The organism is Pseudomonas rubra (genome assembly GCF_028656935.1).
GTDB lineage: Bacteria > Pseudomonadota > Gammaproteobacteria > Pseudomonadales > Pseudomonadaceae > Aquipseudomonas > Aquipseudomonas rubra.
In genome coordinates, this window is the sequence record NZ_JAMDGZ010000068.1 from 1 (window position 1) to 57671 (window position 57671).

General features: G+C 58.0%; 52 protein-coding genes and 1 tRNA gene (1 of these 53 running past the window's edge). 37 read left to right on the forward strand and 16 right to left on the reverse strand.

All coding sequences use genetic code 11. The features are described from left to right. Positions 1 to 46: 46 nt before the first annotated feature. A complete protein-coding gene (locus tag M5G17_RS24995) occupies positions 47 to 676 on the reverse strand; it encodes a response regulator (RefSeq protein WP_273895539.1) in 630 nt (209 codons plus the stop codon). Positions 677 to 685: 9 nt separating this feature from the next. Continuing rightward, positions 686 to 3076, reverse strand: a complete 2391-nt coding sequence (locus M5G17_RS25000) for a PAS domain-containing sensor histidine kinase (protein WP_273895540.1) — start codon at positions 3074 to 3076, stop codon at positions 686 to 688. Positions 3077 to 3170: 94 nt separating this feature from the next. Between M5G17_RS25000 and M5G17_RS25005 the strand changes: the two genes are divergently transcribed. After that, positions 3171 to 4175 carry an alpha/beta hydrolase family protein gene (locus M5G17_RS25005; RefSeq protein ID WP_273895541.1) on the forward strand — a complete coding sequence of 335 codons (1005 nt, stop codon included), beginning with the start codon at positions 3171 to 3173 and terminating at the stop codon, positions 4173 to 4175. Here the strand turns inward: M5G17_RS25005 and M5G17_RS25010 are convergent. Genes M5G17_RS25010 through M5G17_RS25020 form a run of 3 tightly spaced genes read right to left on the reverse strand, consistent with a single transcriptional unit; the run spans position 4172 to position 6631 of the window. Beyond that, positions 4172 to 4936: a TerB family tellurite resistance protein gene (locus M5G17_RS25010; RefSeq protein ID WP_273895596.1), complete on the reverse strand. Its 765-nt coding sequence runs from the start codon at positions 4934 to 4936 to the stop codon at positions 4172 to 4174. The genes M5G17_RS25005 and M5G17_RS25010 overlap by 4 nt on opposite strands. 1 nt (position 4937) lies before the next feature. Continuing rightward, positions 4938 to 5609 carry an N-acetylmuramate alpha-1-phosphate uridylyltransferase MurU gene (gene murU / locus M5G17_RS25015; RefSeq protein ID WP_273895542.1) on the reverse strand — a complete coding sequence of 224 codons (672 nt, stop codon included), beginning with the start codon at positions 5607 to 5609 and terminating at the stop codon, positions 4938 to 4940. Continuing rightward, positions 5606 to 6631, reverse strand: a complete 1026-nt coding sequence (locus tag M5G17_RS25020) for an aminoglycoside phosphotransferase family protein (protein WP_273895544.1) — start codon at positions 6629 to 6631, stop codon at positions 5606 to 5608. The genes murU and M5G17_RS25020 overlap by 4 nt, the downstream gene beginning before the upstream one ends. Positions 6632 to 6761: 130 nt before the next feature. On the opposite strand from M5G17_RS25020, the gene M5G17_RS25025 reads away from it, so the two are divergent. The 11 genes from M5G17_RS25025 (at position 6762) to M5G17_RS25075 (ending at position 20812) form a co-directional block, all read left to right on the forward strand. Next, positions 6762 to 9560, forward strand: a complete 2799-nt coding sequence (locus M5G17_RS25025; protein WP_273895545.1) for an LPS-assembly protein LptD — start codon at positions 6762 to 6764, stop codon at positions 9558 to 9560. Further along, positions 9541 to 10860: a peptidylprolyl isomerase gene (locus M5G17_RS25030; protein WP_273895547.1), complete on the forward strand. Its 1320-nt coding sequence runs from the start codon at positions 9541 to 9543 to the stop codon at positions 10858 to 10860. Before M5G17_RS25025 ends, M5G17_RS25030 begins: the two co-directional genes overlap by 20 nt. Then, positions 10857 to 11846 carry a 4-hydroxythreonine-4-phosphate dehydrogenase PdxA gene (pdxA, locus tag M5G17_RS25035; RefSeq protein ID WP_273895550.1) on the forward strand — a complete coding sequence of 330 codons (990 nt, stop codon included), beginning with the start codon at positions 10857 to 10859 and terminating at the stop codon, positions 11844 to 11846. The genes M5G17_RS25030 and pdxA overlap by 4 nt, the downstream gene beginning before the upstream one ends. Then, positions 11843 to 12649, forward strand: coding sequence for a 16S rRNA (adenine(1518)-N(6)/adenine(1519)-N(6))-dimethyltransferase RsmA (gene rsmA / locus M5G17_RS25040; RefSeq protein ID WP_273895552.1), 807 nt, complete (start codon positions 11843 to 11845; stop codon positions 12647 to 12649). The genes pdxA and rsmA overlap by 4 nt, the downstream gene beginning before the upstream one ends. A gap of 103 nt (positions 12650 to 12752) precedes the next feature. Next, positions 12753 to 13133, forward strand: a complete 381-nt coding sequence (apaG, locus tag M5G17_RS25045; RefSeq protein ID WP_273895553.1) for a Co2+/Mg2+ efflux protein ApaG — start codon at positions 12753 to 12755, stop codon at positions 13131 to 13133. Then, positions 13133 to 14008 (forward strand): symmetrical bis(5'-nucleosyl)-tetraphosphatase, encoded by an 876-nt coding sequence (locus M5G17_RS25050; RefSeq protein WP_273895554.1) that lies wholly within the window; start codon positions 13133 to 13135, stop codon positions 14006 to 14008. The genes apaG and M5G17_RS25050 overlap by 1 nt, the downstream gene beginning before the upstream one ends. A 14-nt stretch (positions 14009 to 14022) precedes the next feature. After that, positions 14023 to 14352: a thiosulfate sulfurtransferase GlpE gene (glpE, locus tag M5G17_RS25055; protein ID WP_273895555.1), complete on the forward strand. Its 330-nt coding sequence runs from the start codon at positions 14023 to 14025 to the stop codon at positions 14350 to 14352. A gap of 281 nt (positions 14353 to 14633) precedes the next feature. Next, on the forward strand, positions 14634 to 16556 hold the full coding sequence (locus tag M5G17_RS25060) for a PrkA family serine protein kinase (RefSeq protein WP_130266568.1): 1923 nt from the start codon (positions 14634 to 14636) through the stop codon (positions 16554 to 16556). Positions 16557 to 16696: 140 nt separating this feature from the next. Further along, on the forward strand, positions 16697 to 17968 hold the full coding sequence (locus tag M5G17_RS25065) for a YeaH/YhbH family protein (RefSeq protein WP_273895556.1): 1272 nt from the start codon (positions 16697 to 16699) through the stop codon (positions 17966 to 17968). Beyond that, positions 17965 to 19527 (forward strand): SpoVR family protein, encoded by a 1563-nt coding sequence (locus M5G17_RS25070; protein ID WP_038998436.1) that lies wholly within the window; start codon positions 17965 to 17967, stop codon positions 19525 to 19527. Before M5G17_RS25065 ends, M5G17_RS25070 begins: the two co-directional genes overlap by 4 nt. 55 nt (positions 19528 to 19582) lie before the next feature. After that, a complete protein-coding gene (locus M5G17_RS25075) occupies positions 19583 to 20812 on the forward strand; it encodes a multifunctional CCA addition/repair protein (protein ID WP_273895557.1) in 1230 nt (409 codons plus the stop codon). Positions 20813 to 20859: 47 nt separating this feature from the next. Here M5G17_RS25075 and folK read toward each other — a convergent pair whose 3' ends face one another. Both folK and folB read right to left on the reverse strand, forming a co-directional pair. Further along, entirely contained in the window at positions 20860 to 21369 is a 510-nt protein-coding gene (gene folK / locus M5G17_RS25080; RefSeq protein ID WP_273895558.1) for a 2-amino-4-hydroxy-6-hydroxymethyldihydropteridine diphosphokinase, read from the reverse strand. Next, positions 21360 to 21713: a dihydroneopterin aldolase gene (gene folB / locus M5G17_RS25085; protein WP_130266573.1), complete on the reverse strand. Its 354-nt coding sequence runs from the start codon at positions 21711 to 21713 to the stop codon at positions 21360 to 21362. Before folB ends, folK begins: the two co-directional genes overlap by 10 nt. A 74-nt stretch (positions 21714 to 21787) precedes the next feature. Here folB and plsY point away from each other — a divergent pair, with 74 nt between their 5' ends. Continuing rightward, complete coding sequence (gene plsY, locus M5G17_RS25090) at positions 21788 to 22357, forward strand: glycerol-3-phosphate 1-O-acyltransferase PlsY (protein WP_130266574.1); 570 nt, start codon at positions 21788 to 21790, stop codon at positions 22355 to 22357. Between the two features lie 25 nt (positions 22358 to 22382). On the opposite strand, the gene tsaD is transcribed toward plsY, so the two are convergent. Continuing rightward, positions 22383 to 23408, reverse strand: coding sequence for a tRNA (adenosine(37)-N6)-threonylcarbamoyltransferase complex transferase subunit TsaD (gene tsaD / locus M5G17_RS25095; protein ID WP_273895559.1), 1026 nt, complete (start codon positions 23406 to 23408; stop codon positions 22383 to 22385). 201 nt (positions 23409 to 23609) lie between these two features. Here tsaD and rpsU point away from each other — a divergent pair, with 201 nt between their 5' ends. The 9 genes from rpsU to repC all read left to right on the forward strand — a co-directional run bounded on the left by rpsU (position 23610) and on the right by repC (position 35344). Next, a complete protein-coding gene (rpsU, locus tag M5G17_RS25100; protein WP_002551877.1) occupies positions 23610 to 23825 on the forward strand; it encodes a 30S ribosomal protein S21 in 216 nt (71 codons plus the stop codon). 304 nt (positions 23826 to 24129) lie between these two features. Then, positions 24130 to 26088 (forward strand): DNA primase, encoded by a 1959-nt coding sequence (dnaG, locus tag M5G17_RS25105; protein WP_273895560.1) that lies wholly within the window; start codon positions 24130 to 24132, stop codon positions 26086 to 26088. Positions 26089 to 26155: 67 nt separating this feature from the next. Next, entirely contained in the window at positions 26156 to 28003 is a 1848-nt protein-coding gene (gene rpoD / locus M5G17_RS25110) for an RNA polymerase sigma factor RpoD (protein ID WP_273895561.1), read from the forward strand. 127 nt (positions 28004 to 28130) lie between these two features. Beyond that, complete coding sequence (locus M5G17_RS25115; RefSeq protein ID WP_273895562.1) at positions 28131 to 31874, forward strand: EAL domain-containing protein; 3744 nt, start codon at positions 28131 to 28133, stop codon at positions 31872 to 31874. 13 nt (positions 31875 to 31887) lie between these two features. Next, positions 31888 to 31964: transfer RNA gene (locus M5G17_RS25120), tRNA-Ile, on the forward strand. 106 nt (positions 31965 to 32070) lie between these two features. Next, the gene (locus M5G17_RS25125) at positions 32071 to 33135 is read left to right on the forward strand and encodes a site-specific integrase (RefSeq protein ID WP_273895563.1); all 1065 of its coding nucleotides are present in this window, start codon (positions 32071 to 32073) and stop codon (positions 33133 to 33135) included. 223 nt (positions 33136 to 33358) lie between these two features. Further along, positions 33359 to 33595 (forward strand): hypothetical protein, encoded by a 237-nt coding sequence (locus tag M5G17_RS25130; protein ID WP_273895564.1) that lies wholly within the window; start codon positions 33359 to 33361, stop codon positions 33593 to 33595. Beyond that, the gene (locus tag M5G17_RS25135) at positions 33595 to 34503 is read left to right on the forward strand and encodes a helicase RepA family protein (protein WP_273895565.1); all 909 of its coding nucleotides are present in this window, start codon (positions 33595 to 33597) and stop codon (positions 34501 to 34503) included. Before M5G17_RS25130 ends, M5G17_RS25135 begins: the two co-directional genes overlap by 1 nt. Next, a complete protein-coding gene (repC, locus tag M5G17_RS27760; RefSeq protein WP_420793401.1) occupies positions 34493 to 35344 on the forward strand; it encodes a replication protein C, IncQ-type in 852 nt (283 codons plus the stop codon). The genes M5G17_RS25135 and repC overlap by 11 nt, the downstream gene beginning before the upstream one ends. Before the next feature lie 364 nt (positions 35345 to 35708). On the opposite strand, the gene M5G17_RS25140 is transcribed toward repC, so the two are convergent. Next, positions 35709 to 36620, reverse strand: a complete 912-nt coding sequence (locus tag M5G17_RS25140; RefSeq protein WP_273895566.1) for a site-specific integrase — start codon at positions 36618 to 36620, stop codon at positions 35709 to 35711. Then, a complete protein-coding gene (locus M5G17_RS25145) occupies positions 36589 to 37008 on the reverse strand; it encodes a hypothetical protein (RefSeq protein ID WP_273895567.1) in 420 nt (139 codons plus the stop codon). The genes M5G17_RS25140 and M5G17_RS25145 overlap by 32 nt, the downstream gene beginning before the upstream one ends. An 888-nt stretch (positions 37009 to 37896) precedes the next feature. On the opposite strand from M5G17_RS25145, the gene M5G17_RS25150 reads away from it, so the two are divergent. From M5G17_RS25150 to M5G17_RS25175, 6 genes are all read left to right on the forward strand, one after another. Continuing rightward, on the forward strand, positions 37897 to 38091 hold the full coding sequence (locus M5G17_RS25150; protein ID WP_273895568.1) for a hypothetical protein: 195 nt from the start codon (positions 37897 to 37899) through the stop codon (positions 38089 to 38091). Between the two features lie 3 nt (positions 38092 to 38094). Beyond that, positions 38095 to 39990, forward strand: coding sequence for a hypothetical protein (locus M5G17_RS25155; protein ID WP_273895569.1), 1896 nt, complete (start codon positions 38095 to 38097; stop codon positions 39988 to 39990). Between the two features lie 89 nt (positions 39991 to 40079). Beyond that, entirely contained in the window at positions 40080 to 40451 is a 372-nt protein-coding gene (locus M5G17_RS25160) for a hypothetical protein (protein WP_273895570.1), read from the forward strand. 260 nt (positions 40452 to 40711) lie between these two features. Next, on the forward strand, positions 40712 to 41146 hold the full coding sequence (locus M5G17_RS25165) for a hypothetical protein (RefSeq protein WP_273895571.1): 435 nt from the start codon (positions 40712 to 40714) through the stop codon (positions 41144 to 41146). A 476-nt stretch (positions 41147 to 41622) separates the two neighbouring features. After that, entirely contained in the window at positions 41623 to 41967 is a 345-nt protein-coding gene (locus M5G17_RS25170) for a hypothetical protein (RefSeq protein WP_273895572.1), read from the forward strand. 22 nt (positions 41968 to 41989) lie between these two features. Next, positions 41990 to 42742, forward strand: a complete 753-nt coding sequence (locus M5G17_RS25175) for a hypothetical protein (protein WP_273895573.1) — start codon at positions 41990 to 41992, stop codon at positions 42740 to 42742. Here M5G17_RS25175 and M5G17_RS25180 read toward each other — a convergent pair. The 4 genes from M5G17_RS25180 to M5G17_RS25195 form a co-directional block, all read right to left on the reverse strand. Continuing rightward, on the reverse strand, positions 42732 to 43694 hold the full coding sequence (locus tag M5G17_RS25180) for a tyrosine-type recombinase/integrase (RefSeq protein WP_273895574.1): 963 nt from the start codon (positions 43692 to 43694) through the stop codon (positions 42732 to 42734). The two genes, M5G17_RS25175 and M5G17_RS25180, sit on opposite strands and share 11 nt — an antisense overlap. Beyond that, a complete protein-coding gene (locus M5G17_RS25185; RefSeq protein ID WP_273895575.1) occupies positions 43691 to 44245 on the reverse strand; it encodes an N-acetyltransferase in 555 nt (184 codons plus the stop codon). Before M5G17_RS25185 ends, M5G17_RS25180 begins: the two co-directional genes overlap by 4 nt. A gap of 137 nt (positions 44246 to 44382) precedes the next feature. Further along, positions 44383 to 45669, reverse strand: coding sequence for a hypothetical protein (locus tag M5G17_RS25190; RefSeq protein WP_273895576.1), 1287 nt, complete (start codon positions 45667 to 45669; stop codon positions 44383 to 44385). Positions 45670 to 45675: 6 nt separating this feature from the next. Further along, positions 45676 to 46794, reverse strand: a complete 1119-nt coding sequence (locus M5G17_RS25195; protein WP_273895577.1) for a nucleoid-associated protein — start codon at positions 46792 to 46794, stop codon at positions 45676 to 45678. Positions 46795 to 47578: 784 nt separating this feature from the next. Here M5G17_RS25195 and M5G17_RS25200 point away from each other — a divergent pair. Together M5G17_RS25200 and M5G17_RS25205 are read left to right on the forward strand one after the other, a co-directional pair. Then, on the forward strand, positions 47579 to 48382 hold the full coding sequence (locus M5G17_RS25200) for a hypothetical protein (protein WP_273895578.1): 804 nt from the start codon (positions 47579 to 47581) through the stop codon (positions 48380 to 48382). A gap of 758 nt (positions 48383 to 49140) precedes the next feature. Beyond that, positions 49141 to 49473, forward strand: a complete 333-nt coding sequence (locus M5G17_RS25205; RefSeq protein WP_273895579.1) for a hypothetical protein — start codon at positions 49141 to 49143, stop codon at positions 49471 to 49473. A gap of 527 nt (positions 49474 to 50000) precedes the next feature. Here the strand turns inward: M5G17_RS25205 and M5G17_RS25210 are convergent. Continuing rightward, entirely contained in the window at positions 50001 to 50405 is a 405-nt protein-coding gene (locus M5G17_RS25210) for a type II toxin-antitoxin system HicB family antitoxin (RefSeq protein WP_273895580.1), read from the reverse strand. Between the two features lie 150 nt (positions 50406 to 50555). After that, positions 50556 to 51353, reverse strand: coding sequence for an AraC family transcriptional regulator (locus M5G17_RS25215; protein ID WP_273895581.1), 798 nt, complete (start codon positions 51351 to 51353; stop codon positions 50556 to 50558). Positions 51354 to 51437: 84 nt separating this feature from the next. Here M5G17_RS25215 and panB point away from each other — a divergent pair, with 84 nt between their 5' ends. The 7 genes from panB to pqqF form a co-directional block, all read left to right on the forward strand. Continuing rightward, positions 51438 to 52256, forward strand: a complete 819-nt coding sequence (panB, locus tag M5G17_RS25220; protein ID WP_273895582.1) for a 3-methyl-2-oxobutanoate hydroxymethyltransferase — start codon at positions 51438 to 51440, stop codon at positions 52254 to 52256. A 92-nt stretch (positions 52257 to 52348) separates the two neighbouring features. Then, a complete protein-coding gene (locus M5G17_RS25225) occupies positions 52349 to 52810 on the forward strand; it encodes an Lrp/AsnC family transcriptional regulator (protein WP_273895583.1) in 462 nt (153 codons plus the stop codon). Positions 52811 to 52928: 118 nt separating this feature from the next. Next, complete coding sequence (locus M5G17_RS25230) at positions 52929 to 53267, forward strand: toxin (protein WP_273895584.1); 339 nt, start codon at positions 52929 to 52931, stop codon at positions 53265 to 53267. Position 53268: 1 nt separating this feature from the next. Continuing rightward, positions 53269 to 53583, forward strand: a complete 315-nt coding sequence (locus M5G17_RS25235) for a helix-turn-helix domain-containing protein (RefSeq protein WP_273895585.1) — start codon at positions 53269 to 53271, stop codon at positions 53581 to 53583. Between the two features lie 158 nt (positions 53584 to 53741). Next, a complete protein-coding gene (locus M5G17_RS25240) occupies positions 53742 to 55424 on the forward strand; it encodes a flavin monoamine oxidase family protein (protein WP_130266586.1) in 1683 nt (560 codons plus the stop codon). 13 nt (positions 55425 to 55437) lie between these two features. Next, entirely contained in the window at positions 55438 to 56235 is a 798-nt protein-coding gene (locus M5G17_RS25245; RefSeq protein WP_273895588.1) for a carbon-nitrogen hydrolase family protein, read from the forward strand. Positions 56236 to 56273: 38 nt separating this feature from the next. Continuing rightward, positions 56274 to 57671: the 5' portion of a pyrroloquinoline quinone biosynthesis protein PqqF gene (gene pqqF, locus M5G17_RS25250; RefSeq protein ID WP_273895589.1), read on the forward strand. The gene runs 936 nt beyond the window's last position; 1398 of the gene's 2334 nt are visible here — the first part of the coding sequence; the start codon lies at positions 56274 to 56276; its stop codon lies beyond the right edge, outside the window.

Below are 57671 nucleotides of genomic sequence, written 5' to 3' on the forward strand. Positions count from 1 at the left end.
GGGCTTGCCCCGCGATGGGATCAGCGCAATGTCGCATCTGGAACACTCACAACAGCTTGTGCTCCATCGCGTACTTCACCAACTCCGCCAGCGAAGTCACATTGAGCTTCTGCATCAGCCGCGCCTTGTGGGTGCTGATGGTCTTGTTGCTCAGCGCCAGTTGCTGGGCAATGTCGTTGACGTTAGCGCCTTGGGCCAGGCGCTCGAACACCGAAAACTCGCGCTCCGACAGCAACGAATGCAAGGGCCGGGCATCGGTCAGACCGACCTCGAAAACCATGCGATCAGCCAGGTCCGGATCGATGTAGCGCCCGCCACCCGCCACTCGCCGAATGGCGGTCAGCAGCAGGGCGGGATCGCTGTCCTTGGTTGCATAACCGGCAGCGCCTATCTTCAGCGCTCGCGCCGCCATCTGCGCTTCGTCATGCATTGACAGCACCAGGATCGCCGGTGGGTTGTTCAGCGCACGAATCCGCGGGATTGCCTCCAGACCATTGACCCCGGGCATGGAGATATCCAGCAGCACTACCTCGCAGTCGGTATGACGCAAGGTTTCAAGCAATTGCTCGCCGTTGCCGGCCTCTCCCGCCACCTGCATGTCCTTGGCCAAGCCGATCAACTGCTTGATGCCTTCGCGGACAATGGTGTGGTCTTCGGCAACCAGTACTCGAATCACGCAACGCTCCTAATCCAGGGGGATGGCCACGCTCAGGCTAGTGCCCTCGCCCGGTTCGCTTTCCAAGGTCATGCGGCCGCCCAGCATCAGCACCCGCTCGCGCATGCCGACCAGGCCGAATGAGCTTGGCCGGCTTTGTTCCAGGACAAATCCTGCGCCGTCGTCGATCACCGTCAAGCACAGTGCCTGGGCGTCAAGGCTCAGGCTGATTTGCACAGTATGCGCCTGAGCATGACGCATGACATTGGTCAGCGCCTCCTGCAGGATGCGGAACAGGCCAATGGCCTTGGCATCACTCAAGGGTGGCAGGTTTTCCGGCACATGCACCAGGCAAGGTATCTGCGTACGTGCTTCGAAGCGTCGCGCTTGCCACTCGATGGCCGAAGCGATTCCAGCATCGAGGATCGGCGGGCGCAAGGCGGTGGCCACATCACGCACCAGTTGAAAAAGCTGGGCGATCAGACGCTTCATGCTGCCCAGGCGCTCGTTGAGGCCTGGGTCCAGTTCAGCGTAGGCCAGTTCGCACATGGACGTTTCCAGCTTCAGTACCGTCAGCATCTGTCCCAGTTCATCGTGCACTTCCCGGGCGATACGGGCTTTTTCCTCTTCGCGAACGCTTTCCAGGTGCGCCGACAGTTCACGCAACTGCTCCTGAGAGCGGGCCAACTCCAGCTCGACACGTTTGCTCTGGCTGATATCCCAGACCACCCCGTCCCAGACCACCCGGCCATCCGCCAGGGTACGGGTACTGGCCTTGATATCCGCCCAGCGCTGCTCACCCTTGCGGGTCAGGATGCGCCCTTGCCAGGACCAGTCGCTATCGCTGGCCAGGGCCAGGTCCTGAACCCGGTGGTAATCGGCGCGGTCCTCCGGGTGCACCAGGTTGCGCAGGCCCATGTCCGGATGCTGCAGCGCCACTGGTGTGTAACCCACCAGTGCTTCACTGCCCTCACTGATATAGGGGAACTCCAGTTCGCCTTCCGCCGGGTTGCGCTCAAGACGAAACACCAGGCCCGGTACGTTGCCGGCAATGCCCTTGAGCCGCGCCTCGCTCTCGCGCAGCGCTGCCAGCGCACGCCGACGTTCGGTGACATCGGTGAGAAACACCACCAGGTATTCGGCGTCGCGAAAACGCAGAAAACTCAGCGACACATCCACCGGCAACAGGCTGCCATCAGTACGCAGGCATTGGGTTTCAAAATGCTGGGGGGCTTCATCGCTGGCCCGGGCGCGCTTCCACAGATCAAGCCAACGGTCCATGTGCAGGTTCGGCTCGAAGTCGATCAACGGCCGGTCAATCAGCGCCCCGCTGGCATAGCCCAGCATGCTTTCGGCCGCGCGGTTGGCATAGCGCACATGGCTGTCCCAATTGACCCAGAGAATACCCACAGTGCTCTGGTCGATGGAAAACTGGCTCAGGCGCAACGCTTCTTCACGGGCCTGGCGCTGGGCCAGGGTATCGCGGGTGGCCAACAGGCTGTGTTCGAGCTGATGCAATTGTCGACGCTGCCAGATGACGATGGCCACGCAACTGAGCAGCAGCGCCGCCAGCAGCAGGCCAAGATTCTGCCAAAAGCCCGGTGACTCGCTCAGGCGCGGGTACTTGGGTTCAAGCCAGCGTTGGTGCAGTTGTTCAAGGTCCTTGGCTGCAATCGCCTGCAGGCCCCGCTCAAGCACTGCGGCCAGTTGCGGCCAATCGCGACGCGAGCCGACTCTGAGCAACTGCGGCAGACCGATATCCCCGACCACCACCAGCTCGCTGAACTCACTTTCCCGTGACAGGCGGCTCAATTGCGCCTCATCCACCACGGCAAACCTGGCTTGCTCACTGAGCACCAACTGCAAGGCCTCACGCTCCTGCGGCACACCTTGCAGGTTGAGGTTCGTGTAAGTGGCTCGCAGATAGTCGGCGACGGTGCTGGGCATGCGCACGGCCACCCGGTCGGTGCTGGCCAGCTTTTCCAGGTCCACCGCCACGGCGCCAGAACGCGGCCCGACAATCAGTTGCGGCACCCGCATGTACGGATCACTGAACAACCACAAGCGCAAACTGGCCGGGGTCTGAGTCAGGCCTGGTGCAAGATCGATTTCTCCGGCCTGAAGCGCGTGCTCCAGTGCTGCCTGGTCGGGGAAGTTGCGCCAGGTGAGGTCCAGGCCCAACGAACGGCCGAGCCAGTTCATCAACTCGACATTGACCCCGTAAAGCTGTTGCAGGCGCCGATCGAACTGGGCAAAGGGCGCCTGCAGTACCAGGCCGACCCGCAGGCTGCGATGTTGCTCGAGCCACTGCTGCTGGGCCGGCTCCAGCACAACCTGCGCAGGCGCGACAGTGGAAGCCGCCCACGCGATCAAGGGCGGGCAAAAACAGCCGATAAGTAATAGGCAGCGCAAAAGCTTCATCTGCACTCTCATCAAGGGTAGGACGGCCACCGAGCATGGCCGTCCCGAGCAAATACTATTAGGCTGCCGGTATTAATCTGGCCTGGATCGATCCATGTTCGCACTTTATCGCACGACGCTGCCGGCGTTATGCCTGTCATTGATACTACCTTGTACCGTACAAGCGGCCGCTGGCGAAACGCCAGAGCCTGCTGCAGACATTAAACCTGCCGCCGTCGAGCGTCAGCCTTTGGCCGAACGCAGCCAGGAAGATGCCTTGGCCCTCGAACGCCAAGTCCCTCAAGCCGAACAGCAAACCCTGCAGGCTGGCAGCGACAGTTTCCTGGCCCTGTGGAAACCGGCCAACACCCCCGACCCTGAAGGCGCCCTGATCATTCTTGCCGGCGCGGGAGAGACTGCCGATTGGCCGAAAACCGTCGGCCCACTAAGGCACAAGTTTCCCGATGCAGGATGGCACAGCCTGAGCCTGGCTCAGCCGGACTTGCTCGGCGACAGCCCGCAAGCGCGTGTTGAAGCCGCGCCGGCACCTGCCAAGAAAGCCGAGCAAGGCGAAAGTGCGCCGGTCAAGGACACCCCGGCCAATGCCAATGCCAGCATCGAGCAGGCCACGACGGCCGAGAACGAAACAAGCGAGAGCACCGAGCAGGCCAAGGCCCCGGTAGAGGATGACAAGGCCGATGCCGAACGTATCTTCGCCCGCCTCGATACTGCCGTCGCCTATGCCCAACAACACAATGCCCGCAGCATTGTATTGCTCGGCAACGGCACTGGCGCCTATTGGGCAGCCCGCTACCTGAACGAGCGGCAACCGGCGCAGGTGCAGAAACTGGTGATGGTCGCAGCCCAGACCCCGGCACGCGCCGAACAAGGCCTGGATAGCCTGGCGCCGAGCCTGAAAGTACCCACTGCGGACTTTTTCTACGCGGCCCTGCCTCCGGCAAAACGCGCGGCCGAGCAACGCCTGCAGGCCAGCAAGCGTTTGAAGGACGCCAACTACCGCCAGATCAGCCTGACCGCCATGCCAGGCAACAGCGCAGCGGAACAGGAACAACTGTTCCGCCGCATCCGTGGCTGGCTCAGCCCGCAGCAGCTCGACTAGAAGCCGCGGCGCTTGCGTATGACAGCGTAGGCCTGATGCAGCTCGCGGGTACGTTCTGTTGCCTCGCGAACCTGCGCCGGGCTTGCGCCATTGCCCACCAGCTTGTCCGGGTGGTGGCGGCTGAGCAACCGTCGATAGGCTTGCTTGACCTGCCCGGCTTCGGTATCTGCATCAACCCCGAGCATGCGCAAGGCCTGTGGATAACCCAGAGAGCCGTCGGTGAGTGCCGCCTTTTGCGGTTCATAGTCCAGAGCCAGTGCCTTAACCTTGGCCGACGACCACCCCAGAGCCTGGCCCCACGCCAGTAGCAACTCACGCTCGTGTCGACCGGCCTGGCCATCGGCCCAGACCATGCGCCAACAGGCACGCAAAATGCCTTCGGCGGCATGGGGCTGTTGCTTCAGGCGGCGCAGGTGCGCCCCCAAACGTTCCTTGCCACGCTTGCCTCGATTGAAGGCGGCAATGGCCCGGCGCCTGGCCGGTTCGCTCATTTCCAGACGTTGCATTTCCACTCGCGCTTGCTGGATATGGCCTTCGCCCACCCGCCCGTCGCTCTTGGCCAGGCGCCCGAGCAATACAAACAGTACCTCGTCGTCGCGCATAACCGGCCGCCCGCCCAAGCGCTCGCGCAAGTGCGCCCAACTGTGCAACTGCAAACGGCGGTCCATCGCCTGACCCAGCAACGCCCCCAGCAAAGCCCCTGGAATACTGGCGATGGCAAAGCCTGCCCCGGCACCTATCACTGTGCTCGGCCACAACATGTCAGCGGCGCTCGGCGAGCAGTTGCTCGACTTCGGCCAGGCGTTCCAGAGTGCCAACATCCACCCAGCGCCCGCGGTAATGCTCACCACTGACCTGCCCGGCAGCCATCGCCTGGCGCAGCAGCGGTGCCAGCTTGAACGCCCCGGCCTGGCAATTGGCGAACAATTGCGGGGCCAGCACGGCGATACCGCTGTAGGTCAGGGTATCGGCATCGGCAGCCCCATCACTGACCTGACCTTGCTCCAGAGCAAAATCGCCTTTGCCATGATGGCCAGGGTTATCTACCAGCACCAAGTGGGCTAAGCCATCGATACTCTTCGGCAGGCTAGCGAAGTCGTACTCAGTCCAGATATCGCCGTTGACCAGCAAAAATGGCTCACTCCCCAGCAATGGCAAAGCCTTGAAGATGCCGCCACCGGTCTCCAGTGGCTCGCCTTCGGGCGAGTAGCTGATGCTCAGGCCCCAGCGCGAACCATCGCCCAGATGATCTTCGATCCGCTGCCCAAGCCAGGCATGGTTGATCACTACGTCCTTGAAACCTGCCGCCGCCAGCGCACGCAGGTGATACTCGATAAGCGGCATGCCAGCGACCGGCACCAGCGGTTTTGGGGTGTGCAGAGTCAGTGGACGCATCCGCTCGCCTTTGCCTGCAGCGAGAATCATCGCCTTCATGGACGCGCTCCAGCTGCGGCCTGCAGGCTCTCGATCAGCTCATCGAGTTCGGCCAGCTCCGGACGGCGGCTGATCACTTCATCTATATAGGCAAAGAACCGCGGCACATCGGCCAGATAACGCGGCTTGCCGTCGCGGTGGCAGATGCGTGCGAAGATGCCGATGACCTTGAGGTGGCGCTGCACGCCCATCAAGTCGCTGGCGCGGTGGAAATCTTCGAAATCGGCCTGCACCGGGATGCCCTTGGCCTGGGAGCGCTGCCAGTAATCCTTCAGCCAGCCTTGTACCCGTGCCTGCGGCCAGCTCAGGAAAGCGTCCTTGAACAGGCAGGTGATGTCATAGGTGACTGGCCCGTATACGGCATCCTGGAAATCCAGCACGCCGGGGTTCGGCTCACTGTCCATCAGGTTGCGTGGCATATAGTCGCGGTGCACCAGCACCTTCGGCTGAGCCAGGGCGCTGTCGATCAGCAGGCTGCTGATGCGCTGCCAGGCGGCCAGTTGCGCGTCGGTAAAGCCCAGGCCCAGTTCGCGGCCCACGTACCATTCGGGAAACAGCTCGAGTTCGCGGCGCAGCAACGCGACGTCGTAGCTGGGCAACAGCGCGTTCATCGGCAACTGCTGGAAGGCCAGCAGCGCTTCAATGGCGTCGTTGAACAGGACATCGGCGTTGTCTGCGTTGATCACATCGAGGTAGGTCTGGGTGCCCAGGTCACTGAGCAGCAGGAAACCACGCGCAAGGTCCTGGGCATGAATGACCGGAACATTGACCTTTGCACTGGCCAGCAAGTGAGCAATGTCCACGAACGGCCGGCAGTTTTCCTGTGGCGGTGGCGCATCCATGACAATAAAACTGTGGCCTTCGGCCTGCCAGCGAAAGTAGCGGCGAAAGCTCGCATCGCTGCTGGCGGCGGTCAGGCTACCCGCAGGAACCGTGCCCCAGCCCTGTTCATTGAACAGATTTGCCAGCTGCTCGGCGAGCCAGACTTCCAGGTGTTGCAAGCGTACATCGTGATCGGGCATTACAAGGGTCTCCGACGGCCCTAGCCGTCAAGCGGGTCATGCTTTATTATCCAGCATCTTTTTCAGACCATCGAGAGGCGTGCGGCCCCACACGCGGGCAGATGGCACGCAGGAAGCCCGGACTAATAAGATGGCATTGAAATCCCCCGCGTTTCGTAAAAAATTCCCGTTGCTGGTCACCGGCGGTTTGCTGGCGATGCAACCTCTGGCCACCCCATACGTGGTTGCCGCTGAGCAGTTCGACTGCCAAGTGTCTGCTGCCGGAGGCTGGGACTGCAAGCCCAAAACCCCTGCCGCCGCATTGCCGCCGCGCCCGGTGCACGTCGGTGCTGCCGCCAGTTCGTCCGGCGAAACGCCAACCGGCTCCGCCGAAGTCGCCCAGGAACAGGCTCAAGGTCCTGTGCTGGTCACCGAAGCCGAAGGTCGTGTGTTGAAATCGCGCAGCCCCGATGCCAGCCACCTGGACTGGGTGCCGCGTGATCAGCTCACCCCGGCCCAGCTCGCCGAAACCGGGCCATATTGCGCCGGTGCCTACATCGAGCCGACCCGTCCGGGCATGACCGATACCACGCCCAAAGACGAATCGCCGACCTTCATCGGTGCCAAGGTCTCGCGCTACCAGCAGGAGCAGCAGATTGCCACCCTCGCCGGTGACGTGGTCATGCGCCAGGGCAGCATGCAGGTCGAAGCCGACGAGGCCAATCTGTATCAGGCCGAGAACCGTGGCGAGTTGAGCGGCAACGTGAAGATTCGCGACAACGGCTCGCTGGTCGTGGGCGACCATGCCGACATCCAGCTCGACACCGGTGAAGCCAAGGTCGACAACGCCGAATACGTGATGCACAAATCGCGCATCCGCGGCAGCGCCCTTTACGCCAAGCGTGCTGAGAACGCCATCATCCGCCTCAAGGATGGTACCTACACCACCTGTGAGCCGAACAGCAACGCCTGGCAGCTCAAAGGCAACAACATTACCCTGAACCCGGCCACCGGGTTCGGTACCGCGACCAACGTCACCCTGCGGGTCAAGGATGTGCCGGTGTTCTACACACCGTATATCTACTTCCCGATCGATGACCGTCGCCAGTCCGGCTTCCTGCCGCCGTCGTTCAGCACCAGCAGCGATACCGGCTTCATGCTGGTCACGCCGTACTACTTCAACCTGGCGCCGAACTACGACGCCACCTTGTACCCACGCTACATGGCCAAGCGCGGCATGTTGATGGAAGGCGAGTTCCGCTACCTGACCAAGTCCAGCGAAGGGCAGTTTGGTGGTGCTTACCTGAACGACAAGGACGATGACCGTAAGCTGCAGACGGACTACAAAGATCAGCGCTGGATGGTCAACTGGCAGCACAAGGGTGGCCTGGATGAGCGCCTGATGACTGAAGTCGATTACACCGACATCAGCGATCCGTTCTACTTCCAGGATCTGGAGTCGGATCAGATTGGTGTTGAAAGCCGTGATTTCATCAACCAGCAGGGTAAGCTCACTTGGCGCGGCGACGACTACACGGCTGGACTGAATGTTCAATCATTTGAGCTGGCGACCATTTCCCAGATTACACCGTATGATCGCTTGCCGCAGATCACCTTTAGCGGCCTATTGCCATACCATCCGGGTGGCCTGAATTTTTCTTACGCAACCGAAGCAGTCAGGTTTGATCGAGACCTAGACAGTGGGTTTGTAAAGAATAAAGACGGCGAACTGGACACAAGCGTCAATGCGTCTGGGCGGAGCATCGACTACAACGTCGCCGGCCTCGCACGCGCGAATGGCACCCGGCTGCATGTCGAGCCCTCCGTGAGCCTACCTATGACTTGGAGCTATGCGTTCCTCGTCCCGTCCGTCAAGTACGCTTACACGAACTACGACCTCGACCTCGATCAACGTGGCAAGAATACTTTGCTTGCTGATGAGACGTTCCGAAGTTCACAAAACCGCGACGTGCCGATTTTCAGCGTCGATAGCGGCCTGTACTTTGATCGTAGTACCCAATGGTTTGGCAAGAACTACAAGCAGACGCTGGAACCACGCTTGTATTACTTGAACGTGCCTTATAAAGATCAGACTGATATTCCGATCTTTGATACCAGCGAGTCTCTGTTCAATTACGCCTCGTTGTTCCGCGACAACCGCTTCAGCGGCAATGATCGCATCGGTGATGAGAATAAGTTGTCTCTCGGCGTAACCAACCGCTGGATCGAAGAGAATGGCTTCGAACGCCAACGCTTCAGTATTGGTCAAGCCTATTACTTTAAGGACCGTAAGGTTCAACTGCCTGGTATCGCTTACAAGGACCGCCAGGACGCACAGTCGGATGTGTCCCCGTACGCTCTCGAGTACGAGTACCGCTTCAACCGCGACTGGCGCTTCAACTCCGACTTCAACTGGGATCCGGACAGCCGCAGCACCCGTTCGGGCAGCGCCATGTTCCACTACCAGCCTGAAGACAACGTCAACAAGGTGGTCAACCTCGGTTACCGCTACCGCAATGACATGGTCACCTACAACACCACCACCGGCCGCTGGCAAGTGGGTGGCGGGGACTATGGCAAGCCGGGCGACGATAACTATGTGAAGGACTACTACAAAATCCAACAACATGACTTCTCGGTCATGTGGCCGATCGTTCCACAGTGGACCGCGATTGCACGCTGGCAGCACGACTACAACCGCAACCGTACCCTGGAAGCCTTCGGTGGTTTCGAATATGACAACTGCTGCTGGAAGCTACGTCTGATCAACCGTTACTGGATTGATTACGACGACTTTAGCCAGGCAACTCCACAAAACGAAAAAGGCGACCACGGCGTCTTCCTGCAGATTGTGCTGAAAGGCCTCGGCGGCGTAGTGGGCAATAAGGTCGAGTCTTTCCTCGACAAGGGCATTCAAGGTTATCGTACTCGTGAAGACCAAGCTTACTGATTGTCTGCGCCCGCTGTTGCTGGGCGCAGTATTGCTGGGCGGCGCGGCGCATGCCGCCCCGCAACCTCTGGACAGCGTTGTGGCCATCGTCGATAACGACGTGGTGATGAAAAGCCAGCTGGACAGCCGCGTGCGTGAAGTCCAGCAGACCATCGCCAAGCGTGGTGGCGGCGCGCCGCCCGCCGGCGCGCTGGAGCAACAGGTGCTCGAGCGCCTGATCGTCGAAAACCTGCAACTGCAGATCGGCGACCGCTCAGGCATCCGCATCACTGACGAAGAGCTGAACCAGGCCATCGGCACCATTGCCCAGCGCAATGGCATGAGCCTGGAGCAGTTCCGCGCGGCCCTGGCACGTGACGGCCTGTCGTATGACGATGCCCGCGAGCAGGTGCGTCGCGAGATGATCATCAGCCGCGTGCGTCAGCGCCGAGTCGCCGAACGCATCCAGGTTTCGGAGCAGGAAGTGAAGAACTTCCTTGCCTCGGAGCAGGGCCAGATGCAATTGTCGGAAGAATGGCGACTGGCCAATATTCTGATCCCGACCCCGGAGAGCGCCAACTCGACGCAGATCCAGGCGGCGGCCCAGAAAGCCGGCGAGGTGTACTCGAAACTGAGGAGCGGCGCTGACTTCGCTCGGATGGCAATCGAAAACTCCGCCAGCGAAAACGCCCTGGAAGGCGGCGAAATGGGCTGGCGCAAAGCCGGTCAGCTGCCACCTGACTTCGCCAGGATGCTCAGCAGCCTGAGCGTCGGCGAGATTACTCAACCGCTGCGTATTCCTACCGGTTTCATCATCATCAAGATGCAGGAAAAGCGCGGTGGTAGCGAAGCGATGATGCGCGACGAAGTACATGTGCGCCACATCCTGATCAAGCCGAGCGAAATCCGTAGCGAAGCGGCGACCAAGGAACTGGCCCAACGGCTCTACGACCGCATCCAGAATGGCGAAGACTTCGCTGAACTGGCGAAGAGTTTCTCCGAGGATCCAGGTTCAGCCCTCAATGGTGGCGATTTGAACTGGGTCGATCCAAGCGCCCTGGTACCCGAATTCCGCGAGCAGATGGCCAACGCCCAACAAGGTGTGGTGACCAAGCCATTCCAAACTCAGTACGGCTGGCACGTCCTAGAAGTGATGGGCCGTCGCGCCACCGACAGCACCGAACAAGCCCGCGAGCAACAAGCGATGAACGTGCTGCGTAACCGCAAGTACGACGAAGAGCTGCAGACCTGGCTGCGTCAGATCCGTGACGAAGCTTATGTCGAAATCAAACTTCCTGGCGTCGATCAGGCCGCGCAGTGAAACCTCAGCGCTTCGCCCTCACACCCGGCGAGCCAGCCGGCATAGGTCCCGACCTGTGCCTGCTGCTCGCCGCGCAAGCCCAGCCGCACCCCCTGATTGCCATTACCAGCCGTGACCTGCTCGCCGAGCGGGCCACGCAGCTGGGCGTGGCAGTCACGCTGCTACCCGTCAGTCTCGACGCGCTCCCCGACCAGCCTGCACCAGCAGGCAGCTTGTACGTCTGGGATACGCCGCTGCACAAACCGGTGGTAGCGGGTCAGCTGGACAAGGCCAACGCCGCGTTCGTGCTGGACACCCTGACCCGTGCCGGGCAAGGCTGCCTGGACGGGCATTTCGCCGGAATGATTACCGCCCCAGTGCACAAGGGCGTGATCAACGAAAGCGGCATCGCCTTCTCTGGCCATACCGAGTTCCTCGCCGACCTGACCAGCACCGCGCAAGTGGTGATGATGCTCGCGACCCGCGGCCTGCGCGTGGCCCTGGTGACCACTCACCTGCCCCTGCGCGAGGTTGCCGACGCCATCACCAGCGAGCGCCTGGAGCGTGTCACGCGGATCCTGCATGCCGACCTGCAACACAAGTTCGGTATTGCCAACCCGCGCATCCTGGTCTGCGGCCTCAACCCGCATGCCGGCGAAGGTGGCCATCTGGGCTTTGAAGAAATAGACACTATCGAACCAACATTGGCGCGCTTGCGCCGCGAAGGCATGGACCTTCGCGGCCCGTTGCCCGCCGACACCCTGTTTACCCCCAAATATCTGGAGCACTGCGATGCAGTGCTGGCGATGTACCACGACCAGGGCTTGCCCGTGCTCAAGTACAAAGGCTTCGGCGCTGCGGTCAACGTGACCCTGGGCCTGCCGATCATCCGCACTTCGGTCGACCACGGCACCGCCCTGGACCTGGCCGGCAGCGGCAAGATCGACACCGGCAGCCTGCAAGTCGCCCTGGAAACCGCCTACCAGATGGCCGAGACCCGAAAATGACCGAGCAATACCAACACAAGGCGCGCAAGCGCTTTGGCCAAAACTTCCTGCACGACGCCGGGGTCATCGACCGCATCCTGCGCTCGATCCACGCCAAGGCCGGCGAACGCATGCTGGAGATCGGCCCAGGCCAAGGCGCCCTGACGTCCGGCCTGCTGGCCAGCGGCGCACAGCTGGACGTGGTCGAGCTGGACAAGGACCTGGTACCGATCCTCAACCAGCAGTTCGCTGGCCGCGACAACTTCCGCCTGCACCAAGGCGATGCACTGAAGTTCGACTTCAACACCCTCGGCGCAGCACCCAACAGCCTGCGCGTGGTCGGCAACCTGCCGTACAACATCTCCACCCCGCTGATCTTCCACCTGCTGGCCAATGCCGAGCTGATCCGCGACATGCACTTCATGCTGCAGAAGGAAGTGGTCGAGCGCTTGGCCGCAGGCCCGGGCGGTGGTGACTGGGGCCGTCTGTCGATCATGGTGCAGTACCATTGCCGGGTGGAACACCTGTTCAACGTTGGCCCAGGCGCGTTCAACCCGCCGCCCAAGGTCGATTCGGCAATCGTACGTCTGGTCCCGCACCAGACCCTGCCGTTCCCGGCCAAGGACCATCGCCTGCTGGAACGCGTCGTTCGCGAAGCCTTCAACCAGCGTCGCAAGACCCTGCGCAACACCCTCAAGGCCCTGCTCAGCAGCGAAGCCATCGAAGCCGCCGGCGTCGATGGCAGCCTGCGCCCGGAGCAACTGGACCTCGCCGCGTTCGTGCGCCTGGCCGACAAGCTGGCCGAGCAACAGGGCGCAGCGTAAGCCTGCCCAAGGCCAGTCATGCCCGCATGACTGGCCTGCCACCCCGCTGATAGCCTAGACTGACGCCATCGCCGTATCCGCGTCTGTTGCCAAGGCCCCTTGCATGTCTGATCCCCGCTACCAGATCGACGTCAGCGTCGTGACCCGCTATCTCAAAGAACAATCCGACCCCGAAAACGATCGTTTCGCCTTCGCCTATACCATCACGGTGAAGAACAACGGTTCTGTGCCCGCCAAACTGCTGTCACGCCACTGGCTGATCACCAACGGTGATGGCCATGTAGAAGAGGTCAAGGGCGCCGGCGTTATCGGCCAGCAACCGCTGATCGAGCCCGGGCAAAGCCATACCTACAGCAGTGGCGCGGTGATCAGCACCAAAGTCGGCACCATGCAGGGTAGCTATCAGATGTTTGCTGAAGACGGTAAGCGCTTCGACGCAGTCATCGCGCCTTTCCGCCTCGCCGTCCCCGGAGCCCTGCACTGATGGCGGTATACGCAGTCGGAGACTTGCAAGGCTGCCTGCAGCCACTCAAATGCCTACTTGAGAGGGTTGCCTTCAACCCGGCAATCGATCGCCTGTGGCTGGTTGGCGACCTGGTCAACCGCGGCCCAGAATCACTGGAAACCCTGCGTTTCCTCTACTCGATCCGCGAATCGCTGGTGTGCGTGCTGGGCAACCATGACCTGCACCTGCTGGCCGCCTGGCACAACATCGAGCGCCTGAAGAAAAGCGACACCCTGCGCGAGATCCTCGCCGCCCCCGATGCCGACGAATTGCTCGACTGGTTGCGCCGGCAAAAGCTGCTGCACTACGACGAACAACGCGGCGTGGTCCTGGTGCATGCTGGAATCCCACCGCAGTGGACCCTGGGCAAGGCCCTGGAACTGGCAGGTGAAGTCGAGGAAGTGCTGCGCGACGACAACCGCTTCAAGCCCTACCTCGACGGCATGTACGGCAACGAGCCGAACAAGTGGAGCAAGGACCTGAGCGGCGTTACCCGCCTGCGGGTGATCACCAACTATTTCACCCGCATGCGTTTTTGCACCAGCGAAGGCAAGCTCGACCTCAAGGGCAAGGAAGGCGCCGACACCGCCCCACCCGGCTATAAGCCGTGGTTCGCGCACAAGGGCCGCCGTTCACGGCATGTGAAGATCATCTTCGGTCACTGGGCAGCCCTTGAAGGCCGCTGCAAGGAGCCCGGGGTGATAGCCCTGGATACCGGCTGCGTGTGGGGCGGCGCCATGACCCTGTACAACGTGGATACCGGCGCATTTCATCATTGCGAATGCACCGACCAAGGCACTCCCCGAATACCATCTGCGCCTGCGCAAGCGGCTAGAATGAACGACCAGTCCTGAAGGAAACCGTCCCCATGAGCGAATTCAAACGCATCCCTCCCGAGCAGGCCCAAGCGCTGCGCGAGCAAGGTGCGGTCGTGGTCGATATTCGCGACCAGCCAACCTTTGCCGCCGGCCACATCACAGGTTCAAAGCATCTGGACAACCACTCGGTAGCGGACTTCATTCGTGCTGCCGATCTCGATGCACCCACCGTGGTGGTCTGCTATCACGGCAATTCCAGCCAGAGTGCTGCCGCCTACCTGATCAGTCAGGGCTTTTCCGACGTCTACAGCCTCGACGGCGGCTTCGAGCTGTGGCGCAGTACGTATCCTGCAGAAACCGCCCAAGGCACTGCCGAATAATTTTTTTCATCTGCCGCAGCCCGCGTCCTGAGCGGGCTCGCGCCTGACCAGACGAACGGTCACGGCGAACTTCATGTACAACCGCCCTTGACCTCCCGGATTACCAACTATCCTTAAGCCCAGGCCATCCAAAAAGGGGAGAGCCGGTACACCGGCGTGCGGGTCATCGGTAGCGAGTTCTAGGTGTTCTGGGGGGTATACAGCAGTCGGCAGTGCCGATTGCATGCCAGCATCAACTGACTGATCCGGCGTCGGCTCCACGTATCGAGCGAGGTGACGTCATGAGTATCTTTAGCCACTTCCAACAACGTTTCGAGTCCACCCGTCAGGAAGAACTTTCGCTGCAAGAGTACCTTGAGCTCTGCAAAAGCGATCGCAGCGCTTATGCCTCGGCGGCCGAACGCCTGTTGATGGCTATCGGCGAGCCTGAGCTGGTCGACACCTCGAACAATTCCAGGCTGTCGCGCATCTTCTCCAACAAGGTGATCCGCCGCTATCCAGCCTTTGAAGACTTCCATGGCATGGAAGAATGCATTGACCAGATCGTTTCCTACTTCCGCCATGCGGCCCAAGGCCTGGAAGAGAAGAAGCAGATCCTTTACCTGCTTGGCCCGGTAGGGGGTGGTAAATCCTCCCTGGCTGAAAAGCTCAAGCAATTGATGGAGAAGGTACCCTTCTACGCCATCAAGGATTCACCCGTATTCGAGTCTCCGCTAGGGCTGTTCAACGCCACCGAAGACGGCGCCATTCTCGAAGAGGATTTCGGCATACCACGGCGTTACCTGAACACCATCATGTCGCCTTGGGCAACCAAGCGGCTTGCCGAATTCGGGGGCGACATCAGCCAGTTCAAGGTGGTCAAACTCTACCCGTCGATTCTCAACCAGATCGCCGTAGCCAAAACCGAACCGGGCGATGAGAACAACCAGGATATTTCCGCCCTGGTGGGCAAGGTCGATATTCGCAAGCTCGAGGAATACCCGCAGAACGACGCCGATGCCTACAGCTATTCGGGCGCACTGTGCCGGGCCAACCAAGGCCTGATGGAATTCGTCGAAATGTTCAAGGCGCCTATCAAGGTGCTGCACCCGTTGCTGACAGCAACGCAGGAAGGCAACTACAACAGTACCGAAGGGCTCGGGGCGATCCCCTATTCCGGGATTCTGCTCGCCCACTCCAACGAATCGGAATGGCACACCTTCCGCAATAACAAGAACAACGAAGCCTTCATCGACAGGATCTACATCGTCAAAGTACCGTACTGCCTGCGGGTAAGTGACGAGATCAAAATCTACGACAAACTGTTGTTCAACAGCTCACTGGCCAAGGCTCACTGCGCGCCCGACACCTTGAAAATGCTGGCCCAGTTCACCGTGCTGTCGCGCCTGAAAGAACCGGAAAACTCGAATATCTACTCGAAAATGCGCGTCTATGACGGGGAGAACCTCAAAGACACCGATCCAAAAGCCAAGTCGATACAGGAATACCGCGACTCCGCAGGGGTCGATGAGGGGATGAATGGCCTGTCGACCCGTTTCGCCTTCAAGATCCTGTCGAAAGTATTCAACTTCGACCCACATGAAATTGCCGCCAACCCGGTGCACCTGCTTTATGTGCTGGAACAGCAGATCGAACAGGAACAGTTCCCGGCCGAAGTACGCGAACGCTATCTACGCTTCCTGAAAGAGTACCTGGCACCGCGCTACATCGAGTTCATCGGTAAGGAAATCCAGACCGCTTACCTGGAGTCCTACAGCGAGTACGGGCAGAACATCTTCGACCGCTACGTGCTGTACGCCGACTTCTGGATCCAGGACCAGGAGTACCGCGACCCGGAAACCGGCGAGATCCTCAATCGCATCGCCCTCAACGAAGAGCTGGAGAAGATCGAGAAGCCGGCCGGCATCAGCAACCCGAAGGATTTCCGCAACGAGATCGTCAACTTCGTGTTGCGCGCCCGGGCCAACAACAACGGCAAGAACCCGACCTGGCTCAGCTACGAAAAACTTCGGGTGGTTATCGAGAAAAAAATGTTCTCCAACACCGAAGACCTGCTGCCGGTCATCAGCTTCAACGCCAAAGCCAGCAAAGAGGATCAACAGAAACACAACGACTTCGTCACCCGAATGGTGGAACGCGGCTACACAGACAAGCAAGTTCGGCTGCTCTCGGAATGGTACCTGCGGGTCAGGAAATCGCAGTAAGCGGCAAGTGACGAGCCGCAAGCTGCAAGTTGCTCAGCACCGTCCCTGAGGCCGGTGCACCAGCTTGCAGCGGCGGTGGCTGCTCTTTCTTGCAGCTTGAAGCTTGAGGCCTGTAGCTGCATCCAGTCACCGGAGGGACCATGAGCTACGTAATCGACCGACGCCTGAACGGTAAGAACAAGAGCACGGTCAACCGCCAGCGCTTTTTGCGGCGTTACCGTGACCACATCAAGAAAGCCGTCGAGGAGGCCGTGAGCCGCCGCTCCATCACCGACATGGAGCATGGCGAACAGATCAGCATCCCCGGCCGCGACATCGACGAACCGGTGCTGCACCATGGCCGCGGCGGCAAACAGACCGTGGTACACCCGGGCAACAAGGAATTCACCGCAGGCGAACATATCGCCCGTCCACAAGGCGGCGGCGGCGGAGGCGGCCGTGGTAAAGCCGGTAATTCCGGTGAGGGCATGGATGAGTTCGTCTTCCAGATCACTCAGGAAGAATTCCTCGAGTTCATGTTCGAAGACCTCGAACTGCCCAACCTGGTCAAGCGTCACCTGACCGGCACCGACACCTTCAAGACCGTACGCGCCGGCATCAGCAATGAAGGCAATCCGTCGCGGATCAACATCATCCGCACCCTGCGCTCGGCCCATGCCCGACGCATCGCCCTGTCCGGCAGCAGCCGGGCGAAACTGCGCGTGGCCCAGGAGGAACTGGCGCGACTCAAGCGAGAAGAACCAGACAACTTCGGTGATATTCAGGAAATTGAAGGGGAAATCCAACGACTGAGTGCGCGCATCCATCGCGTACCGTTCCTCGACACGTTCGACCTCAAGTACAACCTGCTGGTCAAGCAACCCAACCCCAGCTCCAAGGCGGTGATGTTCTGCCTGATGGACGTTTCCGGCTCCATGACCCAGGCCACCAAAGACATCGCCAAGCGCTTCTTCATCCTCCTGTACCTGTTCCTCAAGCGGAATTACGACAAGATCGAAGTGGTGTTCATCCGCCACCACACCAGCGCCCGTGAGGTGGATGAAGAGGAGTTTTTCTATTCCCGGGAAACCGGCGGCACCATCGTCTCCAGCGCCCTGAAGCTGATGCAGGAAATCATGGCCGAGCGCTACCCGGCCAATGATTGGAACATCTATGCAGCCCAGGCATCGGACGGTGACAACTGGAACGATGACTCACCGATCTGCCGCGAAATCCTCACCAATCAGATCATGCCGTTCGTCCAGTACTACACTTACGTCGAGATTACCCCTCGTGAACATCAGGCATTGTGGTACGAGTATGAGCGTATCGGCGAAGCCTTTGCCGATACGTTTGCCCAGCAGCAGCTGGTGTCGGCCGGCGATATCTATCCGGTCTTCCGTGAACTCTTCCAGCGCAGGTTAGTGACATGACCGCTAGAGAGCAGAAGCGCCACCCAATCTCCACCGGGTCCGAATGGACATTCGAACTGATCCAGGCCTATGACCGGGAAATCAGCCGCCTGGCCGAGCGCTATGCCCTGGACACCTACCCCAACCAGATCGAAGTGATCACCGCCGAGCAGATGATGGATGCCTATGCATCGGTCGGCATGCCCCTGGGCTATCACCACTGGTCCTACGGCAAACACTTCCTCAGCACTGAAAAGTCCTATAGCCGCGGCCAGATGGGCCTGGCCTATGAGATCGTGATCAATTCCGATCCCTGCATTGCCTACCTGATGGAAGAAAACACCATCTGCATGCAGGCGCTGGTGGTCGCTCATGCCTGCTACGGGCACAACAGCTTCTTCAAGGGCAATTACCTGTTTCGCACCTGGACCGATGCCAGTTCGATCATCGACTATCTGGTGTTCGCCAAGCAATACATCACCCAATGCGAGGAGCGCCATGGCATCGATGCCGTGGAAGACCTGCTCGACTCCTGCCACGCCTTGATGAACTACGGCGTCGACCGCTACAAGCGGCCGTACCCGATCTCCGCCGAAGAGGAGCGGCGCCGGCAGAAGGAACGCGAAGAACACCTGCAAAAGCAGATCAACGACCTGTGGCGCACCATTCCCAAGGGCGCCGACAAGAACAGCGATCGCGACAACGCACGTTTCCCGGCCGAACCCCAGGAAAACATCCTCTACTTCATTGAAAAGCACGCGCCATTGCTCGAACCCTGGCAGCGCGAAATCGTGCGCATCGTGCGCAAGATCGCCCAGTACTTCTACCCGCAACGCCAGACCCAGGTCATGAACGAAGGCTGGGCAACCTTCTGGCACTACACCTTGATGAACGACCTGTACGACGAAGGCCTGGTCACCGAAGGCTTCATGATGGAGTTCCTGCAGTCGCACACCAGCGTGGTATTCCAGCCCGGTTTCGACAGCCCCTACTACAGCGGCATCAACCCGTACGCCCTGGGTTTTGCCATGTACCGCGACATCCGCCGCATGTGCGAACACCCCACCGAAGAGGACCGCCGCTGGTTCCCCGACATCGCCGGCAGCGACTGGCTGTCGACCATCAAGTTCGCCATGAGCAGCTTCAAGGACGAAAGCTTCATTCTCCAGTACCTGTCACCCACGGTAATCCGCGACCTCAAGCTGTTCAGCATCCTCGATGACGATCAGCGCGAAGACCTGCTGGTGCCGGCGATCCACGACGAAAGTGGCTACCGGATCATCCGTGAAACCCTGGCCGCCCAATACAACCTGGGCAATCGCGAACCCAACGTGCAGATCTGGAGTATCGACCGCCGTGGCGACCGTTCCCTGACCCTGCGCCACCAGCAACACGACCGCAAACCCCTGGGCGACTCCACCGAGGAAGTCCTCAAGCACCTGCATCGCCTGTGGGGCTTCGATATTCACCTGGAGACCCTGCAGGGCGATCAGGTGATGAAAACCCACCACGTGCCGCCCAGAGGCGAGCATGGCGAAGCGGACTACGGTCGCCTGGACTTGGCTGTAGTGCACCTCTAGCGCGTCCTCCGTTGCTGCCAGACAGGTTATCCTGTGGCATCAACGGAGGTTTCACATGCAGATCTACAAAGTCGGCGGCGCCGTACGCGACCGTCTGCTCGGCAGGCCGGTCAGCGATATCGACTGGGTCGTCGTCGGCGCTACAGCCGAACAAATGCAAGCCTTGGGTTATCGACCGGTCGGTGCGGATTTCCCGGTGTTCCTGCACCCCCAAAGTGGCGAGGAATACGCCCTGGCCCGTACTGAGCGCAAAAGCGGACGGGGCTATGGCGGCTTCACCTTTCACGCCAGCCCCGAAGTCACCCTGGAAGAAGACCTGATCCGCCGCGACCTGACCATCAATGCCATGGCCGAAGATGAACAGGGGCAGGTTTACGATCCGTATAACGGCAAGAAGGATCTAAATGACCGTATCTTGCGCCATATATCCCCGGCGTTCGCCGAAGATCCTCTGCGCGTACTCCGTGTTGCCCGCTTTGCCGCACGGTACGCCAGCCTGGGCTTTAGCGTGGCCCCGGAAACCCTCGAATTGATGCACCAACTCAGCGAATCGGGCGAGCTGCAGGCCCTGACCGCCGAGCGCAACTGGAAAGAAATTGCCCGAGCCCTGATGGAAGATCAACCGCAGGTGTTCATCCAGGTTCTGCGTGATTGCGACGCCCTCAAGCAGTTGATGCCGGAGCTCGATGCGCTATTCGGCGTGCCGCAGCCGCCAGCCCATCATCCAGAAATCGACAGCGGCGTCCACACCCTCTCGGTGCTCGAACAAGCAGCCCTGCACCAACAGCCCCTGAGCGTGCGCTGGGCGTGCTTACTGCATGACCTGGGCAAGGGGCTGACCCCTGTAGAGGAATGGCCAAGGCACATCGCTCACGAGCAACGCGGGCTGAAGCTGATCAAGACAGTCAACCAGCGCTTCAAGGTACCACGCGAATGCCAGGAGCTGGCTTTGCTGGTGGGCGAGTACCACACCCACTGCCATCGGGCACTGGAACTGAGGGCCTCGACACTGCTCGAACTGCTGCAAAGCTTCGACGTGTACCGGCGGCCGCAGCGTTTCGAGGAGTTTATCGCTGCCTGCGAGATGGACGCCCGGGGCCGCAAAGGGCTGGAGCAGCGTGAGTACCCACAGGCGGAGTATCTGCGCGGCGCAGCAGCAGCGGCACGGGCAGTTCAGGTCCAACCACTGGTTCAGAGGGGATTGACCGGGCAGGCGCTGGGCGAGGCGCTCAAGGGCGAACGGCTGAAGGCGTTGAAGGCTTACAAGGACAGCGCCAAGCGTTGAGGCCATCGCGGGGCAAGTCGGATCGCCGCATCGCCCCGCGATTGAAACTAAAGACCGGTCAGTTGCTGCCCGCACCACTCGAACGGTACCGGCGCCAGCACCTGCTCGATCTGCGCCTCGGCCCACAGCTGGCCCATGGTTTTACAGGCCCCCGGATGCATCAGCTGCGGCGCAATCAACGCCAGCGGCCACAACACAAATGCATTTTTGAGAATCTCCGCCCGCGGCAACACCAGCCCGTCAAAGCTGCCATGCAGATCGTTGTACATCAGCACATCGATATCCAGCGGCAGGCCCTTGCGCTCTGGTGCGTAGCGGCCATTATCGGCCTCGATGAACTTGAGCCGACGGTCCAGCTCCATCAATGGCATATCGGTCAGCCCGGTCACCACCAGATTGAAGAACGGGCCGCTTTTGATTCCCACAGCCTGGCTTTCGAACACTGCCGAACACTGCAGGTCCTGGAGAAAACCAGCCAGCGCATCCAGCCCCGCCGTCAAATGCCGTTCACGCTCGACATTGCTGCCAAGGCCAAGGTAAACCCTGTTCAGAGACATCCGCGCTCGATCTCCACACCCACCCCGCTGGCAGCAGGCACTGCGCCCGGCTTGGTCAGTTTCAGACGCAACCAGGGAATCTGGAACTCGCTCATCAGCACCGCCGCCAGACGTTCGGCGAAGGTTTCCACCAACTGGAACTCGGATTGCTCGGCAAACGCCTGGATACGCGCCGAAACACTGGCATAGTCCAGCGCCAGGGTCAGGTCGTCACCGGCCGCTGCCGGACGGTTGTCCCAGGCGAAACTTAGGTCCAGACGCAGGCACTGGCGAATTCCGCGCTCCCAGTCATAGGCGCCGATCACGGTATCGACTTCCAGCCCCTCGATGAACACTCTGTCCAAGCACTTCTCTCCACAGCACGACAAGGGCGACTTGCGCCGCTAGAATCAGGGCGTCCTCGCCCGGAATGGTTAGCATGTTTTGGTTACTGGCGCTGTGCGCCTACCTGCTCGGCTCTCTGTCCTTTGCCATTGTCCTCAGCCGCCTCAATGGCAGCCCGGACCCGCGCATGAGCGGTTCTGGCAATGCCGGTGCAACCAACATGCTGCGCCTGGCCGGCCGCAAACTGGCGGTCCTGACCTTGCTTGGCGACCTGTGCAAGGGCCTGTTGCCCGTGCTGATCGCCAATCTTGCTGGCCTCGACCTGCAGCAACAGGCCTGGATCGGCTTGTGCGCAGTGATTGGCCATCTGTTCCCGGTGTACTTCCGCTTTCGCGGCGGCAAAGGTGTCGCCACCGCCGCCGGCATGCTGCTGGGGCTTTACCCGCCAGCCGCCCTGCTGGCCATCGGCGCCTGGCTGCTGACCTTCTACCTGACCCGTACCAGCTCGCTGGCGGCACTGATCGCAACACCCCTGACCCTGCCGTTGCTGGCCTGGCGCGAGCCGGAAGCGCTGTTGCCGATCAGCGTGCTGACCGTGCTGATCGTCTGGCGTCACCGCGGCAATCTACGCGACCTTTTCGCCGGACGCGAACGGCATTTCTGAATCCCGCGCATGAGCGGCACTCACCTTAAAGCGGTGCCAACTGCTCCATCGGCCAACGCGCCTGCACGCTGATCGCCAGGCTCTCCTTTTGCCCGGCAGCCAGTCGTTGGCAGCCAGCGTAGGCAATCATGGCGCCGTTGTCGGTGCAAAACTGTGGCCGGGCGTAATACACATTGCCCTTGAGGCCCGTCAGCATGTCTTCCAGCGAGGCACGCAAGGCCTTGTTGGCGCTGACGCCTCCCGCAATCACCAGACGCTTGAGGCCAGTCTGCTTGAGGGCACGCTTGCACTTGATGGTCAAAGTCTCCACCACCGCGTGCTGGAAGGCTAGCGACACGTCGCAACGCGTTTGCTCACCGTCATCTCCAGCGCTCTGGCACTGCTGCCAGGTGTTGAGGGCGAAAGTTTTCAGGCCGCTGAAGCTGAAATCCAGCCCCGGACGGTCGGTCATCGGCCGCGGGAAGACAAAACGCCCCGGCACGCCCTGGATCGCCAGTCGGGCGATCTCCGGGCCGCCCGGGTAGGGCAGACCGATCAGCTTGGCAGTCTTGTCGAACGCTTCGCCAGCGGCGTCGTCGAGGGTCTCGCCGAGCAGCTCGTACTGGCCAATGCCGTCGACACGCACCAGTTGGGTATGCCCGCCCGACACCAACAAGGCGACGAACGGAAATTCCGGCGGCTGCTCTTCGAGCATCGGCGCCAGCAGGTGGCCTTCCATGTGATGCACGCCAAGGGCCGGGATGCCCCAGGCAAATGCCAAGGCCTGGGCGCAGGATGCGCCCACCAGCAAGGCGCCTACCAGGCCGGGACCTGCAGTGTAGGCGATAGCATCGATCTCGGTGGCGACGCAGTCGGCTTCAGCCAGCACCTGGCGGATCAACGGCAACATACGCTTGACGTGATCACGCGAGGCCAGCTCCGGCACCACCCCGCCATAGACACGGTGCAGGTCGATCTGACTGAACAACGCATCGGCCAAAAGGCCGCGCTCGCTGTCGTATAATGCGACGCCGGTTTCGTCGCAGGATGTTTCCAATCCCAGTACTAGCATGGGTCCGTGCCTTGTTGAGGCTGAATTCGAAGGCGCGCATGATAGTCCCCACTCCCGACGCCGACCAGCGGTTTTCGATCAGAGGCTTTGCATTCCGGTCAGCTAAGGGTTAACATCCGCAACCCTTAAAAACCGACGTTCTCCAGCGCACATTTTTGCCACGAGTTCGTTGACCCCGGTAATGAATGAAGGTAGCTCTGGATGCCAGCCGTCAAAGTTAAAGAGAATGAACCCTTCGACGTAGCTCTGCGTCGTTTCAAGCGCTCCTGCGAAAAAGCCGGTGTTCTGGCTGAAGTTCGTAGCCGCGAATTTTACGAGAAGCCGACTTCTGAGCGTAAGCGCAAAGCAGCAGCCGCTGTTAAACGTCACGCCAAGAAAGTTCAGCGCGAACAGCGCCGCGCCGTTCGTCTGTACTAATACAGACGTTCGTCGCAAGCTTCTGCCTCGCCCGGCCTAAAGCCGGGCTGCCGGCAGTCGCTGCTTGAACCTTTGGCCTTCGGGCCCGAGGCGTCCTGCTGCCTAGCAGCATGGACAACCTGCCTGAATCGTCAGAACTGGCCGCAACGCCAGCTGTGCACGTCCTTCCTGACGAGCCCTCACCGGCTGCAGACGAGCACGTCTTTCCGTATTTTTTGTTACGCCATTCGACACCGCTCGAATGCGCAGCCGTTCCCGCCGCATTAGCGATTACACTTGTTTATCGCCTGATGATGAGAATGCCATGGCCGGGCTGATTCCCCAGAGCTTTATCGACGACCTGCTAAACCGCACCGACATCGTCGATGTGGTGAGTTCGCGCGTGCAGCTGAAAAAAGCTGGCAAGAACCACACCGCCTGCTGCCCGTTCCACAAGGAAAAAACCCCGTCTTTCAGCGTCAGCCCCGACAAGCAGTTCTACTACTGCTTTGGCTGTGGCGCTGGCGGCAATGCCCTTGGCTTCATCATGGACCACGACAACCTGGACTTTCCCCAGGCCGTCGAGGAACTGGCCAAGGCTGCCGGCATGGAGGTACCCCGCGAAGAAAGCGGGCGCGCCCACAAACCCCGACAACCCGTCGACTCGCCGCTGTACCCGCTGCTTGAAGCGGCCGCCGAGTTCTATCGCCAGGCACTGCGCAGCCACCCGACACGCAAATCGGCCGTCGACTACCTCAAGGGCCGCGGCCTGTCCGGTGAGATTGCCCGCGACTTTGGCCTGGGTTTCGCCCCGCCCGGCTGGGACAACCTGTTCAAGCACCTGAGCAGCGATACCCTGCAGCAAAAGGCCATGATCGACGCCGGGCTGCTGATCGAGAACGCCGATTCCGGAAAACGCTACGATCGCTTTCGCGACCGGGTGATGTTTCCGATCCGCGACAGCCGCGGCCGGGTCATCGCCTTCGGTGGCCGGGTACTGGGTGATGACAAGCCCAAGTACCTGAACTCCCCGGAAACCCCGGTATTCCACAAGGGCCAAGAGCTGTACGGGCTGTACGAGGCGCGCAAGTTCAACCGCAATCTCGACGAGATCATCGTGGTCGAAGGCTACATGGACGTCATCGCCCTCGCGCAGCAAGGCCTGCGCAACGCGGTAGCGACCCTGGGCACGGCGACCAGCGAAGAACACCTCAAGCGCCTGTTTCGCGTAGTGCCCAGCGTGCTGTTCTGCTTCGATGGCGACCAGGCCGGCCGCAACGCCGCCTGGCGCGCCCTGGAAGCAACGCTTTCGAGCCTGCAGGACGGGCGCAAGGCACGTTTTCTGTTTTTGCCCGAAGGCGAAGACCCCGACACTCTGGTACGCGCCGAGGGCACCGACGCCTTCCGTGCCCGCATCAACCAGCATGCGCAACCGCTGGCCGATTATTTTTTCCAGCAGTTGACCGAGGAAGCCGACCCGCGCTCGCTAGAGGGCAAGGCGCACATGGCCACCCTCGCCGCACCGCTGATCGAAAAAGTGCCCGGGGCCAACCTGCGCGCATTGATGCGCAATCGCCTCAAAGAAATCACCGGGCTGGACAACCAGCAGGTCGAGCAACTGGCGCACAGTGCGCCGGCCGAAGCGCCGCCCAGCTATGACCCCGGCATCGATTACGACGCCATTCCCGACTACACGCCGGATTACAGCGATTTTCACCAGCCCGAGTACACGCCGCCGCAACAGCAGTGGACGCCGAACAAGGGTGGCAAGAAAAAATGGGACGGCAAACCCTGGGACAAGAAGGGCAAACCTTGGGAGCGCAAAGACGCACCAGCACGGACTCCTATCTCGGTCGAACCGCCCATAATTACGGCCCTACGCTCCATTCTCCACCGCCCCCAGCTGGCCACGAAGGTAGAAGATGCCAGCCATTTTGCGGCGGAAGAGCATCGCTACTCACAATTGCTTGTGGCACTACTCGAGGCGTTGCAGAAAAATCCTGGGCTACGCTCTTTACAGCTGATCGCTCGCTGGCATGGCACAGAACAGGGGCGATTACTACGTGCTCTCGCGGAAAAAGAGTGGTTGATTGACGCCGAAAACCTTGAACAACAGTTTTTAGACACCATAACTAGATTATCAGCCCGCCAACGCGAGCAGAGGCTGGATAATCTACTTATGAAAGCGAATGTGAGCGGGCTGACGGCAGACGAGCAAAAACAGCTGCTTGACCTGTTAAGCCGTAATGTTCCCGCACAAACCCCGACCTCAACTGGCGCGTGAGGTCCTAGCTCGGGTATAATCCTCGGCTTGTTTTTTGCCCGCCAAGACCTTCAGTGGATAGGGTGTTATGTCCGGAAAAGCGCAACAGCAGTCTCGCATCAAAGAGTTGATCACCCGCGGTCGTGAGCAGGGCTACCTGACTTACGCGGAGGTCAACGACCATCTGCCAGAGGATATTTCAGATCCGGAGCAGGTGGAAGACATCATCCGCATGATCAACGACATGGGGATCAACGTATTCGAGAGTGCTCCGGATGCGGATGCCCTTTTGTTGGCCGAAGCCGACACCGACGAAGCCGCAGCTGAAGAAGCTGCCGCTGCGTTGGCGGCTGTGGAAACCGATATTGGTCGCACGACTGACCCGGTGCGCATGTACATGCGTGAAATGGGTACCGTCGAGCTTCTGACCCGCGAAGGCGAAATCGAAATCGCCAAGCGGATCGAAGAAGGTATTCGTGAAGTCATGGGTGCTATCGCCCACTTCCCGGGTACTGTCGAGCACATCCTCTCCGAATACGACCGTGTCACTACCGAAGGTGGCCGTCTGTCCGACGTCCTCAGCGGCTATATCGACCCGGACGACGGCATTGCGCCGCCTGCCGAAGTGCCACCGCCAGTCGATCCGAAAGCACCGGCCAAGGCTGATGCTGACGACGACGAGGAAGAGAAGGAAGGCGACGACGAAGAGGAAGAGACCGAAAGCGGTCCCGATCCTGAAGTCGCTCGTCAGCGCTTCGGCGCCGTTCAGGATCAACTGAACGCGACCCTCAAGGTTCTGAAAAAGAACGGCCGCAGCCACAAGGACAGCCTCAAGGCGATGCTCGATCTGGCTGAGCTGTTCATGCCGATCAAGCTGGTACCCAAGCAGTTCGAAGCGCTGGTTGAGCGCGTTCGTGGCGCTCTGGATCGCCTGCGTCAGCAAGAACGCGCCATCATGCAACTGTGCGTCCGTGACGCCCGCATGCCGCGTGCCGACTTCCTGCGCCTGTTCCCGAGCAACGAAATCGACCAGACCTGGGCCAGCGACCTGGCCAAGCGCAGCACCAAATGGGCTGCCGCCCTGGGTGAGAAAAGCGACGCTATCGTGGCCTGCCAGCAGAAGCTGATCGACCTCGAAAGCGAAACCGGCCTGACCATCGCCGAGATCAAGGACATCAACCGTCGCATGTCGATCGGTGAAGCCAAGGCTCGTCGTGCCAAGAAGGAAATGGTCGAGGCCAACCTGCGTCTGGTTATCTCGATCGCCAAGAAGTACACCAACCGCGGCCTGCAGTTCCTCGACCTGATCCAGGAAGGCAACATCGGCCTGATGAAGGCGGTGGACAAGTTCGAATACCGTCGTGGTTACAAGTTCTCGACCTATGCCACCTGGTGGATTCGCCAGGCGATCACCCGTTCGATCGCCGACCAGGCCCGCACCATCCGTATTCCGGTGCACATGATCGAGACGATCAACAAGCTCAACCGTATTTCCCGGCAGATGCTGCAGGAAATGGGTCGCGAACCGACCCCGGAAGAGCTGGGTGAGCGCATGGAAATGCCTGAGGACAAGATCCGCAAGGTATTGAAGATCGCCAAAGAGCCGATCTCCATGGAAACCCCGATCGGTGACGACGAAGACTCGCACCTGGGTGACTTCATCGAAGACTCGACCATGCAGTCGCCAATCGATGTGGCCACGGTTGAAAGCCTCAAGGAAGCGACCCGTGACGTGCTCTCCGGCCTGACCGCACGCGAAGCCAAAGTGCTGCGCATGCGTTTCGGTATCGACATGAACACCGATCACACCCTCGAAGAGGTCGGCAAACAGTTCGACGTGACCCGTGAGCGGATCCGTCAGATTGAAGCCAAGGCGCTGCGCAAGCTGCGCCATCCGACGCGAAGCGAGCATCTGCGCTCCTTCCTCGACGAGTAATGACGAACCCCGGCCCAGGCCGGGGTTTTTCTTTCCGGCGAACGGCGCTTTTAAGCCTTTGCCCACTACCCCGACGCTTGAATGCCCGTCTACACTCGAATCACTCCACCTGTGTGACGAGGCCGTTATGCCCCGAATGCCGGCCCTTCTGTTGGCTCTCCTACTCGTCTGGAGTGCAACGGCCGGCGCCCTGACCCTGACTGACGAAGAACAAGCCTGGCTCAGCGCGCATCCGCAGCTGCGTCTAGGCATCGATGCATCCTGGCCACCTTTTGAATACCGGGACCAGGACGGTCGCTACCAGGGATTGGCCGCCGACTACATTGCCCTTATCCAGGAACGCCTGGGTGTGCAGTTCAAGCCGATCGAACCGATCAGCTGGACCGCCGTGCTCGAGCAGGCACGTCAGAACAAGCTCGACCTGCTGCCCGGCATCATGTCGACCCCCGAGCGCCAGAGTTTCCTGGCCTTTACCCGCCCCTACCTGGATTTCCCGATCGTTATCCTGGCCCATGAAGGTGGCCCGCAACCGCGCACGATCAAAGACCTGTACGGTTTGAAAATCGCCGTGGTGGAAAACTACGCGCCCCATGAACTGCTGCGCACCCATCACCCTGACCTCAACCTGGTGGCCCTGCCCAACGTCAGTTCGGCGTTGCAGGCACTGGCGACCGATGAAGTGGACGCTGTGGTGGGCGATCTGGCCTCAAGCATCTGGAGCCTGCGCCAGCTCAAACTCGACGGCCTGTACGTCAGCGGCGAAACACCCTACCGCTATCAACTGGCAATGGCTGTGCCACGCCCGCAGAAAATCCTTGTCGGTATCCTCGACAAGGTCATGGCCGACATGACCCCTGAAGAAATCAGCAATATTCAGGAGCGCTGGGTCGGCAAGGTTCTCGATCACCGCACGCTCTGGTACGACCTATTGATCTATGGCCTGCCGGCCTTGCTGCTGATGGTTGCGATACTGGCCGCAGTAATCCGCGTCAATCGCCGCCTGAGTTCGGAAATCTCCCGGCGCATTGCCCTGGAGCAGGAACTGCGCAGCAGCGAATATCACTACCGCGGGCTGATCGAAAGCCTTTCGGCCATTGCCTGGGAAGCCGACGCCAACGATTTCACCTACAACTACGTCTCGCCCCATGCCGAAGACCTGCTGGGCTACCCCTTGAACCAATGGCTGCGCCCGGGCTTCTGGCGCAGCATCATTCACCCGGACGACGCGCTCTGGGCCCAGGCCTATTGCGACAGCGAGACTGCCGCCGGTCGCGACCACAGCCTGGACTACCGGGTGATTCGCGCCGATGGTCGCAGCCTGTGGGTACGTGACATCGTCAGCCTGATCGAGCACGGACACAAACCGGTGATGCGCGGGCTGATGATCGATATCAGTGAAACCAAGAATGCCGAGGAAGCCCTGCGCCTGTCAGAACAGAAGTTCGCCTCGGTTTTCCAGCAATGCCCGGACATCCTGCTCATCGCCCGCCTCAGCGACGGTTGCTTGCTGGAGGTCAACGAAGCCTTCGAAGAGCAGATTGGCCTGAGCCCGGCGCAAGTGCTGGGCCGCACTGCGACCGAGCTGAATATCTGGGGGATCGACGGTGTTGGCCCCGACCTGCTCAAGCGCTTGCAGGCAGGCAGCATCCGCAACCTGGAAATGCTCTTCCGGCGTAGCAACGGCCAAGTGTTCACTGGCCTGACCTCTGCCGAGACCTTCCAGCTCGACAGCACCCCCGCACTGGTTGTAGCAGTACGCGATATCAGCCAGCTCAAAGAGACCCAGGAGCAGTTGCAAACCTCCGAAGAGAAGTTTGCCAAAGCCTTTCACGCCTCCCCCGACGGTCTGCTGCTGTCGCGCCAGAGCGATGGGCTGCTGATCGAAGTGAACGAAGGCTTCTGCCGCCTGACCGGCTTCGACACCCACATGTCGCTGGACCACACTGCGCTGGACCTGGGCATCTGGGTCGACCTCAACGAACGTCGCCGACTGCTGGAGATGCTCCAGCGCGATGGTTTCGTACGTGACTTCAGCTGCCATATCCGCCGCAGTGACGGTCAGATCCGCCTGTGCGAACTGTCTGCCAGACCGCTACCGATCGCCGGCGTCGACTGCATGCTGACCATTGCCAGGGATATTACCGAACGCCATCTGATGCAAGAAAAGCTGCAACTGGCTGCCACGGTATTCGAGAACACCGCCGAGGGCGTGTTGATCACCGACACCGACCAGCGCATCAGTGCAGTCAACCGTGCCTTTAGCGAAATCACTGGCTACAGCGAGTTCGAAACCCTGGGCCAGACCCCGCGCCTGCTGGCGTCTGGTCAGCATGACAGCGCCTTTTATGTGGCCATGTGGCACCAACTGACCGCTGAAGGTCATTGGCAAGGCGAAATCCACAATCGCCGCAAGAACGGCGAGATCTACCCCAGCTGGCTCACCATCAGCGCAGTGCGTAACACAGAGCGGGTCATTACCCACTTTGTCGCGGTGTTCGCCGATATTTCCAGCCTCAAGCATGCCCAGGCCAAGCTCGACTACCAGGCCCATCATGACCCGCTCACCGGCCTGCCCAACCGCACGCTGTTCGAAAGTCGCCTTCAGGCCGCGCTCAATTGTGCCCAGGCGTCGCAGCGCCAGGGTGCAGTGCTGTTTCTCGACCTTGACCGCTTCAAGCACATCAACGACAGCCTCGGCCATCCGGTCGGCGACCTGCTGCTCAAGGGGATCGCCCAGCGTCTCAAGGAGCAGGTGCGCGACATCGACACCGTGGCACGCCTGGGTGGCGACGAGTTCATCATTCTGCTGCCCGGCCTGCACCAGCCCAGCGACGCCGAGCACATCGCGCACAAGCTGCTGGCCTGCTTCGGTGCGCCTTTCCAGGCCGGCGAGCACGAGTTTTTCACCAGCGCCAGCATCGGCACCAGCCTTTATCCACAGGACGGCACCGACGTCGCCTCGCTGATTCGCAACGCCGATGCGGCCATGTACCGCTCCAAAGCCAAGGGGCGTAACCGGGTCGAGTCCTACACCCGTGACCTGACCGCCCAGGCCAGCGAACGCATCGCCCTGGAGCACGAACTGCGCCGGGCTATCGAGCGCAATGAGCTGAGCCTGTGCTACCAACCCAAGTTCAGCCTCAAGACCCAGAGCCTGGTAGGTGCCGAAGCGCTGATCCGCTGGAGCCACCCGACGTTTGGCGACGTGCCACCGGAGCACTTCATCCCACTGGCCGAAGAGAACGGCATGATCCTGCTACTGGGCGACTGGGTGCTGGAACAGGCCTGCCGGCAAATGCAGGACTGGAAACACCACTACCTGGCGTTTGGCCCGCTATCGGTCAACCTGGCTGGCGCCCAACTGCGCCAGCCAAGCCTGGTCAAGCGCATCGAACAGCTGCTCAGGACCCACCAGCTCAAGGCTGGCGACCTGCAACTGGAGATCACCGAGAACTTCATCATGAGCCAGGCCGAAGAAGCCCTGGCCATCCTCCATCAACTCAAACACCTGGGGGTGCAACTGGCGATCGACGACTTTGGCACCGGCTACTCCTCACTGAGCTACCTCAAGCGTCTGCCACTGGACATCCTCAAGATCGACCAGTCGTTCATCCGCGGCCTGCCCGACGACCCTCACGACGCCGCCATCGCCCGCGCCATCATTGCCCTGGGGCGCAGCATGCAGCTGACCATCATTGCCGAAGGGGTCGAAAGCCAGGCCCAGCAGAAATTCCTCGCCGCCGAGGGCTGCGAGCAGATCCAGGGGTACATCGTCAGCCTGCCGCTGCCGGCCAGTGAATTTGCCGCGACGTTCCTTCGCATAGCACTTTCAGATCTTTCGGATAGCACAGCCTGGAAACCCTCGTTATAATCCGCGTCCACTGGGGCCTATAGCTCAGTTGGTTAGAGCAGGGGACTCATAATCCTTTGGTCCACGGTTCGAGTCCGTGTGGGCCCACCAGTTAATTCAAGGGCTGCAGCGCTGCTGCAGTTTCGAGAGGGTGTTTTGGAATGCTCCCGAGGTACAGTTTCGGTACAGTCCGTGCCGATGTCCTTCGGAGAACAGCATGGCAACTCTCGTAAAAACCCCATCAGGTACGTGGAAAGCAGTCATTCGAAAAACCGGATGGCCAACAGCTTCCAAAACCTTCCGCACCAAACGCGACGCAGAGGACTGGTCACGTCGAGCCGAAGACGAGATGGTCAGAGGCGTCTATATCCAGCGGAGCGGATCAGAGCGCATGACCCTCGAGGCGGCGCTGAAGCGTTATCTGTCCGAAGTGACTCCCACCAAAAAGCCTTCAACTCAGCGTGGCGAAGCGAACAAGGCGAAGAAACTTATCACCGAGCTGGGTAAATACTCGCTGGCGGCCCTCTCTAGCGAGATCATCGCAGCTTACCGTGACAAACGGCTGTCTCAGCCCGCAGCCCGAAAGTGCACACTGACCAGCAATAATACAGTTCGGCTTGAGCTGGCTCTCCTCGGTCATCTTTACTCAACAGCAATCAAAGAATGGGGCCTCGGCCTCACCTTCAACCCTGTTGCGAGCGTTCGAAAGCCTAAACCTGGAAAAGGTCGTGAGCGACGTTTCGTGGATGACGAAGAGGACCGGTTATTGAACGCGGTTGACGCACACAGCAACCCAATGCTCGGTTGGATCGTGCGGATCGCCTTAGAGACGTCCATGCGCTCGTCCGAGATAGCAACGTTACCGCTCTCTCAAGTTGATCTCAAAAAGCGTGTAGCCCGCCTTCCTGACACCAAAAATGACACCTTTCGGACCGTTCCCCTGAACAAGTCCGCGACAGATGCGATGCAAGCGGCGGTGGATAACCCCCTCAGACCGAAAGGCTGCCAGCTCATCTTCTTCGGTGAACCAGGCAAAGATGGCAAGCGTCGGCCCTATGCCTTCAGTAAAGTTTGGGCGACGCTGAGAGAGCAGCTCGGGATGAAAGACTTTCGCTTTCACGATCTAAGACATGAGGCCGTCAGCCGATTTGTCGAATTAGGCCTTTCCGATCAGGAGGTTTCTGCGATCAGCGGACATAAATCGATGCAGATGCTCAAACGGTACACTCATCTACGCGCCGAGGATCTGGTCGAAAAGCTCGATAGAATCGAAAAAGACTAGGCTTATGTAGGCTAGAAAAGATTCAGCATGCGAAAACTTTTCTAGCCCTCTTTACTCTGCGCCTACCGTGCACTCCGACTAAGCAGCGCGAAGGATTGTTGAGCGCCCCCCCTCCCAATTCGAATTTTTTTCCGATTCTTCTCCGGGGCAGCCCCGAAAAAGCTAAAAATGGAGCAGTCCCTTTCCACTATTACAGTCATCAACCTGAATCATGGATATCCAGATGACTGCAAGCAACGCCCGTTTTGAGCAACAGCTCATTGACCGATACGGCCCACTGTTAACAAAGAAGCAGCTGGCAGAGCTGCTACACAGAAGTGAAAAAGGACTGGACTACACCATTGCGCACCCGGCCGAAAGCGAGTTCGCTGCCTCGCTAAATGCCATGAAGCTTCGGCTTGGCCGCCTGATCTATTTCCGTGCGGCTGATATCGCAACGTTGCTGGCTGGAGATGAGTGATGCCAATAGACCTTAGGTCAGTGTTCGTCACCCCACCTCCTGCATTGGACTATGTGTTCGGAAGCTTTGTAGCAGGGACAGTTGGCGCATTCGTCGCACCCGGGGGAACAGGGAAAAGCTTCTGGGCTCTGCAGACAGCAATCGCAGTGGCTTGTCATGTACCCGAAGGAAACCTTGCTGGAATCGCCCCTCCCTCGAATGGTCCGGTGTTATACCTCGCTTTGGAAGATAGCGAGCAGGTTCTCGCTCACCGGATACATGCCATCGGTCGATGCATACGGAAACGATCAAAGTACCCGGACGATGCCGCTGAAGCATTAGATGCCATAGCAGCGAATCTGATGATCGAACCGATGATGGGCAAGCGGCTGGACGTTATGACCGATAAAGGTATGGAAGCGGTCTTAAAGCTCCAAGAAGCCCCCCGACTAATCGTCCTCGACACCGTAAGCCGCATTCATGGCCTAGATGAGAACAGCAACAGGGACATGTCTCTTCTGATCTCGCGACTGGAAGAGCTGGCCACCAAAAGCGGCGCGGCAGTACTTCTCATTCACCACGTAAGCAAAGCCAGCAGACGGGATGGTCAACTCGATCAGTACTCCTCTCGCGGAGCTTCAGCATTGATTGATAACGCTCGATGGTGTGGCTACCTCACGCAAATGACCGAGGATGAAGCCAAGCGCTTGATCGAAGGCTCCCGGTTCTCAACTCCGCTGACTGGGCTACATAGCCAGTATGTTCGCCTAGGCGAGAGTAAGCTCAATTATGGATCTGCCGTACTTGAGCAGCAGTGGTTCAAACGCTCGGAAGGCGGGGTGCTGTTACCGGCTCTGATCAGCGAAGCGAAGTCGCGCGCGACAAGTATGAGGCCTCGAAAAGGACGGGAGGCAGCAAATGCGGTCTGAGATTCGTGGTAAGGACGTCATATACACACTTCTAGACCCGGCTTTGGCTGCCGCGTCACTATTCCGGGCTTTCAAATCCGGTCAGCGACCGGTCGGGCTTGCTGTCGAACACAAGCACGACAACACACATTTCTTGTTCACCTGCTATGAGTGGCTAGATGTCCGAGATCAATCAATCCTTCTGGCCATTGTAGGCTTGGCCGGACTTGGCCGCGATCTGTTAGGGGCAGAAAACGACTCACTAATAGCTCGGCAGCTTTGGTCAGAACTGCACCCCTTGCGCGATGCACTAGAAGGTAGAGCTTTAGTACTCACAACGACGTGCTACCGACTGTTGATGGCCGCCAATCTTCCCACTCGCTCCGACGATTACGGTCGCCTGAAAGACTCCCTTTATAGGCTTTCTCAGGTCGGCTGCCGGGCCAGAAGGGATGGTTTTGATTGGTCCATGCGCTTACTTAGCGTCGCAACAGCACCAAACGGAGAGATCCTCATTGCGCTCAACTCTCGATTCGTCCAGGCGCTATTATTTGATGGGCAGTATGTAAAAGTATGCTTAAAGGAGCGCAGGAAGCTAAACGGCGATCCCGCTAAGCTGCTTCATGCGTGGTTATCGGCCACCATCCGTGAAGGCAGCGAATGCTACTGGACAGGTTTAGATACTGTGTCGCAAAGAGTCTGGGGCCCAATAAGCGTCGTACCGACAACACAGAGGTGGCGTCGCGCACAAAGTCGCAAAGCACTAGTTGAAATTAGCCAAATTGGTTGGCGCCTCAAATTTCGCGGCGAGGGCATACGGTCCCACTTCCAGATTTATCGACCTCGAATCAGATCCGACTGACACGTTTTCACCAACAACATATCGCGCTTTCACCAACAGGCTGTCGCGCTTTCACCAACGGAGAAACATAGCTATGTTGCTGGCGAGCCACGAAATACGGGGGTTTCAGACTAACCAAGATTTTGCTTACTAGGAGATCTCTATGAGATCCCTACACGTCGGCCCCTCATACGCCGAGGCGGCCTTGTGAGCTTACTAACTATCACCAACGGCGATCGGTACCGAAGCACATCCATCGCCCTGCTGCTTTTTTCTAATCAGAGGCTTTCATTCTGCCGTCGACGCGGTGACGGAGGATATGCGGGGATAGGAGAATCTAGCGATGGGACTTGGAAACAAGGAAGCTTGTGAGCTGACGTTAAACTTAGCGCAGGTAAGTGTCAGTGATCTCTGGACGAAAATGCCCTAACTCTTGGGAGACAATTGCTTTTGCGCGCTGTACCTCGCCTAAACGGGCTTGAATCTCGCGGTTTCTATCCTGGGCATAGGAGTGTCTCAAGCCATGCGCTCCATTGCTAAAGCCCAGTGCCGAGTTACTCGCCCGAGAGAAGGATTGAGACCACGCTTGCCCCCCTGCAATATCGTAGAAGCTTCGGTAATGAATTAGACGATCTATGACAATTACAGGCTCATCTAGGCGTCGAGTTTCCAGTTGTGCAGCCAAGTGACTAGGTAAACTTACTTCGCGAACAAGTCCGCCTTTTCCTACCACAGTATATCGAACACCCTCTCGAAATTTTTCAGGATCCGCAGGACGATCATCCATAGGCCTCTCGGACGCTGGAAGCAGTGTCCGTAGTTCGTGAGCCCTCAAGCCTGCTGTTGCAGCTAACTCAGTGCTAAACCCATTTCGTACGGTCTGATGAGAAATAATTCTTTGTACTTGGTCTGGCGTATAATTCCGGCTTCTAAGACTCTGTGGCTTTTCCGCCTTGATTACATTCAAACGCTGCTTATCATTTAACTTTCCAATTTGGCGTAGCACAGCTTGGAGAGCCTGCCTGTCTCTGTCCAAAGTCTTTTGACCTACTTCTCTGGAACGCTCATGCAGATAAGCTTTAGCTGCCTTTGGAGTAAGTTCGTGCAACGCTCCTCGGCCCGAACTACGGAGCCACTGTGCTGCCAGTTTTAGGCTAGCCTCGTAGCTATGCGAAGTTCCAAGCCCTGAAATTAGTCCAGAATTGTACATTGACTTACTAAGAATTTTTGCTTGGGTAGATGGCTTGGCAAATGTTCTTCTTTCTTTAGCACCGGAACTCTTTGTTTTTCTGCTCATTAATCACCTGTAACATTCTAACAATAGAACTCAGAGAGGTTTTCACTCCTTTGGCTCGCAACTCTATAAGAATTTGTTCAGCACCAAATCCCTTCACATACCGATAATTTTCAATGAGACCAATATATTTGTTCAAGTGTCGACGATAGGTCCGACGCTGCAAACTGGCGTCTACATCGCTTCGGTAGCGGTCGAAGTCGGAACCTGAAACAGATAGTGAGTGCTGCCTCTGAGTATTTAATGATCTGCGAATCGATCTTGAAATTGCGGAAATACAAACATTTACCTGACGCTGTTCAGAGAGCCAGCGTTGAATCATTCCCAGCGTATAGCTCTGTATCCGCAGAGACAAAATCTCTTCGTGGTGCCCATTCAGTTTGCTATTCATAGGTTTCTTGTAATCCTACTGTAAGTTACAGCAACCACTTTAAACTCTTAAATCTCAGCCGCAACTCAAAAGAGGCGCTCGAAATTCAGGTATGTGGTTCCGACATCCAGCGGATGCCTAGCCCCTTTTTAGCAGTGTCGGACTTATCAGGTGCAGATACCGTAGTACCGCACCGATGCGCTTGCGCACTCTCACTGTTTTGCTTCGCTGTCTACTCGACAGAGTCGAAGGGATGAACCCTTGCCAGGTTTTCGCGCCTGATACAACTCAATTTATTGTCAGAGTTAGACAGTGGTAGATCAGATGCAAGGTCGAAGCAAACCCCACACCTAGCCAGATGCAACCCCTTATGTTGATGGCCAATCAACTCAGGATAACCAAGCATGCAGATTGAATCAGCAAACTGATACTTGGGAAGCGAGGCGAGGGCAGCAATAGCTGCCGCATAACCCCGCACCACTCACGGAGACTGAATTAGCAGTCTCGAAAGGGCGCACGAAATAGCGTGACGTCCTGTGAGGTGAACTCATATAGCTAGTTCGGGTGCAATCTGATCTTGCTACCCACACTAATTAAGGTCAACAGCAAATATTGAATGTCACATCAATTTTGCTTTTGATCGCGGGACGCGGCTCTGTTCATGGTGTTGAGCGTAGCGAAGCACCCTGACAGAGCCGCGTGCTTCGCACGCTGCAGCGCGTAGAGCGCTGCACGTTCAGCCTAAGCTGAACGAATGAGGATTTCGATGGCGCTGAGTTTTGTGGGATGTTTTGACTGGTTTACCGCTTACTCGGTGTGACTGAATTTCGTTGACCCATTTTGAGTTGCGCTTTGCTTTGGTTGCTTCACAGTAGAGCTCCTTACGAATGAAAAGCAGAGGAATCTATAGTGAAGGTACTGAATACTGAGATGAGTAAGCAGAGACTGGCAACGCTAGTCGTTCTGGTTGTTTTATTCACCGCTCTGGAAAATTATGCGTATGCCGAAGCAGGTCCCGTATGGGCAGCGGTCTTTTTCATCGCTGGAACAGCCTCAGTGTTTTTCGCTGTACCTAGAAAAATTTACTCCAGCATTGAGGCTTGATACATGGGCGATTTCGGTAGTTTTGGATGGCTATTCCAAAGCGGTCTAGACGCCATGATTTCATCACTCCTGTCGATGGGGGCGAAGCACGCTGAACTGGCTGATACTGTCCGTCAGCTAGCCAGATCGGTACCTTTTATTTCCTTAACCTGGATCGTCTGGAACTTAGTGCGTGGTAAGCCAACCAATATTCCGCTTGGAGTTTTCATTACCTCGCTCTTGATATTTGTCGCATTACAAAATCAGACAGTGACTTTCCCTGGTCGCGCCGGTATGGAAATGACAAAGGGTCAATCAATCGCGCTCGAAGTAATTCTCCCTACTTATGAAAAACTAGCACAGGTGTATCGCACCAAGGATAATGAACAGTCAACATTAATGATCGCCGATCTTACCGAGCGGGAAATCAGTCCTTTCATGGGGAGCGACTTGGCGAACCTCATGAAAGACTATAAGCAATATTGCGAGCCCGGTCCCAACGATAAAGCAAACATCACTGATACTGCTTGGCAAGCAGTAGGATTACGAGGTGGTGGCGCACTTGGGGTACCGGACTCTCAGGTCTCTGTGTTCAGCAGTGCAACTGCTGATGAGCTTTCAGGTCTTAGCTTTTCTTGGTTCCCACAGATTCGCCAAGCATTGGCCATAATTGATACTTACAAGGCGGGTGATCGGAGATCTGCAGGCAAAGCTGCGCTTGAGCAGCTCAGCAGTGATAAATGGCCCACCGGGAAAAGATATCTGTTGCCTAGTGAAACGGGATGGCAGTCTAGACTGTCAGGTGGCGTTGATAAACCTACCGGCTTCTTGAACCCTTGGAAAGTCGCGAATGGATCGCTAGCGGATCCGGCATTGTTATCCGAGCCATCTGGTGTAGCTAATCGATACTTTGTCCCGGAAAATTGCTACGAAGCTTATCAAGCTGCTCAAGCGGGCGCTGAAGAGGGATACCGGGCGGTCGGAGATCGTATTCGCCCTTCTAATTTATCGCCTGACTCAGAGCCATCTATTGTGGCTGGAGTCAGAGCGTGGTCAGACGTTGTAAATAAAAGTCTGAGCTCTCTTTACTCTAATTCTGGTGATTCGTCGTTTGCATCAAAGATTCGCGAAAATGCTTCTGAGGCAGTCGGGGCACTCAATGAAGCGAAAGGTGCTCTCGCAACATTGGATCTCGCGGCGAAGCTTCCATGGTTCGTCTATCTCACAGCAATGGGGCAGGCTGTCCTCATCCATATATTTCCATTAGTAGCACTCTTCGCGTGTGTCTTTGGAATCGAAATTTTGCTCTACTGGATAAGGCTGCTTGTATTTACCTTCCTATCTTTATTTTTCGCCGAAGGCATTTTGTATTTGCTGGCCAGCCAGCTGGCTAAAATTAGCTTTATACAAGCCGCAACTGCTATAAGCAGCTCGGGTACGCCTTTAGATATTGATGGTATACGTGGGGTTCTAGCCAGTGGCGCCGGCTTCGTTATTCTGGCCGCGACCTGGGCGGCGGGAGCGCTTTTAAGGATTCAGTCGTTACCAAAGGCTGACGGTGCTACCAGTTTTACGCAACTCGGGAGCGTCGCGGCATCTATTGCAGGCTCAGTAGTAGGCGGGTTCACTAAGATGGCGGCAATGAAGACCGCTGGCTTGAAGCAAGACCTACTTCGCGCAAAGATTCAAAAAATTCAAGGTCCCGTGGGATCTCCCGGGGCATCGCCGAGCGGATCCCCTACTGGCAGTGTGAGTGACACGCCGGCACCTTCTCGCCAAAGCCGTGAGTCTGCCGGTCAGCGTCTGTCTCGGCCAGGCGCTCCCGATCAAGCAGAATACCAGCAGAAAAATCGGACGACTCGCGCTGACCGTGCCGAAAGGCGTCGTTCACTACTCAGCCCTCCGGACAATAAGTCATGAGGGATCCTCACCGCGTTTTTGTGGGCGGGGTTCTGGCACGCGGAGCCCCATGCTCGGATGTAGGCTCGTCCCTGAATGAGTGCATCCAGATGAGCTTTACCTTCGATTACTACCTGACGGCCACCTACTGCGAAAGCTGGGATAACCCGATCGACCTCAGGTATCTGTTTGATGGCCTCGCCCCTTGGCCGGGATTGGTGTGGGTCATGCGTGGGGATCAGCAATTCCTGTCGCCACAACTGACCGGGATAAGTGCCTATGAGCGGGAGGAAACTACCCCTATCGAGATACGACTTTTTGAGACACCGTCGCTGGACGCGTTGACCTGGTACCTGGTGACTGCGGAGCTGAATCGGCGAAATGGCTTCGATGACCGAATGGTTGAAATTCATGAAGTACAGCTTCAAAGCTTGATCAATGAATTACCCGTGGCGACGGTTGCCTACGTCGGGAGAGCATAAAAATGAGCTATTCACGGATTGTCGTGGCGTGGCTGATTTCTGCGGTCGCTTTACTTCCCGTGTCTGCTGCATTGCCTCTTGAGGCCCCCTCCACCGCTGCACACAAAGCTTACTTGGCACTCCTGATGCTCTCGACCCTGATCGCAATGTATGCCGCGCAACGCGGGCGGCGTAAAAAGCTTAGAAATCGGTTCTGGTGGGTCTTATGGGGGCTTGCGGTCGCCTTTCTCTGGAGCTGGTATTAATCAAAGGAGCTTGTCTTGAAGCAGCATCAGAAGGTGCTTTGCGTGTTGGGGTGTTCTGCCCTTGTATTAATGCCTTGGGGGAAGACTCTGGAGATGATTTCTCCCGATGTGAACGGTTATTACATTAGTGGCGGGGGGTTGAACCCTGGGTACAAGGTACTCAAGGTCGACCGTTCAGGGCACGGGAAGATGTACTCATACGATGCGATGTACGGCGGAATCCTGAATTCCTACCCTTTCACATATTCGTCCAGCCTGCTGAGCATCACCCTCAATTTTAGCGACGGGAGCCAGTCGATCCTTTCTCAAGGCTTGTGGGGACTGGAAGGGTTACTCCACTGTACGGCAGGGAGCTGTGGGGGGATGGGTAATGTCAGCCACGTAGGTGAGAACGAAGCTGATCTTCCAGAAGGATTTCTCCGCGCCCTATCAAAAACCAATTATAGATAAATCAAAATTTGATTATTGACGATAAAGGGCATAGTGCTATCATCTATCCCGCAGCGCTTTAGAGTAGTAGAAGGGTAAAATCCAAAAAACTCTGCTGCTGGTGATGGGGGGGAAGACCTACGGGCTGCCCCCCTGCTCCAATTCTGATGCGTGGTCTATGTCCTTAATTTTCGAAGCTGATCTACGGCGATACCTAGCTGCTGGTCTTGTGAATGGTATTTCGGTCCTTCACACGAGCGACGGTTGGTTGCTGCGTATTCGAATGGGTTCCGAATTGGTGTCGCTGCGCCGGCAGCGCGGTGGCGAACGGATGTTCAAGAGCCTCGACAAGCTAGCGAATTTTATCGCCGAGCTTGGGCTAGAACAGTTCGATGTCCAGCTTAGGAATTGAAGAAATCGCACTGAAGGTGCTTCTGCCACACCGCGTAGGCGCCGAGCATGAGCTCTAGCGTCATTTTTCCCAGGAGATATTCAGCATGATGTTGAAAAAAGCCACTGGTCTCATTGCCCTCTGCATAGGATTGAGCGGCTGCGGTAACGAGTTTGAGGGTAGCTACAGAGCTATGGACGGCGTCCTAGGGCCGGTGATCGCTATCGAGGTTAAAGGTGACAAAGCAAACGTGGTAAAGGTCGACCCATTTCGCAAAGTGATATTGAGCGACCAAATTTGGGAAGCCGAAGAAAAAGGCGAGAAATTGTTGTTGACCGACCTAAGAGGCAAAACCTTTGCTTTCAAGAGAGCAGTTGACGAAAAAGGCCTGGATTGCCTGAACTGTGGACTCATGCCCGATTCTTGGCAGCGGTTTGATCCAAATAAGTAATCACCCGATCCAAGGAAAGGTCATGCATTTTAGAAAACTAATTTTTACCCTTGCGGCTCTACCGGCGATCGCGCTGGCAGATGTGCACATCTTTGATGGAAATTACTCTGTAGCGGTAGGCCCAGGGCCGCTGAAAGAACTGTATGTCTTGAGCGTCACCGGGGTCGGCGGCACAATGACACTGGCCAAACCATTTCAAAAGCCTCTACCCGCAAGGGCTGTCAATATTGAGCAACTTCCTAAACGTATGACGGTTACGTCCGACGAGGACAAGCAACTTAAATTGGTTTTTGAGAAGACAGAGAAAGGTTTGGCCTGCATTGAAGGGTGCAACGCCTATAGCAGAAACTGGGAAGATATTCAGTTAGCCAAAGAGATGAGGGATCAACAGGTAAATCCGGCATCCAAAGTCGATTTCGACGCTCTGCCCACAACCGACCTCGGAAGCATAGACGGCGCGTGGATACAATCTAAGACTGATCCAGCCGATACCAATGACACCGCCTATGAAATTAAAGGTGAATTTGTTAAGCGCTATTATTTTCTGTTCGGTCTTTACCCCAAGAGCAGCACCCCCGATGTCCTCCTGATTTCAGGTAACTATTTCAAATACCCCAAGTCAGGCGACAAGGGTATTCAAGTAAAAAAAATCAGCGACACCAAACTCATCGCTCGATTTCCTCAATCCAAAGATCTGGTCTTCCTCTACAAAGCCAATTCGATAAATTTCACTGACCTCAAAAAGGCACTCGTCGAAGCTGATCCTAGAACCTGACCTTGAAGGTTGGTGAGTCCTCTGGCCGCAGTTGCCGACGATCGTAGATGCGGGTCGTGCTGATGTTGGCATGGCCCAACCAGGCTTGAACCTTGGCGATATCGGCCTCGTGCTCTAGGGCATTAGTGGCCGCCGTTGCCCGCAGACCATGCACGCCCAGGCCAGCCACATCGATGCCGGCGGCCTCGGCGTAGCCTCCCACCATCGTATAGATGCCATTGGCGGTCATACCGGCGCCGGTTTTCCGACCGCGCAGCGGCACGAACAATGGCGCCCGAGCGTCCTCCAGGTGATGTTCTGAACACTGCAGATAGGCATAGATGCGTTCGGCCGCAATCGGGTGCAGCGGTAAGTAGCGCAGCTTGCCACCTTTACCATGGATCTGCAGATGCTTGATACCCCGGCGCTCCTGAATATCGCCCACCATCAGTTGGGCAGCTTCCTCACGGCGCAGGCCGTGGTACAGCAGCACTGCCAAAATCGCCCGATCACGCAGCCCTTTCAGCGAGTCCGCCGACGGTGCATCGAGCAGCGCTTTGGCCTGATGATCACCAAGTGCCGGAGTTTTGCCTTCATTGCTTTCGATCTTCGGGCGCTTGACCCCGTGTACCGGGTTTCCGCCGGCCACCGCGTTGCTCTCCAGCAGGTGATCGAACAGGCTGGCCAGCGCGGCCAACTTGCGCCGGATCGTCGCCCCGGCCAGTCCCCGGGTTTCCAGTTGAGCGCGCCAAGCTAGAACATGCGCCCGGGTTACGGCCCGGAACTCATCGGCCGCAGTTAATCCAACGAAGCCGCAGAAGTCTTCAAGGTCTCCCTGATAAGCACGTCGGGTGCGCGGGTTATCGATGTTAGCAAACCACTCAACCGCCGCTGGCACTGCAGCCAGGTGCTGAAACTCAACCGCAGTCAGCCGACGCTCGCCAGCGCTGCCTGGGGTGACGAACTGGCTCATAACGTCTGCCTCGCTTTGAACCCAGCTTCAATCTCAGGCCATTCAGGGGAGGCCATTAGCTCGCGAATCTGCCGTTCGTGTGGGAGCTCGGGCACTAGATGCTGCCAGCGCAGTTGCTCTTGCAGGAGCTCAGCTGTGCGCAATTCGCCCTCAATATCAGCGCCGGCGGCCTTCAGCCTTAGTCGCGCATTGTTCCAGAAACCATGGGCTTCGTTTGTGCTGTAGATAGCAACAGGGACAATAGGTAAAGCGTTCTCGCAATGCAGTTGCCATAGCACCGCGAGCGCATACCCCCGGCGCTTGAACTCGGGGTGGATTTCGATCTTGTTAATGTACAGCCGATCCCTTAACGGATTGATGGCATAGTCAGTCCGGCCAACGGATTGGCCATCGACGGTGATTTCCGCGATGAACTTAGGCGCAGGGTAGTAGGCATTCCCGCGCGCAGGCTCGATGTACTCAATCTGTAGGTGAACGGCGGGCAATCTGGCGCTCAACCGCTTGGCCTGCAGTGGCTGATAAAGGTCGCGAATCGGGTCAAGCCAGTCCATGGAGCCTGCTTTTTATAATTGGTGATAACGTATTTTATCACCAATTGTATGGCCGACTGCCCCCTATCTCGCTGAGAGACAGCCAAGGGCTGTCATAACGCTGCGAGATAAAAAACCTAGCTAGATATGGATATTTTTTACAGGGGCACTGACAATGATAGCAGCAGCTTCATTATCTGCTTTGCCCCTTGACTTAGATAACCTTGAAATATGAACGAGTGGAGCGTTGTTGCAGCGATTGCTGGAATCCAACAAATAGCCCTCAGGGCTAGCAATGAACGCTTGAGCTTCCTCTCATTTTCCTTGAGACCGTCAACTGCATCCTCAAGGCACCGCTTCAGATCTGCTGGATATTGACGCGCGGAACTAAAGTGCGCCGAAAACATCATTCTCCGCGAATGCTTAATACGATCGTACTGAAGTTTCTGCGCTGCCAACGTCTCGGCCAAAAGTGCAGAAGTAATAGTAAGCCCCGCCACCAGTATTGTGCTCTCGAGTCCGCTGTCAGCTTTAGCGATCGCAATTACCGCCACCAACGAAACTGGAACACTGAGAATTTTCCCACTGATATCCCCGACCACTTTTGACATCTGATCAGCAATGGTAATCTGCGCCGTGGCGATTTCCTGCTTTATCTTGTGGAAGGAAAAACCACTGAGATAGGTAGCAAGATTATTCTCGTATAACTCAACAAATTTTGACCAAGTTGATACCAGAAGTCTGAAGCGCTCTCTGCCGTCGAAATGCCCAGCCAAATGCTCAATCAAACTAGCTCGAAAAATCGCCCTCTCTTTAAGCAAGTGAGGATTCACATCCAGATTGCTACCCTGCAGGCTGTCAACGAGCGCGATCCCCACCTCGAACGCAAGTAAGCTTTTATCCAAAAAAGGATAGAGTGTTACCGTTCGCTCGCCTTTACTGGAATCATCTGCAACAAAAACCAGCTTATACTCATCGCTCGATTTTTTTTCATCATGAAAATGCGCCAAGTCAGCCAAGCAGACGATCAAACGACAAATCGCCTGCAGGGATTTCACCTGAGGGTCAAGTGGTTCCTCTGAGGACAGCACATCGTCGTCTAACAAATAAAAATGTGGTGGCAGTGACTGGCGCACATAGCTTTTTGAACGCGCCATCAGCTGTTCAATATTCTTGAAGACTGGCACCGCCCCTGAGGCATCGAGCACGTAACATAGTTCGATGTTCGACCAAGGATTGGATAGTGTCGCCGCCTGCGGCCTCACCTCCTCACCATCGATCAAAAGCTCATCAAATCGACCCGTTTTAGACTCCATCAACGCAAGCACGGCTTCGGCCAGCTCAGCGCTATACGCCCCTGCCTTAAAATGAAAGGAGTTTCCTGTCGTCAGGACCGGACGTCCCAGCAGGCGATAAGCGCGAACGAACTCAAGGACATCGGCCATATGCGTTTACTCAGCTACAGGCACATCTATTTTGTCTGCTAGCGCCTGGCGGATGACCTCCACAGCCTGATCAGAAAGGTTGTTAATGATCAGCTTGCGGTCTTGTTCAACAAAACGAATTTCTGCATCGACCCCTTCGCCCAACGAGTTACGGTCGAATTTAAGCTGCCAATTATCAGCTTTGTAAAGCACGTGAGTGTATTTATCCAGGGTGACTTTGCTGATCGGGAACTCGACAGGAACCCCAACTGCTTCACTGTTCAGATGGCCAGTAAACTCGCTCGCCAGGTCATCAGCTTGCCCTTCCATCTCCGCTGGAAAAAACTGACGCGCAATTGCTTCCACTTCAGACAGTTTCACCGACAATCCAGTGTCACGCTGCTGTTCCAAGTAGCGCAAAACCTCGTCTTTGAAACGAATTCGATTCGGATACAGATTGGGTCGATCGCGGAAAAACCTAACACTTTCCACGATCAAATTTTTGGTGGCTGCAGCTGACGCCGTCCCCACCGCACAGCCTAGTGCGGTGACAAAATACCCGGCTGCCGAGCGGCCGGCACTCTGACTTAGGAAGCTGAGGTAATTAAGTTCCTGTTTGGCTTCGTCATCGGCATCGGCGTACTCTCCAAACTTACTGAAGTTTATCCGCGCCGCATGATACAGACTGTTCAAGTCGAGCTCGATTAACTCTTCCGGCTCCAGTTCTTCATTAAGCCGGAGGCCATCACGCTTCTTCAGCATTGCAATCAGTAAAAACCGTGCATTGCCACTTTCATAATCCACAAAAAGAATGTAACCGCCGGACGCGGCGGTGGCTTTCTTGGCAGCTGCGTGCAGCTCTCCCATGGCCGAACCCGTGATTTCCAGAAAAGATTTTTCCGAGATCACGATTTTCGTGTAGCCGTCGAATTCTTCCGGAAACTCACTCGCGGTTTTCTTGGCAAATATCCCGTAGTGGGCCGCATTGTTTTTCTTACCGTAAATCGACGTCGCACCAACTATCAATTTGCTCACGGCAGGTTTGGTAACATCAAACACTTTTTGGCGAATGAAGGATGGCTGTATATCTTTGAACTGTTCCTTTCTCAGTTCATGGACTACCGCAAAATTAACTTTGATATCCATTACCCATCCTTGTTCAACGGTCGTTTGGACGGTGAATCTACTTCATGGTGTCGAATAGCCACAAGTGGATTTTCCGCTGACGACCAGCTCAAGCGCCCCGTTAACTGTATATCCATACAGCCACCCAGACAATACTATCCTCGATCATCCGACGAAGGGCGCTGACGGACTTACCTGAAACCGCAAGCCAGCCAGGAGAGGCAACCTGGAAGGTCGTAGGGGCTCATGCTGCAAAAGCGGTCATCGTGTTTCGTCGGAATGCGGGCACCTGACGCAGATCATGCTGCGGATGGGTTCAAGCTATTTAGCTTTAGCAAGGCTCACCGCCAGTAATTGCCGCGCTACAGTAGTCGGATACCACATTATAAAAATTAGGACGATGAGGTGCCGCAGCTTCCTTAGCGGCGCCCTACCGCACGACGAATTGGGCTCTAATCCAGACCAAGTGCTCTCCGCGGCTATTAACGAGGTTCAGGCCGCTCGGCATGGGTAGCCATTCGCCTCAAAACTTAGCGCGGCGTTTGTCAGTGAGAACATTCAGCACTACCTACACGTTACCCACGCGACTGAAACCAGCGAATTTTTTGCGGACTTATCGGCTGGGATCGATTACCCCAGGAAACGTCGCTGCAATGGCTGACGCGCTCGAACGGTATGTTGTGCACCGGACCCCCTACCCCGCTTGCAGCTTTCCATCGGACAATGGAAAGCTTGAGCCCTAGCGGTTCATGAGTCCCCGTCGCGCTTTTCGCGCGGCGGTTGCTGTTTCATCTGAGAGGAAAAGATGCGTAAAGTTTTCGTGCTGTCCGTTATGGCAGGGATGCTCGGCGGTTGCGCCCTGCCACCCCCACCTCCATCACCTTACGAGGCCTACCTGAAACGCGAGACGACAGTCGTTGCGCTGCGTCCCTACGTGGATTCGACCAAGGTTCCTGTTTTCAGCGACTCATCGAAACTGCTGGATTTCGCCGACAAGATAGGTGGTGGTCAAGGCAAATATGAGACGGATGCTGTGTATCAGAAGCGCGTCTCGGCGCTCAGCCTGTTTTCGGTGATCTCTACGATCCCTGAGAACAACATCGAATTTGATAAGCAGACCGGTGCCATCAAATTCTCGATGATGCTACTGCCCAGCGATTGCTCTGGCGCCAAGAACTACAGCTATATGGCCCCTGTATGTTATGGGTTGTGGCTGCCCGAAGTCCGCAAGGTGATGGACCACTATGAGGGCCAGAACGGTTACGGCGCCAAGGCCGGCGTGGACGTTATCAAGGTGAAGCGGCCGATGCTGGTACTGCCTCCGGTCAAACCACCTTCGGCGGTACCTATTGCCCGCATCAATGGTTCTTTGCGCATCACCCCGGAGCAACTGGCCAAAGAGAGAGACGACCTGCGGCTCGCTATCAACCTCGAATCGGTCCCCCAGCATCTTCGGATGACCACCAATTACTCGCAAGCGACTGTCCAGAACCAGCGTGAGCTTCTGATCGACAACTACATTTTCGACATCAAGATCGCGGGCGTGAGCGTGGTAAACATCAAGACCCATCAGGTCTATTCCGACAAGTTCGACATCAGCATCCGCTGACCCTCCCTGTCCCCATCTAGTCATGACGCCAACTTGGCGTCATGACCAGACTTCCTCCCCAGCTGTAGGTCGCCCACGAATTTTCCTGCTGATCAAAGCCAAGATTGCCCCCAGGCTGGTTGCCGCTGGCCAGAAAGTTTCGCAAATGAGAGTCCATCGATCCGTGAGCACCTTTTTGCACTATTAAGCTATCTATGGTGCAAACGGACAGTGATTTTGCCTTATTGCTGCAACCGGTGCTTTTAAGGTGTGGCATAGGAAAAGGACAGGGGCATTGAGGGGGGATTAAAGGCAGCTAATGGGTATGTTGCGGGCACGCTATGTCAGCGGAACGGGCATCTGCTGCGCCCCCGTAGGGGATCATGATCGGGTCAATTCAGGCATTTGAGGGGCGCCAGGGGGTATTTACGGTGGTGTAGGGGTGCTGTGCGGGCACTAGAGGGGTGACCGCGCCCCCCGCTTGGGTCCAAAGCAGCGAAAATGCTCTCCGAAGCTTAGAAACGATCTGAGTAGACGACATCCCATAATATTTCAGCCATGTATGGCTATTTGCCACCCAGGTTGACGCCCTCAAGCAGCAAACACACTCAGAGAATGAGTCATCGGTATCGGAGAGAATTTCAGTTTTCGTTGAAGTCCTTCACTCAGCCCGCAACATCAGCGACCGGTGGCGCTGGTATTACTGCCCAGGTGTACTTTTCTTGGTAGGGAAGCTCCGGGTTACGTCCGTAATCACGATGTCCACGGAAGGAGGAAACATGTCCACGATATGCTTAGAAGGATTCACTCATGCTGCCAGCAGGGCCTATTTTGAGCGAAATCAAGAGTGGCCAGACACACCTGAGAATCGCCGCTTGCTGGCCGGCTATGAGGCGACCTCCAGAAACTCATCCAGGTATGCCATAGCTGCGCTGAAGGCCGAGAGGGAAGAATCGCCCAATATCCAGAAGTGTAAGGCGCAGGCTGCCTACTGGGAGACCGTGGCTGAGACGCTCGAAGCCGTGCTGAGTATGGTCATCGCTGGGGGAGCTGAGGAGATTGTGCTTTCGGATCCTTGGTATTACGGGTCGCCGGTATCCAGCCGACAATAACCTCGTCATCAGTTATTGTGGTGCGAGCCAACTGCATCTTGGATCTGTTGCAAAGCAAGACTGGTACGCGAGCCTCGGGCGATTGGGAATTTCGGGGGTCTGTCGGCCTGTCATTTGTCGCCTCCTGAAAGCCCTTCAGCGGTACGTTACGACTAGAAATGACTGCAAACAAACACACTTGAACGCCAGATGCCTACTCGTTGAAGGTACGCTGGCGGTACAGTCCCCAGCCTTACCTAATTTGCCTAATCTAGCAAAAACTCCGTATTAACAGGGGGTTAGCCCTGTTGTACCCTGGCAGCCCCTAGCCTAGACTTATAAGGCCTCGGGGTGTCATTCGGTGACTCATAATCCCTTGGTCGCAGGTTCGAGTCCTGCTGGGCCCACCACCTTCAAAGCCGCGCACTGCGCGGCTTTTGTCGTTTTCAGGAAAGCTGGAAGGCTGAACGTTTAGCTCCAGTGTCCACAAGGCGTCCACACAGTCGCTTAGCGATTCAGAGGCCTCTGCTTTTTCCGTCACATACCCCTCACGCCTCCTGTAAGACTCGAAGCGCAGCTGATGCCAGAAAGCCCGATCGGCTTTTCTGTTCAGGATGATTCTTCACGTAGCTATCGATGCGCTGCAGCAGGAACTCCGGCAGAGACGCATTGAACCGCACTGACTTGCCCAAGTACGGCGTCACATCAAAATCAACGACTGCCCACACACCGCCCGCGAAGTCGGGATTATCGATATGGACATCGATTGCCTGGCCCTGGGGCAGTGGCTCTTCATCTGCGACCAGTGATTCGAAGTGCAGGGCCAAAGCCTCCTGGACATTGTCCAGTGCTTCCTCGACGGTTGTACCTGAAGAGAAGCAGCCCGCGACATCCGGCACCGTCACGCCATAGTCTGAATCGGGGTCTTTATGAATGACGACTGGAAATTTCATGAGCGCTCCTGAAGGAGAAGTGTTCCCCAGCCTCTACGTGTGTACCGCACACACCGTGATAGGCTACTGCAACAGCCTATACACACAATACACAACGGCATCAACTTAATAGGGGGTCGATTCATCGCCCTTTGCCAACCAGACACACTGTCAGCTACGCAGCTCAGCAGCCCACAACCCTGGCGTCTTGCCGTAGTGGCGCTGAAACAACGCAATGAATGCCGACACCGAGTCGTAGCCCAGCTCGTTGGCCAGCGCCGTGACACTCATGCCCTGGGCCAGCAATGGCAACGCCGCCAGCAGGCGCAGGCGTTGGCGCCATTCGCGGAACGACAACTGCGTCTGCGCCTGGAACAGCCGTACCAGGGTGCGCCGCGAAGCGCCGACCTGCTGCGCCCAGTCTTCAATGCTGCGGTTGTCTGCAGGGTCGGCCTGTAAGGCTTCACTGATACGCCGCAAGCGCGGGTCATTGGGCAGCGGCAGGCCGAACGGCGCTTCAGGCAGTTCGCGCAACTCATCGACCAGCACCTGCAGCAGCCGTGCTTGGGCGCCTTGTGCAGGATATTGCGGCGCAAAGCCGCTGGCCTTGGCGATCAGCTCGCGTACCAGCGGCGTGACTTGCAGTACGCCACAAGGGCGTTGGTAGCCATTGAGCAGCGAGTCGTCCAGGTACAGCCCGCGAAACTCGATGGCCTGCTCGCTATAGGCGGTGTGTTCGACACCCGCGGGTATCCACAACGCACATTGCGGCGGCAACAGGTAGCTGTGGTGCTCGGTGACCACCTGCATGATTCCGGCGCTGGCGTAGGTGAACTGCACCCAGGGATGCCTGTGCATCTGCACCCGATGACCGGCCGGGATGGCAAACATGCGCCGGTAAACCGGGCCCGGCAGCTGCTGGCAGTCCAGCAGCGGCGGCACTTCACTGGTTTGTCTCGTTGACGGCATCACCTGTCTCCTTTGCTCAAGTGAGCCAATAAAGGCCGATGATAGCCTGCGCCCGGCTTCGTTGAACAACCCTTGGAGAGACCGATGAGCAGCCATGTGCGTGAAAACCGTTTGAGCGTGCCCGCCATCCAGCAGCGCAAAGGCGCTGGCAACCTGGTGGTACTGACCGCCTACAGCATGCCAATGGCGCGCTGGGTAGATGCCGAGGCTGATGTGATCATTGTTGGCGACTCGGTGGGCATGGTCCTGTATGGCATGCCCAGCACCCTGGGGGTCACCCTGGACATGATGATCGCCCACGGCCAGGCAGTGATGCGCGGCGCCCAACGTGCCTGTGTGGTGATCGACCTGCCATTCGGCAGTTACCAGGCCTCGCCCGAACAGGCGTTTCTCAGTGCCGCCCGACTGCTGCGTGAAACCGCTGCCCAGGGCGTCAAGCTTGAAGGCGGCGAAGAGTTGGCGGAGACCGTGGAATTCCTCACCCGCCGTGGGATTCCGGTCATGGCCCATGTCGGACTGATGCCGCAGCAGGTCAACTGCCTGGGCGGTTTCAAGGCCCAGGGCCGCGACGACCAGAGTGCCACGAAAGTGCGCCTGGATGCCCTGGCCATGCAGGCCGCAGGCGCTTTTTCGGTGGTGCTGGAAGGCATCGCCGAACCTCTGGCCCGGCGCCTGAGTGAGGAGCTGGCAATCCCTACTATTGGTATCGGTGCTTCGCCTGCCTGTGATGGCCAGGTGCTGGTTACTGAAGACCTGCTTGGCCTGTTCGGCGAATACCAGCCACGCTTCGTCAAACGCTTTGTCGACCTGCAGCCGCAAATTTCCCAGGCCCTGGCAAGCTATGCCCAAGAAGTGCGCGATGGCAGTTTTCCCCAGTCCGAGCACTGCTTCAAGGCCGGTTGAGCACGGGCGCCTTGCCCAAGGGTGAGAGCAATGGATAGGCTATCGCGCTTATTCCATGAGCCGCGCAACGCGGCTCTCGCCAGAGACTGCCCATGTCCGACAGCCGCCCCGTCGCCCTCGACGAAATCGATCGCCAGTTGATCTCGCTGCTGCAGATCAACGCTCGCGAAAGTGTTGCCACCCTCGCCCGGCAGTTGGGCATCGCGCGCACCACGGTGACCTCGCGCCTGGCCCGTCTGGAAAAGACCAAGGTCATCAGCGGTTACGGTGTGCGCTTGGGTCAGCGCTTGATCGACGGCGGCCTGCAAGCCTATGTTGGGATCAAGGTGCAACCACGCTCTGGCAAGGACGTAGTCCGGCGCCTGAGCACCATGGGCCAGGTTCAGCAATTATGCGCAGTCAGTGGCGAATTCGACTACGTCGCCTGGCTGCGCAGTGATTCGCCCGAGCAACTGGACCAGTTGCTCGATCAGATCGGCAGCGTTGAAGGGGTGGAGAAAACCACCACCTCGATCATTCTCAGCAGCAAGGTGGATCGCGGCCAGCCGGTTTGAAACACCAGGCAATCATCCACCCGGATGAGCCCTAGCCACACGTATAGGCTGGTTAAAGCCACACCGCTTGACGGTGAGGGATAACACCCACAGACTATACGCAGGTAACGTATAAAAGATGGAAGCCCTTTTTGCCGAACTACCGGCCTTTGCTCGCTACCGTTGCGATTACCTGGATGACCAGGCTTTCAGGGCCTTGCAGTTCATCCTGCTGCTCAACCCCCACGCAGGCTCAGTCATTCAGGGCACAGGTGGCCTGCGCAAGATGCGCTTCGCCGATGAGCAGCGGCACAAGGGAAAGCGCGGTGGCACGCGGGTGATCTACTACTGGTGGAACAGTGGTCAGCAGTTCTGGTTGTTCACCTTATATGGCAAGGATCAGCAAGACGACCTGAGCGCGGCTCAACGCCAGATGCTCAAACAGATGCTCGATCAGGAAATCGAGGCGAGGACATAAAATGACGCGCAATATTTTTTCCGAGCTGAACGAAGGCTTCGATGCCCTTGCCCAGGAACGTCAAGGCAAATTGACCCTGCGCTCGCACAAGCTGCAACTCACCGAACTGATGGACGTTTGCGCCGAAGAGCTCGTAACAATTCGCGAACGGCTCAACATGTCCCGTGCGGTGTTTGCCATGTACCTGCGCACCAACGTTCGTACCCTGGAAAACTGGGAACAGGGCAGAGCTCGCCCCAATGCCCAGGCAATGACCTTGATTCGATTGGTGGAAAAATACCCGGAAACCGTCGAGCATTTGGCCGCACTCAGCTGATCCGTCATTCAGCAGCACTTCTTCGTCATAACGACAAAAATAAAACCAAAACGACGACACTCTGCATCTTAATAACGTAATCCCCACCCCCTAGAATGACCGCCAGCGTTTTCTATACTCAAGCTCCGCACCCCGCGCAGCGCCTGGCAAGGTCATCTATGAACAAGAACAATCGCCACCCCGCCGACGGCAAGAAACCCATCACCATTTTTGGCCCGGATTTCCCGTTCGCTTTTGACGACTGGATCGAACACCCCGCCGGCCTGGGCAGCATCCCGGTTGAACGCCATGGCGAGGAAGTGGCGATTGTCGGCGCCGGCATTGCCGGGCTGGTGGCAGCCTACGAATTGATGAAACTGGGCCTCAAGCCTGTGGTGTACGAAGCCTCGAAAATGGGCGGCCGCCTGCGTTCGCAAACCTTCGAAGGTACCGACGGGATCATTGCCGAGTTGGGCGGCATGCGCTTTCCGGTATCGTCTACGGCGTTCTATCACTATGTCGACAAGCTTGGCCTTCAGACCAAGCCCTTCCCCAACCCGCTGACGCCCGCCTCCGGCAGCACGGTCATCGACCTGGAAGGCCAGACCCACTACGCAGAAAAACTGTCCGACCTGCCCAAATTGTTCCAGGAAGTGGCCGACGCCTGGGCCGATGCCCTGGAAGACGGCTCCCGCTTCGGCGATATCCAGCAAGCCATCCGTGACCGTGATGTGCCGCGCCTGAAAGAGCTGTGGAACACCCTGGTACCGCTGTGGGACGACCGTACTTTCTACGACTTCGTCGCCACCTCCAAAGCCTTCGCCAAGCTCAGCTTCCTGCACCGCGAGGTGTTCGGTCAGGTCGGCTTCGGCACCGGCGGCTGGGACTCAGATTTCCCCAACTCGATGCTGGAAATCTTCCGCGTGGTAATGACCAACTGCGACGATCACCAGCATCTGGTGGTCGGCGGCGTCGAACAGGTACCGCTGGGCATCTGGCGCCACGTGCCAGAGCGTTGCGCCCACTGGCCAGCCGGCACCAGCCTGAGCTCGCTGCACCGCGGGGCACCACGCCCTGGGGTGAAGAGCATTGCCCGTGACAGCGACGGGCGCCTGGCGGTTACTGATAACTGGGGCGACACCCGCCATTACGCCGCCGTGCTGACCACCTGCCAAAGCTGGCTGCTGACCACGCAGATCGAGTGCGAAGAGTCGCTGTTCTCGCAAAAGATGTGGATGGCCCTGGACCGTACCCGCTACATGCAGTCGTCGAAGACCTTCGTCATGGTCGACCGGCCATTCTGGAAGGACAAGGACCCGCAGACCGGCCGCGACCTGATGAGCATGACCCTGACCGACCGCCTGACCCGTGGCACCTACCTGTTCGACAACGGCGACGACAAGCCTGGAGTGATCTGCCTGTCCTACTCGTGGATGAGCGATGCATTGAAGATGCTCCCGCATCCGGTGGAAAAACGCGTCAAGCTGGCCCTCGATGCCCTGAAGAAGATCTATCCGAAAGTCGATATCGCCGGGCACATCATCGGCGACCCGATCACCGTGTCCTGGGAAGCCGACCCGCACTTCCTCGGCGCCTTCAAGGGCGCTCTACCCGGCCATTACCGCTACAACCAGCGCATGTACGCGCACTTCATGCAGCAGGACATGCCGGCCGAACAACGCGGCATCTTCATTGCCGGTGACGATGTGTCCTGGACCCCGGCCTGGGTCGAAGGTGCGGTACAGACTTCGCTCAATGCGGTGTGGGGTATCATGAATCACTTCGGTGGGCAGACCCACCCGGACAACCCAGGCCCGGGCGATGTATTCCATGAGATCGGACCGATCGCCCTGGCCGACTGACGGGAGAATCGCCATGCGCATCGCCCTGTTTCAAGGCGAACCGCAACCGCTGGACGTCCCCGGCAATCTCGAGCGCCTGCACCAGCAGGCGCAACTGGCTGCAGCGTGCGGCGCCGAGTTGCTGGTATGCCCAGAGATGTTTCTCAGCGGCTACAACATCGGCAGCGAAGCCGTAGCACGCCTGGCCGAGGCCGAAGACGGCCCCTCGGCCATGGCCGTGGTGGAGATCGCCCAGAGTCATCGCATCGCCATTGCCTACGGCTACCCGGAACTGGCCGAGGACGGCCAGGTCTTCAACAGCGTGCAGTTGATCGACGCCCATGGCAGCAGCCTGTGCAACTACCGCAAGACCCACCTTTTCGGTGGCCTGGACCGGGCGATGTTCAGCCCCGGGCCAGACCATTTCCCGGTGGTCGAGCTCAATGGTTGGCGCCTGGGTCTGCTGATTTGCTACGACATCGAGTTCCCGGAAAACGCCCGACGCCTGGCCTTGGCCGGGGCTGAGCTGATCCTGGTGCCGACGGCGAACATGGTGCCCTTCGACTTTGTTGCCCAGGTCACCGTGCGCGCCCGCGCCTACGAGAACCAGTGCTACCTGGTGTACGCCAACTATTGCGGCAGCGAAGGCGAGATCCACTACTGCGGGCAGAGCAGTATCGTCGGCCCGGATGGCAGCATCCTGGCCATGGCCGGCCGCGACAGCGCACTGCTGAGCGCTGACCTGGATCTGCAGCAGGTGCAGCAAGGGCGGGCCAACACCCCCTACCTGCATGACCTGCGCCCCGAGCTCTACAGTACGAGAGGTCAATAATCCGCTAGCATGACGGCTCTCTTATCTGCGGAACCGTCATGCCCAGCGACATTCGCCTCCTGACCCTCGACAATGGCCTGCAGGTCAGCCTGCGCCATGCCCCGCAGCTCAAGCGCTGCGCGGCGGCGGTGCGGGTCCGGGCCGGCAGCCATGACGCACCACGGGCGTGGCCGGGCCTGGCGCACTTTCTCGAGCACCTGTTCTTTCTCGGCAATCAACGCTTCGTACTGGAAGATGGCCTGATGCGCTACGTGCAGCATCACGGCGGCCAAGTGAATGCCAGCACCCGTGAACGCACCACCGAGTTCTTCTTCGAAGTGCCGCCAGCAGCCTTTGCCGGGGGCCTGGAGCGCCTGTGCGAGATGCTTGCGCAGCCTTGCTTCGAGCTTGAGCGGCAACTGCGTGAACGGGAAGTGATCCATGCCGAGTTCATTGCCTGGTCACGTAGCTCTCAAGCTCAACGGCAGTTTGTGTTGCTTCAGAGCGCAGGCAATGAACATCCGCTAAGCGCTTTTCACGCGGGTAACCGTTACAGCTTGCAGGTTCAAAGCCAGGCGTTCCAGGCGGCGCTAAGGGATTTTCATCAGCGGTTCTATCACGCCGGGCAAATCACCTTGAGCCTGAGCGGACCACAAAGCCTCGAAGCTCTGGAATCGCTGGCGCACCAATACGCTCACGTGTTCAGCGCCGGGACGCAAGTGCCGCAATCACTACCGCCGAGCTTCAACAGCCGGGCACCGCTGCGGCTTCACAACGAGCAGCAACTGGATTTGCTGTACCCGTGCGAGCACCTTCACGCAGGTGCTGAACACGCCATCGACTTTCTTGCGACCTGGCTAAGCAACACCCAGCCTGGCGGCTTGCAGGCAACGCTGCGTGAGCGGAATTGGCTGGCGAAGTTCGAGTTTTCATCGCTCTACAGCTTTGCCGGCCAGACCCTGCTGCATGCAGGCCTGACACTCACCGATGCAGCCGATGCCGAGCAGGCGTATGCGCTGCTGAGCGACTGGCTGGCGTTCTTACGAACGGCTGACTTGAGTAGCATCAATCAGGAATATGGCCGACTGCAGCAATGCCGCGAACTCAGCGCCGGCGCGCTGGAACTGGCACGCCGGGATAGCGCCGGGCAACCCTTCCGGGCGCTGGACGAGCAAGGGCTCGCGGCGCTTGGGCTGTTACTCGAGACAATGCTCGATGGCCAGCTGCACACAGCCAGCGAGCCTTGGCGGCTGCCCCCGGCCAATCCGTTGCTCAACGTTACACCTGTGACCGTTCCTGCAACCGCCGTTCCCGAGGGCCTGGCCCTCTCCCCACTGTTACCGTCGACACGCCAGCACGCTGTTATCTACTTGCGTTGGCAACTGACCTCGGCCTTGCGCGAGCGCCTCTGGCAGGTACTGGATCGCGGGCTGGAAGCCCTGCGCGAACAGGCGGCG

Excerpts from the sequence above, each read along its gene's own strand:
- M5G17_RS25000 (WP_273895540.1), bottom strand. The coding sequence starts at position 3,076 with ATGAAGCTTTTGCGCTGCCTATTACTTATCGGCTGTTTTTGCCCGCCC.
- M5G17_RS25005 (WP_273895541.1), top strand. The coding sequence starts at position 3,171 with ATGTTCGCACTTTATCGCACGACGCTGCCGGCGTTATGCCTGTCATTG.
- M5G17_RS25010 (WP_273895596.1), bottom strand. The coding sequence starts at position 4,936 with ATGTTGTGGCCGAGCACAGTGATAGGTGCCGGGGCAGGCTTTGCCATC.
- murU (WP_273895542.1), bottom strand. The coding sequence starts at position 5,609 with ATGAAGGCGATGATTCTCGCTGCAGGCAAAGGCGAGCGGATGCGTCCA.
- M5G17_RS25020 (WP_273895544.1), bottom strand. The coding sequence starts at position 6,631 with ATGCCCGATCACGATGTACGCTTGCAACACCTGGAAGTCTGGCTCGCC.
- M5G17_RS25025 (WP_273895545.1), top strand. The coding sequence starts at position 6,762 with ATGGCATTGAAATCCCCCGCGTTTCGTAAAAAATTCCCGTTGCTGGTC.
- rsmA (WP_273895552.1), top strand. The coding sequence starts at position 11,843 with ATGACCGAGCAATACCAACACAAGGCGCGCAAGCGCTTTGGCCAAAAC.
- apaG (WP_273895553.1), top strand. The coding sequence starts at position 12,753 with ATGTCTGATCCCCGCTACCAGATCGACGTCAGCGTCGTGACCCGCTAT.
- M5G17_RS25050 (WP_273895554.1), top strand. The coding sequence starts at position 13,133 with ATGGCGGTATACGCAGTCGGAGACTTGCAAGGCTGCCTGCAGCCACTC.
- glpE (WP_273895555.1), top strand. The coding sequence starts at position 14,023 with ATGAGCGAATTCAAACGCATCCCTCCCGAGCAGGCCCAAGCGCTGCGC.
- M5G17_RS25060 (WP_130266568.1), top strand. The coding sequence starts at position 14,634 with ATGAGTATCTTTAGCCACTTCCAACAACGTTTCGAGTCCACCCGTCAG.
- M5G17_RS25065 (WP_273895556.1), top strand. The coding sequence starts at position 16,697 with ATGAGCTACGTAATCGACCGACGCCTGAACGGTAAGAACAAGAGCACG.
- M5G17_RS25070 (WP_038998436.1), top strand. The coding sequence starts at position 17,965 with ATGACCGCTAGAGAGCAGAAGCGCCACCCAATCTCCACCGGGTCCGAA.
- M5G17_RS25075 (WP_273895557.1), top strand. The coding sequence starts at position 19,583 with ATGCAGATCTACAAAGTCGGCGGCGCCGTACGCGACCGTCTGCTCGGC.
- folK (WP_273895558.1), bottom strand. The coding sequence starts at position 21,369 with ATGTCTCTGAACAGGGTTTACCTTGGCCTTGGCAGCAATGTCGAGCGT.
- plsY (WP_130266574.1), top strand. The coding sequence starts at position 21,788 with ATGTTTTGGTTACTGGCGCTGTGCGCCTACCTGCTCGGCTCTCTGTCC.
- tsaD (WP_273895559.1), bottom strand. The coding sequence starts at position 23,408 with ATGCTAGTACTGGGATTGGAAACATCCTGCGACGAAACCGGCGTCGCA.
- rpsU (WP_002551877.1), top strand. The coding sequence starts at position 23,610 with ATGCCAGCCGTCAAAGTTAAAGAGAATGAACCCTTCGACGTAGCTCTG.
- dnaG (WP_273895560.1), top strand. The coding sequence starts at position 24,130 with ATGGCCGGGCTGATTCCCCAGAGCTTTATCGACGACCTGCTAAACCGC.
- rpoD (WP_273895561.1), top strand. The coding sequence starts at position 26,156 with ATGTCCGGAAAAGCGCAACAGCAGTCTCGCATCAAAGAGTTGATCACC.
- M5G17_RS25115 (WP_273895562.1), top strand. The coding sequence starts at position 28,131 with ATGCCCCGAATGCCGGCCCTTCTGTTGGCTCTCCTACTCGTCTGGAGT.
- M5G17_RS25125 (WP_273895563.1), top strand. The coding sequence starts at position 32,071 with ATGGCAACTCTCGTAAAAACCCCATCAGGTACGTGGAAAGCAGTCATT.
- M5G17_RS25130 (WP_273895564.1), top strand. The coding sequence starts at position 33,359 with ATGACTGCAAGCAACGCCCGTTTTGAGCAACAGCTCATTGACCGATAC.
- M5G17_RS25135 (WP_273895565.1), top strand. The coding sequence starts at position 33,595 with ATGCCAATAGACCTTAGGTCAGTGTTCGTCACCCCACCTCCTGCATTG.
- repC (WP_420793401.1), top strand. The coding sequence starts at position 34,493 with ATGCGGTCTGAGATTCGTGGTAAGGACGTCATATACACACTTCTAGAC.
- M5G17_RS25140 (WP_273895566.1), bottom strand. The coding sequence starts at position 36,620 with ATGAGCAGAAAAACAAAGAGTTCCGGTGCTAAAGAAAGAAGAACATTT.
- M5G17_RS25145 (WP_273895567.1), bottom strand. The coding sequence starts at position 37,008 with ATGAATAGCAAACTGAATGGGCACCACGAAGAGATTTTGTCTCTGCGG.
- M5G17_RS25155 (WP_273895569.1), top strand. The coding sequence starts at position 38,095 with ATGGGCGATTTCGGTAGTTTTGGATGGCTATTCCAAAGCGGTCTAGAC.
- M5G17_RS25160 (WP_273895570.1), top strand. The coding sequence starts at position 40,080 with ATGAGCTTTACCTTCGATTACTACCTGACGGCCACCTACTGCGAAAGC.
- M5G17_RS25170 (WP_273895572.1), top strand. The coding sequence starts at position 41,623 with ATGATGTTGAAAAAAGCCACTGGTCTCATTGCCCTCTGCATAGGATTG.
- M5G17_RS25175 (WP_273895573.1), top strand. The coding sequence starts at position 41,990 with ATGCATTTTAGAAAACTAATTTTTACCCTTGCGGCTCTACCGGCGATC.
- M5G17_RS25180 (WP_273895574.1), bottom strand. The coding sequence starts at position 43,694 with ATGAGCCAGTTCGTCACCCCAGGCAGCGCTGGCGAGCGTCGGCTGACT.
- M5G17_RS25185 (WP_273895575.1), bottom strand. The coding sequence starts at position 44,245 with ATGGACTGGCTTGACCCGATTCGCGACCTTTATCAGCCACTGCAGGCC.
- M5G17_RS25190 (WP_273895576.1), bottom strand. The coding sequence starts at position 45,669 with ATGGCCGATGTCCTTGAGTTCGTTCGCGCTTATCGCCTGCTGGGACGT.
- M5G17_RS25195 (WP_273895577.1), bottom strand. The coding sequence starts at position 46,794 with ATGGATATCAAAGTTAATTTTGCGGTAGTCCATGAACTGAGAAAGGAA.
- M5G17_RS25200 (WP_273895578.1), top strand. The coding sequence starts at position 47,579 with ATGCGTAAAGTTTTCGTGCTGTCCGTTATGGCAGGGATGCTCGGCGGT.
- M5G17_RS25205 (WP_273895579.1), top strand. The coding sequence starts at position 49,141 with ATGTCCACGATATGCTTAGAAGGATTCACTCATGCTGCCAGCAGGGCC.
- M5G17_RS25210 (WP_273895580.1), bottom strand. The coding sequence starts at position 50,405 with ATGAAATTTCCAGTCGTCATTCATAAAGACCCCGATTCAGACTATGGC.
- M5G17_RS25215 (WP_273895581.1), bottom strand. The coding sequence starts at position 51,353 with ATGCCGTCAACGAGACAAACCAGTGAAGTGCCGCCGCTGCTGGACTGC.
- panB (WP_273895582.1), top strand. The coding sequence starts at position 51,438 with ATGAGCAGCCATGTGCGTGAAAACCGTTTGAGCGTGCCCGCCATCCAG.
- M5G17_RS25225 (WP_273895583.1), top strand. The coding sequence starts at position 52,349 with ATGTCCGACAGCCGCCCCGTCGCCCTCGACGAAATCGATCGCCAGTTG.
- M5G17_RS25230 (WP_273895584.1), top strand. The coding sequence starts at position 52,929 with ATGGAAGCCCTTTTTGCCGAACTACCGGCCTTTGCTCGCTACCGTTGC.
- M5G17_RS25235 (WP_273895585.1), top strand. The coding sequence starts at position 53,269 with ATGACGCGCAATATTTTTTCCGAGCTGAACGAAGGCTTCGATGCCCTT.
- M5G17_RS25240 (WP_130266586.1), top strand. The coding sequence starts at position 53,742 with ATGAACAAGAACAATCGCCACCCCGCCGACGGCAAGAAACCCATCACC.
- M5G17_RS25245 (WP_273895588.1), top strand. The coding sequence starts at position 55,438 with ATGCGCATCGCCCTGTTTCAAGGCGAACCGCAACCGCTGGACGTCCCC.